We start from the raw sequence: 57,671 nt of genomic DNA, 5'->3' as shown, positions 1-57,671 counted from the left end.
AAAGCAGACTGGGTGCTAGTTGAGGGAGCCGGAGGCTGGTATACGCCGTTATCTGAGAATGACACTTTTGCTGATTGGGTCATACAGGAGAAACTGCCCGTAATATTGACGGTAGGCGTGAAATTAGGCTGTATTAACCATGCGGTGTTAACAGCAAAAGCGATTCAGGATTCAGGGCTGAAATTAGCAGGCTGGATTGCGAATGAAATTGAGCCACCCGGTAGGCGTCAGGCTGAGTATCTGATGACATTGAAGAACATGATCCCGGCTAACTTACTTGGGGTCATTCCCCACATGAACGGGCTGGAAATAGAGCGTCATGAAACAGGTAATAATATAGGGAAATATATAAACATTGATTTATTGGTTAATTAGTTGTTTAAATAATGTTGGTTAAAATCCCAGTAAGGGGTAGTGGGACAGCCGAAATATTAGTATAGAATCCACTCCGTTTCGACAACTTTTGTACTGTTTTTGAACAAAAAATAACGTAAATCAACTCTGAAATAGCATGAAAACACTCTATTATTGAGAAAATACATAATGGGGGATAACTCCGCAACTTCCCATAGTTAATAGGATTTGTTGAGTTATCCACTGTTCCTGTGGATAACCTTGTGTATTAGGTTTAGACAAGTGGTCTGACACAAGATAATACGCGGCTTGCGCAAGATTTGCTGTTATTCTCTCCTTTGATTTTTTTTCATTAAAAATTAAATGCTTATATAAAATCAATTCCTTTTGCTATCTCTTTGTCATTCCCTGCTTTATCATTTCAATAACTAATACGAAAATAAAAAAGACAAAAAGACTGTCTGGGGATAAAAATAGGCTTATATAATGTTAACTAAAGGTTAATATCACATTGAGTTATATGTCAGATTGGTTACTTCCTTTCAGATGCGGCTTTTGAGTAGGGCGGTAATATTATTTTGTTAACCCACTTGAAGCTGTTTTTTTATCCAGTATTATAAGGGCGTTTTGGTTAGCGTATATATCTTGTGTATTTTCGGGTTATGGCTTGGAAATAAATAAGAATAGAGTTGTGCAATGTTATCGGGTGGAAGATGAGTAAAGAAACGAACAAAGTATTCAGGCTGCATTCTGATTTCGAACCTGGCGGTGATCAGCCAGAAGCCATCCGCAAACTACAGGATGGGCTGGAAGATGGCCTTGCCCATCAGACATTATTGGGTGTTACGGGTTCAGGTAAAACGTTTACGATTGCCAATGTCATCGCCAACATGAACCGGCCAACAATGATTCTGGCACCCAATAAAACATTGGCAGCGCAGCTCTATAGTGAAATGAAGGAGTTTTTTCCGGAAAATGCCGTAGAGTACTTCGTTTCTTATTATGATTATTATCAACCCGAAGCCTATGTACCCAGCTCTGATACTTTTATCGAAAAAGATGCCTCTGTAAACGAACACATTGAACAGATGCGCCTCTCTGCAACCAAAGCTCTGCTGGAGCGAAGAGATGTGGTTGTTGTGGCTTCTGTTTCCGCTATTTATGGGTTGGGTGACCCTGATAGCTATCTGAAAATGATGCTTCATCTGACAAATGGTATGTTGATCGATCAGCGTTCTATTCTGCGGCGTTTGGCTGAACTGCAATATACGCGCAATGATCAGGCATTCCAGCGGGGAACATTCCGTGTGCGGGGCGAAGTGATCGATATTTTTCCGGCTGAATCGGATGAACACGCGTTACGTGTTGAACTGTTTGACGATGAAGTTGAACGGCTTTCCCTGTTTGATCCACTGACGGGGCAGGTTGAATATAACGTCCCCCGTTATACGGTTTATCCAAAAACGCACTATGTAACACCTCGTGAGCGTATTCTTCAGGCGATAGAAGAGATTAAAGTTGAGTTAGCTGACAGGCGAAAAGTCCTACTAGCTTCAGATAAGTTACTGGAGGAGCAGCGTGTCACTCAGAGAACACAATTTGATCTCGAAATGATGAATGAGCTGGGATATTGCTCCGGGATTGAAAACTATTCCCGCTATCTGTCTGGTCGTGCACCGGGTGAACCCCCTCCGACTTTATTTGACTATCTGCCTGCGGATGGTTTGCTGGTGGTGGATGAATCCCATGTCACCGTTCCACAGCTTGGTGCGATGTATCGGGGAGACCGTTCCCGCAAAGAGACACTGGTGGAATACGGCTTCCGGCTGCCATCAGCACTGGATAACCGTCCGATGCGTTTTGAAGAATTTGAGGCACTGGCTCCACAAACCATCTATATATCAGCAACACCCGGTAATTATGAACTGGAAAAATCCGGTAATGAAGTGATCGAACAGGTGGTGCGCCCAACGGGCCTGATTGATCCTGAAGTTGAAGTTCGCCCGGTAGCAACTCAGGTGGATGATCTGCTGTCTGAAATCCGTATCCGGGCGGTTAAAAATGAACGTGTATTAGTCACCACTCTGACTAAGCGTATGGCTGAGGATTTAACTGAATATCTGGAAGAACACGGGGAGCGGGTGCGCTACCTTCATTCTGATATTGATACCGTTGAGCGGGTCGAAATTATTCGTGATTTGCGTTTGGGTGAATTTGATGTGCTGGTGGGGATCAACTTGTTGCGTGAAGGCCTCGATATGCCGGAAGTCTCTTTGGTAGCCATTTTGGATGCAGATAAAGAAGGCTTCCTGCGTTCAGAGCGCTCTCTAATTCAGACGATTGGTCGTGCGGCGCGTAATTTGCATGGTAAAGCGATTCTGTATGGTGACAAAATTACCGCTTCTATGGCAAAAGCTATTAATGAAACAGAACGGCGCCGAGAGAAGCAACAGGCATTTAACGAAGAAAACGGTATTGTACCAAAAGGGCTGAATAAAAAAATCGGCGATATTCTGCAACTGGGTCAGCCTACTCATGGCAAAGGAAAAAGCAGAACCAAAAATAGAAGCAAATCTGATTTGGGGATTGATGATTTCCATAAATTATCTGCGAAAGAGTTGGAAAACAAAATCCGTGAATTGGAAGAAAAAATGTATCAATATGCGCGGGATCTTGAATTTGAGCAGGCAGCTAACATACGCGATCAGGTTCAGGCATTGAGAGCACAATTTATCGCTAATTCCTGAGATTATTGCCAGCCGTTAATGAGTGGCTAAACAGAATAGAGACACAATGGATTTCAGGATGTACCGCGGCGGCAAGGGGGAGGCAAATTCGTCGGGAACGAATTTGCCCAGCCAGAGGCTGGCCTCCGGTGATGCATGAAAAGCAGGAGCCTTTCATGCATCAGGAGCAGAGATAACCGTATGCCCTGTATTATTAGCCCAGTTTTTGCAGCGTATCTTCTATTGCTTGCCGTAATAACTCACGATCATGGCGATAAGGAACATCCTGTGCTTCTAAGACTTGTTGTGTAACAATCCGGTTACCTAATTGGCTGATATCAGTACGTGGGCCAACAATAATTGCGTTGACCATTTTGCGTCCGATTGTATTCTCTATCATCTCAAGTTTTTCTTTCAATGAAAGGTCGGCTGCCGCATGGCTGAGTTCTTTCCCTAAATTACCGATATAAATCATATTGGCATTGCTGCGTCGCAGGGACTGGGTCAAATCTTCCAGCAACAATAATGGCATTAAGCTGGTAAAGAAACTGCCCGGGCCTATTAAGATCAAATCAGCCTGTTCAACCGCTTCCAGCGCCTCTTTGGTGGCGCTAACATGGGGATAAAGCATTAACTTTTTTGGAACACAATCCAGTTGATCGATATTCACTTCTCCATGCACTTCATGGCCCTGAGCATCCACCGCCATTAAGTCGACAGCTTGTTCGGACATTGGGATCAAATGCGCATTTACTTTCAGCAGATTTCTGAGCAGATTAATTGCTTCAAGAGGGCGGACACTTAAATGATCTAAAGCTTTTAACATTAAGTTGCCCAGATTATGTCCGGCTAATTCGCCACTACCGCCAAACCGATATTCGAACATAGCTGAAGCAACCGTCGGCTCTGTGATCAATTGATTAAGGCAATTTCGGGTATCACCCCAGGCGATACCGCCTTCTGAACGCCTTATTCTTCCGGTTGAGCCTCCATTATCTGTTGTTGTGACAATACCAGTCAGGCGGGCACCAAGGGAAGAGAGAGATGACATAACGCGCCCAAGTCCGTGACCACCGCCAAGGGCAACCACACGATCCAAATCGGCTAATGTTCGGTTTCGCATAGGATTCCTGCTACTGAATTAAGTGTGCTTGAATAAATTTTATGTAATCTATCATAAAGTATGATGTTTTTAGCAATCGTTATGATTTTATGCGATTTTATCAAGTATTTCAGGATGTAAACAAAATGAATCAGTAACAATAGCCTGATGTTGATGGTTTTTTGTAACCCTTTGTATAATAAAATATATATCGATATTGTCATTAGCTTTTTTCTGATTTAAGGGGTAGAATCCCACAACAAGGTTTAGTCACGTATGTCACGATTCATATGATGATTAAATTTGGAATTAACCCCTAGCCTCTGCATCTAAGTCTTTGTTGTATAATTTTTTTATTAATTGATTCTACCGTAAATTGTTCTATCAAATTAATACCACATCGATATGATGCTTTGGCCGTGACCCCGCGTCACCAGGGTGCAAGGCAGAAATGCGTGCATCCCCCATGATTGGAAGGTGTTATAGTGGAACAACTTATCGATACATTTTCCCGCAAGTTTTATTACTTGAGGTTATCGGTTACTGATGTATGCAACTTTCGTTGCACATACTGCCTGCCTAACGGCTACCAGCCAGGCAGCAATCAACTCAACAAATCATTTCTCACTTTGCCGGAAATCCACCGTGTTAGCCGCGCTTTTGCAGAATTAGGCACAGAAAAAATTCGTCTGACTGGTGGCGAACCCACTATGCGCCGTGATTTTTGCGACATAATAGCCGCAGTGCATGAAAACCCGCAGATTAAAAAAATTGCGGTGACGACGAATGGTTACCGCATGGAGCGCGATGTGACCCGCTGGAAGGAAGCAGGGCTCACAGCGATTAATGTGAGTGTGGATAGTCTTGATCCTCGCCAGTTTCACGCTATTACCGGGCAGGATAAATTCTTTCAGATTATGCGTGGGATTGATGCAGCCTTTGAAACAGGTTTTAGCACAGTCAAAGTGAATGCGGTATTAATGAAAAATGTCAATGATACCTGCCTGCCAGCGTTCCTTGACTGGATAAAACACCGCCCGATCCAATTGCGTTTTATCGAGCTGATGGAAACGGGAGAAGGGAGTGAACACTTCCGGCACCATCATCTTTCCGGTGATGTCATACGCAGTCGTTTACTCCAGCAAGGCTGGCAATTGCAAAAACGGGAACGTAGTGACGGCCCGGCTCAGGTATTCAGGCATGCGGATTATCAGGGCGAAATTGGCCTTATCATGCCGTATGAAAAGGATTTTTGCCAAAGTTGCAATCGCCTGCGCGTTTCTGCCATTGGTAATCTTCATTTATGCTTGTTTGGTGAACAGGGAATTCCATTACGTGATTTGCTGTCTGATGACGGATCTCTCGACGATTTGAAATTACGTATACAGGGTGGGTTGAGGCATAAACGTGAAACTCACTTTTTGCATCAGGGAGATAGTGGTATTACCCCTAATCTTTCTTTCATTGGTGGTTAATTTAACGGCTCAATTTATTTTTCAGGAGCGAGAATGTCCCAACTGACTCATATCAATACATCCGGCGAAGCCCATATGGTAGATATTTCTGCCAAAGCAGAAACAGTACGCGAGGCCAGAGCAGAAGCCTTTGTCGAAATGCAAGCTGAAACACTGGCTATGATAGTTTCCGGTGACCATCACAAAGGGGATGTTTTTGCAACCGCACGTATTGCCGGAATTCAGGCAGCAAAACGGACATGGGAATTAATTCCATTGTGTCACCCGTTGTTACTGAGCAAAGTCGAAGTTCAGTTAGAAGCACAAACAGAACATAGCAGGGTCAGAATTGAATCCTGTTGCCGCCTGACAGGGAAGACAGGGGTAGAAATGGAAGCGCTGACAGCGGCATCCGTGGCAGCTTTGACCATTTATGATATGTGTAAGGCAGTACAAAAAGATATGGTAATCGGGCCGGTACGTTTGCTGGAGAAAAGCGGTGGAAAATCGGGAAATTTTAAGGTGAAAAAATGATAAAAGTTCTGTTTTTCGCTCAGGTACGGGAGTTGGTAGGCACTGATTCTCTTGAATTACCAAATGATTATCCAACGGTGGAGCACCTTCGCCGGTCGCTACTTGAAAAAGGTGAACGCTGGGCGCTGGCACTGGAGGATGGGAAATTGCTGGCAGCCGTGAACCAATCGTTTGTTCACGCTGAACACCCACTGAGTGACGGTGATGAAGTGGCCTTTTTCCCGCCGGTCACCGGAGGTTAACGATGGAAAAGACACGAATCAGTATCCAGCAAGCAGTGTTTAATGTCGGTGAGGAGTACCAATGGCTGGCTCAATCTGATGAAGATGGTGCGATTGTGACGTTCACGGGTAAAGTTCGTAATCACAATTTGGGTGATAACGTTCAGGCACTGACTCTGGAACATTACCCGGGTATGACAGAAAACATGCTGCATAAAATCATTGATGAAGCCCGACAGCGTTGGCCCTTACAGCGGATCAATGTTATTCATCGTATTGGGAAACTATATCCGGGGGATGAAATTGTATTTGTTGGTGTAACGGGGGCTCATCGCAGTACAGCTTTTGCCGCTGCTGAATTTCTGATGGATTATTTAAAGACTCAGGCTCCTTTCTGGAAAAAAGAATCTCTTAACGCTGGGGAACGCTGGGTAGAAGCAAGAAAAAGTGATCAGGAAGCGGCAGAACGCTGGTTTACATAATGAGATAAGATGATAAAAAACATATTGATGAGGCCTTTTGCGGGTTATCTCTAAAAGCAGGTAGATAAATCATATATCACTAAAATTGTGATTAATTGGCAGATGGTTTTGTTCATGTTCTATGCTAATGTATAGCATTTGAAACAGATTGTTTATTGTTAAACAGTCTTAACCCTTCAACATTGTCATAAAAGGTACTCGTCATGGACCGATATCAACGTTCCAACGGTTCGATTGTCCAGCAAGCTGGCTCAGGTATACAAACTTATATGGCACAGGTCTATGGCTGGATGACCTGTGGTCTGTTACTCACTGCATTTGTTGCATGGTATGTAGCAAATACCCCTGAAATTTTATATGCCATCTTCAGTAACTCCATCGTATTTTACGGCTTGATCATTGCACAACTGGCATTGGTGTTTGTGCTGTCTGGCATGGTGCATAAAATGAGTGGTGCCGTAGCTACCGGGCTGTTTATGCTTTATTCCATGCTGACCGGGCTGACGATATCCAGCATTTTTGTGGTTTATACCAGTGGCTCTATTGCCAGCACCTTTGTCATCTCGGCTGCGATGTTTGGTGCGTTGAGCGTTTATGGCTACACCACCAAGCGTAGTCTGAGTGGTATGGGCAGCTTCCTGTTTATGGGGTTGATTGGTATCGTTCTGGCTTCTTTGGTCAATATCTGGCTGAAAAGTCCGGCTCTGATGTGGGCAATCACCTATATTGGTGTGCTGGTTTTTGCCGGCCTGACAGCTTATGACACTCAGAAGCTGAAAGAAATGGGTGCTGAGCTGGATGTCAACGATAAAGAGAACATGCGTAGATACTCTATCACTGGCGCATTAACCCTGTATCTTGACTTCATTAACCTGTTCCTGATGCTGCTGCGCATTCTGGGTGATCGTCGCTAATTGCTGGCATTCCCCTCGTTATTTTTATATATGAAAGGCCCTGTTTAGCAGGGCCTTTTTTGCTAAAATGGCCCTTTTATCGGAGTATTATTTGTGAATCAAAGTAGTACTAGCACTATCCGTATTTCAGCAAAAGCCATCATTATTCATAAAGATCAGATTCTACTCGTCAGATATAAATCGGATTCAGATGAATGGTATACCTTGCCAGGTGGAGGGCAACTGTTTGGAGAAACATTGACTCAAACCTTAATGAGAGAATGTCTTGAAGAGACAGCATATAAAATTGAACCGTCACGGCTGGTATTTGTTAGAGAATATATAGGCAGTAATCATGAATTTGCTGAATTTGATAAAGAAGTCCATCAAACTGAATTGATTTTTCTTGCCTCGCTTGCCGATGAGAATCCCGATATTCATAACCGAGATATCAATGCAGATAGGGATCAAATAGGTGCTCAATGGGTCAATTTGAAGGATGTTATAAACCTGCCATTATTTCCTGTAACTCTACGCTCCTTGATTGTAGAAAAGCGTTTTTCTGCTGATTTTCCTATCTATTTAGGGGATGTGAATTAGGAGTAAGTGATGAAGATTTTTATCATCACATCTATATGGAGCAGGTAAGTTACTGATTTTAAAAATCAGAAAGTATGCTGTATAAGATTTTTTTGGATACTAAAGATTTCACTGCCTGTGGCCTGTATGACTTTGTTCAGCAGCCAAATTAACTATTTCTCTTTTAAAATTATCGGTAAATTTTTGGAAGTGATTTTCGTTTCATAAAGATACCTTAATTAAGATCACTTTATACTTTTACCGATCACCCAAATTTATCAAAGTACGATACTTTTTTTATACTCCGCAGGCGTTGCCGCGACCAATTTTTTGAAGTTCCTATGAAAGTGGCTTTGGTCATAAAAACCTAACTCAGTTGCAACAGAGGCTATACTCATTCCCCGCCTCAAAAGTACTTTTGCTTCATTAATGCGCATTACAATTTGCATAGCGTGTGGAGTAATACCATATGCTTTTCGAAATGCGTGGATAATATGATATTCACTCAATTGAGAATGAACAGCAACATCCTTTATCGATATATTGTTTCGAAAATTTTCAAAAATATATTCATACGCCTTAGATACATTGTTCTTTGATACAACCTTTTCTAAAGGTATGGCATTGGACTGTGAAAACAGATTTGAAAAAAAAGAGATGCTATCTTCTTCTATTTTCATTTTGTCATTATCAAGAATGATTGTGTCAGCTAATTTTTGAAACTGTACATAAAGTTCTGGAGAATCGGTATGACTCATTGAGAATGGGATAAAACTCGTTACTCTTTCACCTATAACCATCGATTGTACATAGCCTAACCATTTAGGACATACATACATCATTTTGTAGCTCCAATTTGTATTGGGAGCTGGATTACATGAATGTACCTCTAGAGGGTTAATTATAACCAGAGAACCCTCTTGTATTCTATGCTCAATATGACTATTGAAATAATCACTATGACCGCAGTCTACAGCTCCAACGGAAAACTCCTCATGAGTGTGTTTCCCGTAACAGGCTTTCGAATTTTCAGAAGAGCGTAACTCAATTGGTACTGTATCTGAATGATAGAATTTTTGTTTGGTCATCTATGTTCATATCCTCTCAGGAATTATTGATGTTTTATGGGGGAATTATCAGATAGTGATATTATTTGGTATATTATTTTCGTCAAAAAATAGCTAAATATTACAGTCATACGTAAACTATGTTAGCAGATCTATGTTGAAATAAGCTATCTGGGTTAATGTAAATACACTAGTAGGATCTATCTCATATTTGAATATTGCTTAGGTTTTCAATATATTCATTAGTGAATGAGAGAGAGAATTTTAAGACGTGATTTAATACCACCTAAAAAAATTAGTTATTTAAATTTTTTCATCATTATTGGGTGAGGTTTTTTAGATAAGATTAAGTATTTTCATTTGATATCAACGTAATGAAAAATATAACAAAATTATGCCAGTATGTTGTTACTGGCATTTGTCATGATCCGGTTATCGAGATGTATTGAATAAATTATGGGGTTATAATATCCAACGGCTCCTAGCCTGACATAAAAGAAGTATATATGACCGTAATTGCTAACAATAGACCCATAGTGAAGTTAAAAATCTTATAATGTTTAGGTATATTCAAAATTGTTCTAATAGTTATCCCCAAGATAGCCCATGCTGAAATTGATGCATAACAAACAATGAAAAAAATCGCACAGAAAAGTAGTAGTATATTAATTCCGGCATCATGACTACTGAAAACGGATATACCTGCTAAAGATACAATCCATGCTTTAGGATTGAGCCATTGGCACATTATTCCTTGTATAAGGGATGGAGCACTATTATTTGGCTCACTATTATCATTAATCCTTGTATTTTGCATAGCAACTTTATATGCCAAGTATAATAGGAAGCAACCTCCTATATAGGTAATAATTTCGGTTAGGTATGGCACTTCATTTATAACTTGAGCTAATCCAAAGCCGAGTAAAAATAAAATTGATACAAAACCAATTGTAGCGCCAATTATATGTGGAATAGTCCTAACATATCCACAATTAGCTCCAGTAACTGTTGCTATTATATTTACAGGCCCTGGCGAGATAGAAGTGATAAAAGCAAAAACTGCCATGGCAATTAATTGAGTCATAAGCGTATGTCCCCTAAAAATCAGTTACCTCTCCAGAGCCATTAATAAAGAGATGCTCTTGTAAATCAACAATACGATACGGTTTTGCTTTTATTTTTCCCTCTTTGCAATAACCCGCTTTGCTTTCCCAGAATCCTTGTTCGAACTTATCAGTAAAGTACAATTCAGACAAACATTTAACGTCTTTATACCAATGTAGGGAAAAATCGATTAGACGGATAGGGTAACCTTCTTCTAAGGATAGGGGGAAACCGTCTACAGCCCAAATAATCATAGCTCTGTTTTTTAATGCCTTATTAAGGGATATTGTCGAGTCATATTCTCCCTTACTTGTACCAAAACTTATTTGCTTTAGATTGTATGAAAGATATTTTTCGTGGTTTATTCCTAAAAAGTTAAATAAATATTCGAGTAAAACCCCTGTCCAGTTTATTCTGATACTCCAATTGCAAACGCATACAACTCGGCGACTTTCTGTTATTGGAGAAATGTTCTTAAGGTCTTTGAATGTGACAAGAATTAGCATTGACTCATGCGGTGAAAATATCTTGATCGCCCATTTTTCCATATCAATAGAATCATCTAAACCAGATGGCCCTTCTTGGTTTACATACTCAAAGGTATCAAAAAGAAGTGTATCTAAGGGTTTTCCTATTAAGCTAGTCAGGTATTTCGCTGCTGATTGGCTACTTGTTCCTTCGGGGCCAAGAGTAAGAGTCGCAATTGAAGAGATTTTTAGCAGGCTCTTAATCCAAAAATTATCAGTGTTCAATATCATATCATAATTCATATAAGTCAGTTTTACATGAATGATATACCTAAAAATACATTAAATATTGTATAAAATTGTTATTTGGTAAATTAAGAAGTTAGAGTGAAAAATCTATTTAGATATATCCATAATAATTAATGGGTGTATATTAAACCTGTTGAACTATCTTGAGTGTGGTGCTCTCTTTCGATAATAAATATGGTAAATTTTTCATGTATTTTAAGTGATTTTGCGGTCATGCTGCCAATGAGTCCGCTGGTTAATGAGTTAAAATAATCTAATTTAGCTAAGCTTATATATGTTTATATGTTTAAAGTGAATGTTTCTATAGTTAGCTATCGTGAAGGGAAATATGAGATCTTTTACTATTCAGTCTAGACGAAATATCACATGTATCAACTAATAGAATGAATAATGACATCAAGTAATCTTGGGGCATGACTTCCCCTGTTATCGGTCGTCATAAAAAGAATATTGAAATGTGTTGGTAAATAAATTATCTTACAGAAGATTTTATCGTTTTGGGGCTAACTACATGGGTGATGGCCTATTTTTCTTCTTGTTTAAAAATTATCTCAAAATTAATGGCACTGTTTTTTGTTACCCACAAAAGATGGTAATTCACCCTAAATGCCAGAGTCTTCATAAGTAGAATTCTATCATAAAATTAAAGTATCAGAGAAGGTCGAAACCTGATGAAAAAATCACGTTTTATTGACTGTCAATTTTTAGATTTTAAAATCTGTATTTTTAAGTTAAGTTGACATTTGGTTTTAGAGGAATTGGGAGGTAAGTATGCCATTTCATCCACCATTTAAAACAAATTTTGAGAAAGGTGATTTTATATTTGGGCTTAATAAAGAAAGATCTAATTACGCTAAAAAATACTCAGAATTTTCACTTGTTTGTGATCCTGATAACATATCAACAATTGATCAATATTCAATAAACGAGAAAGAATGCGAATTACGCAAAGAAACGGGGCGTAAAATTCCGGAGAATCAAGAGTCTTTTTATAAAGCAATAGATAATCATTGTAAATATAAATCAATACGCTTTCGTGATAAATTTAAATATAGCTGTAATAAAAATATTTTTTATTATACAAAACAAGTAACTAGCCGAAAATGCAAAGCAGGATTATCTTGGGTTTCTGGGTCTTTGACAGGCTCATGTATTCATTTTGTTTTAGATGAAATTAATATGGAAGAGGTCGTTTACAAACATTATGAAAATAATATAAAGAGAGGGAGCTCATATACAGGGAAAGAACTAAGGTGGATTTACCGAAATAGGCGGGATCCGAAGGTTATATCTTGCATTCAGTTTTGGAGAAAAGGTAAACCTGTAAAACCTCCATGGGAAGAAGGTGAAGATGCATTTTTATGGCAAAATTATCATCCGAAATTTGAGAATTCTGGAATAGAAATCGGGGAGTTTGCCGAAATTTTGGACATGTTGGAAAGGTAATATGCATCGACTAATAGTCTGGCAATGGCATCACGCAATCTTACTTCGAAATAACCGATAAGCAGTTCCACTTGTTGTCACAATAATCACCAGTAAAGGCCATAGACTGTGCCAGACTACCGAAAAATCAGCGCCTTTCAAATAAATTTGTTTAGTGATGTCAGTAAAGTGCCGGATTGGGTTGATCCATGTTATATCCTGTAACCAGATGGGCATGTTTTCGACGGGAGAGATGTATCCAGAAAGAAGGATGGCAGGCATCATAAATACAAACACGCCGATAAAAGCCTGTTGTTGTGTTGAACAAATGGCGGAGATGAGCAAGCCAAATCCAACTAATGACAGCCCATAAATCAGGATACAGCCGTAAAACAGCAGTAGTGAGCCTGAAAATGGAATTTGATAACACAATGTTCCAATCAGCAAAACGATACTTGCCTGCACTGTTGCTACCACTAACGCCGGAATAGCTTTACCAATGAAAATTTGCCATGTGGTAAGCGGGGAAACGAGCAGTTGATCCAATGTTCCCTGTTCTCGCTCACGGGCAACGGAAAGAGCGGTAACGATCAGGACGCCAATGGTTGTTATCATGGCAACCAGAGATGGAACCACGAACCATTTATAATCCAGATTGGCGTTATACCAGTTGCGGATAATCAGCTCGCTGTTATTGATCCCCAGCATATTGCCATGTAACTCTTTCTGATAGTTCATCACAATCTGTTGAAGATAGTTGGCAGCAATTTGCGCGCTGTTTGAATTGCGTCCATCCAGCAGAACCTGAATGGAAGTCGGGGAGTGGCTGGCAATATGAGCACTGAAATTTTGTGGAAAACGAACTAATAGCAAGGCATCACGGTTATCCAGTGTCGGTTGAATCTCCTGAGAGCTGTTCAGCATAATCAGATTAGGAAAGGCTTTAGAGTTAGCTAGCCGTTGGGTCAGTTCGATGGATGCCTGTCCTTTATCTTCATCATAAATTGCGATAGTGGCATTTTTAACTTCCAGTGTTGCAGCCCACGGAAACAGTATCATCTGAAAAATAACGGGCAGGATCAGAGTCGCCCGAGTCTGAGGATCTCGTAGGAGAGACTGTAATTCTTTCATGACGAGTGTATAGAGGCGATGAAACATGTGCTTTCCTTTTTAATCCAGATGTCGGCGGGTTTTCCATGCAGTCAGGCCAATAAACACGATGGCACTGGCAATTAAAAACAGCAAATTTGTGATTAAAACGGTGCCGATATTACCTGCCAAAAAGAGAGTCTGTAAGCTACTGACAAAATAACGGGCAGGAACAATATACGTAGAAAGCTGAATTAACGCCGGCATACTATTTATTTCAAATACAAAGCCGGATAGCATAATGGCGGGTAAAAAAGCCGCATTAAGGGAAATCATTGCCGCATTAAATTGGTTACGGGTCACTGTCGAGATTAATAACCCCATCCCTAAAGCAGTAGCGAGATACAGGCTGGAAATCAAAGCCAGTATCCAGAGCGAACCATGATAAGGAATACCCATAATAAAGACGGCAAAAACCATGCAAAGTACCATGACGAAAGAGCCGAGAACCTGATAGGGCAGTAATTTGGAAAGCAATAACTCAGTTCGGGTAACCTGAGTGGATAAAAGAGCTTCCATTGTACCCCGTTCCCATTCGCGAGCGACAACCAGAGAAGTCAGGATTGCACCAACGACTGTCATGATAATTGAAATGGCACCGGGAATAAGAAAATGCTGGCTGATTGCAGCCGGATTAAACCAATAACGGATCTGCATATCAATGGGTGGAATTGTGGAAACGCCCTGATTTTGCCCTCGTTGCTGTAACCAGACTTGCCAAATCCCTTTAGCGTAACCCTGTACAAAATTGGCTGTATTCGGTTCACTGCCATCTGTGATCACCTGAATTGGCGCATAATCACCCATTCGGGCAAGTTGTACATCAAAATTGACTGGAATAACAATAATGCCACGAATTTCACCGGCCTGTATTTTATTGATCAAAAGCTGGCGGTTATTGCTGATTGTGGCATCAATATAAGGTGAACCGGTGAATGCATGAACCAGTTCCTGTGCATCTTTGCTTTGTTGCTCCATCAAGATACCGAGGCGAAGTTTACTGGAATCAAGATTGATCCCGTAACCGAAAATAAACAGCAACATAAGTGGAATTACGACAGCAATTAAGGTACTGCTGGGATCACGTATAATCTGTTTACTCTCTTTAATACAAAGTGCTTTTAGTCGCCGCCATGAAAAACTGACTGCTTTTGGGGTTTTGGGAGCGTGTTCAGCATGATTTTCTTCATTACGACTCATTGCGGCTCCTTATCGTAATTCACCACGAGGTCGATAAAAACATCTTCCATTGAAGGATTAGGGCGCTCTGTCGTTGATACCTGTCGCTTCAATTCGTCAGGTGTGCCTGCTGCAATTAATTTTCCGCGAAAAACCAAACCGATACGGTCACAATACTCTGCTTCATCCATGAAATGTGTCGTGACCATCACGGTAACGCCTTTATCCACCATTCCATTGATATGTAACCAGAACTCACGGCGTGTCAGTGGATCAACACCTGATGTCGGTTCATCCAGAAACAGAATATCGGGTTCATGCATCAGAGCGCAGGCAAGGGCCAGACGCTGTTTAAAACCGAGTGGCAAACTGTCGGTCGTTTGCTGCAAAATGGGTTTCAGGCTAAAAGCACTGATCATTTCTGCCATTTTTTTCTGTTGATGGCGACCACTCAGACCATAAACGCCGGAAAAGAATTTCAGATTTTGCTCTACAGTTAAATCACCATAGAGTGAAAATTTTTGTGCCATATAGCCGAGGTGCTGGCGAGCCTGACCTGAATCGGTTTTTAAATCCATATTCAATACCAGTGCATTGCCATGTGTCGGAAGCATCAATCCACACATCATTTTGAATGTCGTCGATTTTCCGGCACCATTGGGCCCCAGTAAGCCGAAAATTTCCCCACGTTTTACCTGAAAGTTCACATGATCTGTAGCAGTAAAATCCCCGAATTTTTTTGTCAGATCGCGCGCTTCTATTACGGTTTCTGTCGGATTTGTCTGGATCTGCGGCATGATTTCTGCCAGCTCAGAACGGCGGGAAGGGATACCGCCCAGTAAATCGATAAAAGCATCTTCAAAACGTGGTTCCGCATCTAAGAGCCGGATATCAGGCAATCCTATGTGTTGGCCGAGTTCAGCACTGTCAGCTCCGGCGCTTAAAATCAGACGAAGATATCTGCCCTGAATCACGCCATCGGTGACTTGTGGCAACGTGAGGGCTTGTTGCAGAATTTTCCGGCGGGAGTCTGGTTTGATATCAAGCAGAAAAGAGCGCCCGGCGATACCCTGAGTCAGTTTTTGCGGCTGACCGCGATAAAGCAATTCACCCTGATTCAGTAATAAAACATCAGGGCAAAGTTCGGCTTCATCTAAATAAGAGGTGCTCCATAAAATCAGCATGCCATCAGAAGCAAGCTCATGCACCATTTGCCATAATTCCCGTCGAGCAATGGGATCTACACCCACACCGGGTTCATCAAGCAAGAGCACTTTGGGGCTGCCGACCAATGTACAGGCCAAACCTAGCTTTTGTTTCATCCCGCCGGAGAGCTTACCTGCCAGTCGGCCAGTAAAGCGGGTTAAATCAGTAAAAGTCAGTAGCTTCTGGAAAGTAGATTGTCGCTCTTCTCCAGTTACACTACGCAGATCTGCATATAAATTGAGGTTTTCCTGTACGGTTAAGTCTTCATACAGGCCAAATTTTTGGGGCATATAACCCAGTTTAGAACGAACTTCGACACTGTCTTTAATGGGATCAAGCCCCATGATTTCAATCGTGCCGTGATTTGGTTTCAGTAACCCGGCCAACATTCGTATCAGTGTGGTTTTTCCCGCGCCATCAGGGCCGACAAGCCCAGTCACAGACCCTCCGAACAGCTCTGCATTTAACTGCGATACCGCCGGAATGTCTAACCCCGGAAAAGTTTTCTCCACACCGTTCAGTTTTATTGTATAGGCTGAACTGGTCATATTGTTGCCTTACTTGTCTGAGTCAGTAAAACGCAACGTAACGGGCATTCCTTGCTTTAGTCCTTCATCCGGATCACTGACAATAATACGCAGGCGATAAACTAAATCTGTCCTCAAATCGGGAGTTTCAACATTTTTCGGGGTAAATTCTGCGGTCGGGGAAACAAAACCAATTTTGCCGTGATAAGGCTGATTTTTTCGTCCATCGGTATAAATCAGAATTTCCCGCCCTGCTGTTGCCTGACTGAGATTCGGTTCATCAATATAGGCTCTTATCCAGACCGGATGAGTCAGTGATACAGTAAAAACGGTATTGCCAGCGGCCAGAATAGTACCCGGTTCAATGGCTCTGGTCAGGATAATTCCGGCTGAGGGGGAAAGAAGGCGGGTATCCTGTAAATTGAGTTCAGCCTGAGAGACAGCCGCTTCAGCCTGAGCAAACTGGGCTTTGGCTGAAGCAATATCCTCTTTACGATTCCCGGCTTCAAACTGACGTAATTTATCTTTGGCTGCCTGATAAGCGGCTAACGCCTGACGTTGCCCTGTTCTTGCATTTTCCAGATCGTTGGCTGAAATCATTTTGCGTTGCCATAATTCCTGTTGACGTTTAAGAAAGCTGTCCGCGAAGCGGAATGCAGATTCTTTTTGGGCAACTTCAGCACGTACTTGTGCAATTTCTTCGGAACGATAACCGGCTTCTGCTTTTATAAGATTTGCCTTAGCAACATCGCGGTTGGCTTTGGCTTGATTGAGACTGTTAATAAAGGGAGAATTATCGAGCTGGCCCAAAAGCTGGCCTGCGGTGATGGTGTCTCCTTCATCCACTTGCAGAGTTTCCAGCTTGCCATTGACCCGGAACCCAAGGTTGACTGTTCTGATATCAACATTGCCATACAGGGTTAACTCTTTGTCATTTCGTTCCTGATAATAGTAAATGCCAATGACAGCAGTAATAATGATGATCGTTAATAGGACAAGAGCAAACTTTTTAGTGTTCATACTACTATCCCTTATACGTTATTAAATTTTCGGATCGTCCTGCGGGCGGTTATTTTTTCCTCAGTCCATTAAGTAATATATTAATATGCTCAGTTAAGACCTGATTAATTAAATCATATTCTCGGGTACCAATATTATCCCAGCCGGTCTGACGTAATAGAGCTTCCCGTGCCAACCGGAAGGAGAGGATTTCCCCTAATAAGGCATGAGTGTGGATTTGAGTTGAAACATGACCTTCATCAGCGCCGATATAATGGGCGATGAGTTTATTCAGGCGGGAATAAATCGGAGCAAGCCCCTGTTCATGAATAACGCTATAAGCTTCTGTCGGTGTCAATTGTTCATGCGACATAATGCGGCTGAGATTAAGGCTGCTTTTATCGAAAATGAGATGGTTATAGCTAATCAGCCCCTGATGAATAAAGGCCAGTATCCGTTCTTGCGGATAAGGTTGAGGCGTTGTGATAAAAAATTGGTCAATAGACGCAATCAGCAGGGAAAATTCTGCTTTTAGTCTGTCGGCAATATGTTGTGCGACAGCAAGGTATAGCCCTTCTTTAGAGCCAAAATAATAAGCAATGGCGGCGATATTTTGTTTTGCGTGTTGGGCTATATTACGGGTAGTTGCGCCTTCCAGACCTGATTTGCCAAAAATCTCTAATGCAGATTCAAGAAGTTGTTGCTTAGCTTGTTCGCCTCGTGACGTCTGAGCCGTTTTCGCTGCCATGTTGGAAAATATCCTGTGATAAGAACCATGAAAATGGTCATAAATATATCAATCGTATGATTAACTTTAAAACTAAAGCATCCTGATGTAAAGATGACATAAATTTACCTATGCTTCATGCTGTTTGAAAAAACATATCTGTTATAATGCTGCAACTATGGTGCATTGCAGTTTATGTAATTTCTAAGCGTTTTATCGCGTCTTTTCTCTTCCCATAAAACTGCCCCTGAATTTTGATATCAGGAATGGTGAAGTCTGGAGTATTTCTTATTTATGAATTTTGAGTCACTCGGCTTGAAGGCTGATATTTTGCGTGCCATTGAAGAACAGGGCTACGCAGAGCCTACCCCTATTCAGCAACAGGCAATTCCTGTTGTGTTATCCGGTAAAGATCTGCTGGCGAGTGCCCAGACCGGAACGGGGAAAACGGCAGGTTTTACTTTGCCTATCTTACAGTTATTGAGTGAATCTCCCATTCAATCTAAAGGGCGTCGTCCGGTCAGGGCTTTGATCCTGACGCCAACCCGTGAACTTGCGGCACAAGTGGGAGAAAACGTCCGCAATTACAGCAAATATCTCCGGTTACGTTCCTTTGTGGTATTCGGAGGGGTAAGTATCAACCCGCAAATGATGAAATTGCGTGGCGGAGTCGATATTTTAGTCGCAACACCGGGGCGTTTGTTGGATTTAGAACATCAAAATGCCGTAGACCTGTCCCACGTTGAAATGCTGATCCTGGATGAAGCAGATCGCATGTTGGATATGGGTTTTATTCATGACATTCGTCGGGTACTGAATAAACTGCCAGCCAAACGCCAGAATCTGCTGTTTTCAGCAACATTCTCGGATGAGATTAAAAATCTGGCTAACAAATTGCTGCGTGATCCGGTCAGTGTCGAAGTTGCCCGTCGTAATTCAGCTTCTGAACAAATTGAGCAGGCTGTTCATTTTGTAGATAAGAAACGCAAAGGAGAATTGCTTTCTTATATGATTGGCAGCCAGAACTGGCAGCAGGTACTGGTATTTACCCGTACGAAACATGGCGCAAATCGTCTGGCAGAACAGCTTAATAAAGATGGTGTTACTGCGGCAGCGATTCATGGTAATAAGAGCCAAGGTGCCAGAACCCGTGCATTAGCTGATTTTAAAAGCGGTCAGATACGGGCATTAGTTGCAACGGATATCGCGGCTCGTGGGTTGGATATCGACCAGCTACCTCATGTTGTTAACTATGAGTTGCCGAATGTTGCCGAAGATTATGTACATCGTATCGGTCGTACCGGTCGTGCTGAAGCAACAGGGCAGGCAGTATCTTTGGTTTGTGTTGATGAACATAAGCTATTGAAAGATATTGAGCGCTTGCTCAAGCGGGAAATTCCGCGTATCACCACCCCCGGCTATGAACCCGATCCTTCGATTAAAGCAGAGCCTATTCAAAATGGTCGTAACGGGCGCAACAATCAGCCCCGAGCTCAGCGTACCAATGATAGACAGGGCGCTAACAGGCAAAACCAAGGTCATCCACGCAGTAAGAATGTATGGCCAAAAAATGCACCATCACAAAAACCTCGCCATCGCAGACCAGCTAAAGCGGTAGCAGGAGAGTAATCAATGCGCGTTTTGCTGGCTCCGATGGAAGGCGTTCTGGATTCACTGGTCAGGGAATTGCTTAGTGAGGTCAATGATTATGACCTCTGCATTACGGAATTCCTGCGGATCGTGGATAGCTTACTGCCGGTAAGGTCTTTTTACCGTTTGTGTCCTGAGTTGCATCGCCAGAGCAGAACACCATCGGGAACACCGGTCAGGATACAGCTTTTAGGGCAAGATCCGTCATGGCTGGCTGAAAATGCAGTCAGAGCGGTAGAGTTGGGTTCGTGGGGAATTGATTTAAATTGTGGCTGTCCTTCCAAAACCGTCAATGGAAATGGCGGCGGGGCCACATTACTGAAAGATCCCGAGCTTATCTACCGTGGAGCCAAAGCCATGCGGCAAGCTGTACCGGCAGAATTGCCGGTTACCGTCAAAGTGCGTCTGGGATGGGATTCCGATGCCCGGCAGTTTGAAATTGCAGATGCTGTTCAGCAGGCAGGTGCAACGGAACTGGTCGTGCATGGGCGTACGAAGGAAGATGGCTACAAAGCAGAACGCATAAACTGGCAGGCGATTGGCGAAATCCGCCGTCGCCTTGCCATACCGGTCATTGCAAATGGTGAAATATGGGACTGGCAAAGTGCACAGGAATGCCTCAGCGTCACCGGATGTGATTCAGTGATGATTGGTCGTGGTGCGCTGCATGTACCGAATTTAAGCCGGGTGATTAAATTTAATGAGCCGAAAATGCCGTGGCATGGCGTGCTCCGGCTATTGCAGAAATACACACTCTTGGAAAAACAAGGTGATACCGGTTTATATCACGTTGCCCGTATTAAGCAATGGCTTGGTTATCTACGCAGAGAATACACTGAAGCTGATGAGTTATTTATGCAAGTCAGGGCATTAAAAACATCATCGGCTATAGCTGAAGTGATTTATCGAGTTGTAGAGAACGGCATGTATGTAAGTGATAAGGAAGCTGTGTAGTTAACGTATTCTCAGGTTTCTATCAGTTTCTACAATGATAATACAGTTATTTTTATCGTTGTTGTTCTCTATTCTGAAAGATGCTATACACTTCGTTTTTCAAGTTGCCTCTTTGGCAAATTGTCTGAATTGACCACTTCAGTCAGTTGGGCTGTCACAAATTTGATCATTTGTTCCATGAGACACTTCTTCATGTTTTGCTGATGTTATTCATCATCGGATGCTGAAGCTGGCCTAAGAGGTGTCCATTTCATTATGACCTTACTTGTAATTCAACGAAGGAAATGCAAATGAAATTAGAAACACTGTCCATTCATGCCGGTTATTCTCCTGATCCTACCACTAAAGCGGTTGCAGTCCCAATTTATCAAACAACCTCCTATGCCTTTGATGATTCACAACATGGCGCTGATTTATTTGATTTAAAAGTTGAAGGCAACATTTACACCCGCATTATGAACCCGACCAATGATGTGCTGGAAAAACGTGTTGCTGCTTTAGAAGGGGGAGTGGGTGCACTTGCTGTTGCTTCTGGCATGGCAGCAATCACCTATGCTATTCAGACAATTACTGGCTTGGGAGATAACATTGTTTCTGTAGCGAAATTGTATGGCGGAACTTATAACTTAATGGCACATAATTTCCCAAATATTGGGATTGAAGTCCGTTTTGTTGATCATGACGATCTTGCTGCCCTTGAATCGATGATTGATGAAAGAACCAAAGCCATTTTTTGTGAAACCATCTGTAATCCAAGCGGAAATATTGTCGATATCCGTGCATTCGCTGATATTGCTCACCGGCACGGTATTCCACTTATTGTCGATAATACGGTTGCAACACCTTATTTGTGTCGCCCGTTTGAACATGGTGCCGATATTATCGTACATTCCCTGACCAAGTATATTGGTGGTCATGGAAATTCCATTGGCGGAATGGTGATTGATTCAGGCAGTTTTCCTTGGGCAGATCATAAGGAGCGTTTTGCGGTTTTAAATACGCCAGATCCTTCCTATCATGGTATAAATTATCTCGAACATTTTGGTGTAGCCGCGTTTATTGCCCGCTGTCGCGTTGGGCAGCTACGTAGTACTGGTGCGTCTCTTTCTCCTTTTAATACCTTTTTGATTCTACAGGGCCTTGAAACACTTGCCCTTCGTATGGAACGTCATACTGAAAATGCGTTGAAAGTTGCTCAGTATCTGGAACAACACCCTCTGGTATCCTGGGTTAAATACGCCGGATTACCGACACACCCTGAATATGATTTGGCAGTACGTTATATGGGGGGTAAACCTTCTGCTATCCTATCTTTCGGTATTAAGGGAGAAGAAAAAGCAGCGATACGTTTTATTGATGCTCTGCAACTGATTACACGTTTGGTCAATATTGGTGATGCTAAATCATTGGCTTGTCATCCGGCTTCAACAACTCATCGTCAATTAAATGAAGAAGAATTGATAAAAGCAGGTGCATCACGAGATTTGATCCGTTTATCCATCGGCATTGAACACAGTGATGACATTATTGCAGATCTTGCACAGGCATTGGATATGGCAAAATAATTGAAATATACCAATGAATTTAAAGTTATGTTGTAGTGGCAAAGGAATGACAAATTCGTCGGGAGATCGAATTTGTCCAGCTAAAAGCTGGCCTCTGGTGAGAGGTAGGAGCCTCTCAATAATTCTGTAATCCGGTGGTATATGCATGTTTTTTTATCGGGTATATAATTCATATAAATATAATGCTTGGACTGTTTTGTTTGCTTTTTATTTAATTTTTAAATATCTGTAGAAATGTTTAATTAATCAAAAATGACAATGATATTAAATTAAATCATGATATATTTTGGTTTAACTATTCCCCATACTTCTTTATTATTTATAAACTGCATGCTTTCTACTATTTGCAATTTTTTTAGTTAGTGTCTTAAATTAGGACATGTGGTTAAGACATTCTCAGTAAAATCTCATCAGAGCGGATTTTAGCTCTTATTGATACCCAATATACCCATGGTTTCGAGCTGCATCGCGGCGTCAAGGGAGTGTATTCCCGAGAACAGAGATAATGATGTCATCAGGAAAAGTGAACTCAGCTAAAAAGAGGCAGTTTGAGGTAAGGTGGGTATATCTAATTGAATCAGGGGGTTGAGTATGGGTATTCTGTCATGGATTATCTTCGGTTTAATTGCCGGGATCATAGCGAAGTGGATTATGCCGGGTGATAATAGCACCGGTATCATTATGACGGTAATTTTAGGGATTATTGGTGCAGTTGTGGGCGGCTATATAAGTACATTTTTTGGCATGGGAAAAGTAGATGGGTTTAATTTGGGGAGTTTTGCCATTGCTGTTATTGGTGCGCTGGTTGTCCTGTTTATATATCACAAAGTTTCTCATTAATCGTAATAATAGATTTATACACTTCGTCTTTCAAGTTGCCTCTTTGTTGGCTGCGCTCGTTCACCCCGGTCGCATAGTTAGCTATGCTCTCGGGGATGAACTCCCTTGCTACCGTGACGCACCTTGAAACCCATTGTGTATAAGATGAAAGCTACAAAGAACATGATAGCTTGATGCCCTTTGTAGCTCTCATCTTTTAAATTTTTCTGCCAGTGTGAAATAACCTAACCACTTAAGTGTATTATTATTTATTTCTCTAATGGGAGATTATCATCAGCTCCCCATTCGGCCCAGGAGCCATCGTATAATGCTGCTTTTTTATGGCCAATGATATCAAGCCCTAATACTAAAACGGCCGCTGTCATCCCGGAGCCACAACTAGTGATAATGGGTTGATCCAAATCGACACCTTGTTGTTTAAAGATAAGTTTGATTTCATCTGGCGATTTGTAATGCCCATTTTCAAGTAATGCTGTCCACGGGACATTTTTTGAACCGGGCACATGGCCCATTCTTAAACCCGGGCGCGGTTCAGGCGCTTTGGCCTGAAAACGATCTACAGATCTGGCATCGACAACTTGTGTTTTCTCCTCCTCATTATGGAGAATATCAAGGATCTGTTGCCGGGAAATGGCATGTTCGGGAGAAAAATGGATATTGAATACTTGTGTATGGCGGCTGACTTTTCCCGATTCAGTTGGGTAACCAGCCAGTTGCCAGCCTTGTAACCCACCTTCAAGAATACGGATGTTTTTCGCGCCAAAAGTCTTAAATGTCCACCACGCCCGTGGAGCAGAAAACATATTTCCCTGATCATAAATGATGATCAAATGATTTTCACTGATGCCCATTTCGCTAACGGCTTTTTGGAAAGTTTCCGGAGCAGGGAGCATATGTGGCAATGGACTCTGGAGGTCAGCGATTTTATCAAGATCAAAAAAGCTGGAACCCGGTATATGTTTCTCCAGCCATTTTTGCTGATAATCAATGGATTCAGTTGGCATGGGAGCGCTGGCATCGATGACAACAACATTGTCATCATTGAGATGTTCGCTTAGCCATTGTGGAGTAACAAAATATTGATTGTTCATAAGCTTCCCCGTCATTGGATATTCCGTGCGTTATACTGCTAAATTGGGTGCTGTAATTAATCTGAGGATATATCGGTTACTACTGCTGCCCGGATTGTCTGTCTTCCTGATGTACCGTTTCTTGCTGTGCTTGGTGTGTCTCTTCTGCTGAAGCGGTTGAACGGTTATACATGTTCATTCCTGCTAAAATAATGCCTCCGATAGAGCCGAGGGTGAATAGTACGATAATAACAAGCAGGATCTTTTTCATCTTTGTTCCCGATAAAATTCTTAGTCATGTAGAAGGCCAAAAGTATATCGGCTTCTGCATTCCAGACAAGCAATAAGCGACTTTCTGGCTTTTTCTGTAAAAAAGCTGGAAAGCTGTTCCCAATAATCGTGATATCAGGCTGATCTGAGGGTAACTCTGTGGGAGAATGGAGTGACAATTCTCATGCAATAAAACTTATGGCACTTTCCAGTTCAATAAAAAATCAAATCAGTCAATGGTATAAAGCGTTATCCACCCATATTGATGGCTTCATTCCAAGAGCTCCCCAACGCCAGATGATTGCAGAAGTGGCGAAAACACTGGCAGATGATGAAGGGCGGCATTTGGTTATAGAAGCGCCCACCGGAGTAGGAAAAACATTATCCTATCTTATTCCCGGTATTGCCGTCAGTCGGGCTGAGCAGAAACCATTAGTCGTGAGTACTGCTAATGTGGCTTTGCAGGATCAGATTTACAGTAAAGATCTACCGTTATTACGAAAAATCATCCCAGATTTGAAATTTACTGGGGCTTTTGGTCGTGCGCGTTATGTTTGTCCGCGCAATCTGGAAGCTATTTGCGCCGCAGAAGGAGAGCAAATTGATTTAATGCTGCTGGTGGAAGATCAGACGGCTGTTGCCAGCAGTGAAGAACGAGAACTGTGTCGCAGGTTACGCAATGATTACTCTACTTTTGTCTGGGATGGTTTGCGGGATCATCATCAGTTGGCCTTGTCGGATTCGCTATGGTCAAAGGTCAGTACTGATAAGATGAACTGTCTGGCCCGTAACTGCCAGTTTTATCACCGTTGTCCATTCTTTCTGGCCCGGAGGGAGATTGAAGATGCTGATGTTATTGTTGCTAACCATTCTTTGGTGATGGCGGCATTGGAAAGCGAATCCGTCCTGCCGGAAGCAAAAAATATGTTACTGGTTCTGGATGAAGGCCACCACATCCCGGATGTTGCAAGGGATTCACTGGAGGTGGAAGGAGAGATTACGCTATTTCAGCTGAATGGGCAGCTGGATTCCTTTGTCCGCCATGTCGAGCAATATTTGCTTCAGTTCCGTCCGGTAAAACCGCCTGCTTTGGCTGATATAACCCGTTTGCAGGCACATTGTGAAAAAATCCGTGAGTGTTTCAGGGAACTGGCTGATATTACACAGGCATTACTACCCGAACGTGGAAATGCGGAAGAATACCTGTTTGAACTGGGAAAATTACCGGATAATTTACTGCTGTGCTGCCAGACACTATCCAAGCTGACAGATGGGCTACGTAGCTTATCTGAAGCGATTCTAAATGATCTTACCGATCAAACTGCGAAACAGGATATCGTCAGATTGCATCGGGCTATCTTGCTGACTAGCAGGACACTGGGTTATTTCGAAAATATGGTAAAGTTGTGGCGGCTGGCTTCACAGGAAGAATCTTCCCACGCGCCTATCTCAAAGTGGCTGACACGCCGTTATGAGAAAAATCAGTCACATCTTTACTTTCACTGTGCGGGTATTCGGGTCAGTGAACAATTAACTCAGTTATTGTGGCGAAATATTCCTCATATTGTCGTAACATCCGCGACATTGCGCTCTCTTAACAGTTTTTCCCGTATTCAGGAGCTGACAGGATTGCATGAAAATTACGATGATCGCTTTGTGACTTTGTCATCCCCTTTTGAACATATTCGGCAAGGGCGTCTGATTATTCCGCGAATGGCGCTGGAGCCGACAATTCATAATGAAATGCAACACCTTGAGGAAATGGCGCGCTATTTCCGTTCACAAATATTGTTGGGTTCTCATCAAGGAATGTTAGTGCTGTTTAGCAGCCAACGTGCAATGGAGGGTTTTCTCCAATTTGTAAAAGATTTACGGCTGATGTTACTGGTGCAGGGGGATCAGCCACGATATCGGCTGGTGGAAACCCATTGCAAACGTATTGACGAAGGGCAATCCAGTGTTCTGGTTGGATTACAGTCTTTTGCTGAAGGGCTGGATTTGAAAGGCAATTACCTTTCGCAGGTACATATCCATAAAATTGCTTTTCCACCCGTCACAAACCCCGTCATTATCACTGAAAGTGAGTGGCTTAAGTCACTGAAACGCTACCCTTTTGAAGTGCAGAGTTTGCCGAGTGCTTCTTTCAGTCTTATCCAACAAGTAGGAAGACTGATACGCAGTCATGAGTGCCATGGCGATGTTGTAATTTATGACAAAAGGCTGTTGACCAAGCGTTATGGTTCCCGTTTGCTGGGGGCATTGCCTGTTTTTCCGATTGAACAACCGGATATACCTTCGGAAGAAATATTACTGAAAATGAAAAAGGATAAATAATATAAAAGTTAATATTATTTATCCTTAAAGCAAAGTTAGGCTGATAACTGCTATTTATCCGATTTTTTTCAGGAAACAGGTTTTCAGCACTAATCCTTTAATTTTGTCAGCATTACATTCGATTTCATCTTCACGATGAGTAAGGCGAATATTTTTAATTAATGTGCCGCGTTTCAGTGTCTTAGAGGTACCTTTGACTTTCAGGTCTTTGATAACTTGTACTGAATCACCATCATTCAGCAGGGCACCGTTGGAATCTTTAACTTCGATATCCATTGTATATTGTCCTCATGTTTATTTTTAAAGCAGACGGGATTATAGAGAGAAAAATGAATTTTTTAAAGGTTAGTCTTATTTTTTAAGTTATAACTTCTATTTTAGGTATTTTTTATAATAAAAAAGGCCGTAATAACGGCCTATGCACTTTGTCTTTCAAATTATCTCTTTGTTGGCTGCGCTCGTTCACCCCAGTGACATAGCTGTCTATGCTCCCGGGGATGAACTTCCTTGCCGCAGCGATGTATTTTGAAATCCAGTGCGTATGATGATGGTGTTTTTATCTTAGTGCTCGATATTGGCTTCAAGAAACCATAAAAACTTATCGAGGTCACGGGAAGCCGCTGTGAACATATCTGCTGTATCTTCATCTTCCGCATCACCAATAGCCTGACGGATATCATTAGCAACAATCGCATAACGATCAGCCAGTGCTTTTAAGTGATCTTGTACATCGTGAATACCAGTAGGATAACTTTCCAACTGAGTTCCTTTGTGAACTTCCTGAAGTGTACCTAATGCTACTCCGCCTAGTTGCACGACACGCTCGGCAAAGGTATCGAGATGATCAACGAGCGTAGTACGGAAGTCATCCAGCATTTTATGAACGGCAATAAAGTTTCTGCCGCGGATATTCCAGTGTGCCTGCTTGGTCATCAGAGACAGGTCAGTAAACTGGATGACCATATGATTCAGGGCATAAATTGAACTTTGTTTGACACTATCACTGATATTATTACGGGTATAAATCAGTTTGGAGGAACTTTTTCTGACAAATTTTGCAGTACTCATTTTTAATGCTCCCTTAATTTAAACTAATGACATGGGATACATTAAAAGTAGCTGAACATTGAGCAGACGTCATATCGTTTTATGCTATCGAATTGATAGCTAATAAAAAATATCTGTAATTAATATCGGTAATAGTAAAAACCGAAAGGCATTCATACCTTTCGGTTTTCATGGGGAAAGTCAAATAACTTACCGTTTTTACTCAATTTTTTCTATTTTTGTTTTCTGTTTTATGGTTGTAGTAGAGCCAATTGAAGCACAAATGATGCACAAAAGGGCGAGCCATTGTGTCATGGTTAAATGCTCATTCAGGAAAATAATACCGGATAAGGCACCCAATGCCGGCTCCAGACTCATTAAAGTACCGAATGTTTTGGCTGGCAAACGTGTAAGGGCGATCATTTCCAATGTATAGGGAAGAGCAGTTGATAAGATGGCGATGCCCAGAGCAATAGGCAGTAATGAGGCGTCAAACAGAAGCTCCGGGCCGGTTTGAATTAATCCCACCGGAAAGAAAATAACAGCAGCAATTAATGAGCCGATAGAAACTGTAGCCGCACCATAACCTGCCCCAGCGCGCTGACCAAAGATAATATAAAGTGCCCAGAAAACGCCTGCTCCCAGTGCATATAAAATGCCGACAGGATCAAGAGTACTGACGTCATCACCGATAGGTAACAGAAAACCCAAACCGGCAATAACTAATAATATCCAGAGAAAATCCACAGGTCGGCGTGAGGAAAACATCGCGACAGCCAGTGGGCCGGTAAATTCAAGTGCAACGGCAATACCAAGGGGAATTTTGGATAATGCCATGTAAAACAGATAATTCATTCCACCAAGTGAAATGCCGTAAGCGAAGAGAGGAACGAGAGATGCCCGCGTCAATTTCAGGCGCCAGGGTTTAAAAATCAGGAATAAAATAAGGGTTCCCAATGCAAGTCTCAGCGCAGTCACACCAGGCGCACCAATGACATGGAATACTGTTTTGGCTAATGATGCACCAGCCTGAATTGATGTCATTGAAATTAATAACAAAAATATCGGAAGCAGAGAAAAAGATGCAGCCCGATGTTTAGAAAAGGACATTTACAGAAAACCTCAATTACAACATGTTATTTTAGAAGTGCCATCTTCGCAGTGAAATAGGCAGAATACAACAGTATTATTATGTCTTATGAGAGCTGGGCTAACCTATAAAAGAATAAGTATGAAGTATAGTCTTTAACTCCTCTTAGTCCACATATTATGAAAGCGATATACCTGCATAAAAGCAGGGTGTTAGAATTCTTTGATGGTTTTATCAGCTTTGATTATTATGCTATTTCTTAAATATAAATAGGCCATGAGTTTCAGGAGAAATGATATGTTAATAAGGGCGGCTTCAGTGGAGGATCTTGATGCTATTTTATTACTTTATACAACATTATTCAGAGAAATGGCTGAATTGCAGCCTGAAAGATTGAAAGAGGTGGAACAGGACAGCGCATTTATTACTTCTACTCTTAGTGATGATAACTTTAATTTATTAGTAGCAGACGATAATAATGGCAATATAAAAGGTTTTTGCATCGCACAAAAAAAGCAGACACCACCATTTAATTGTCTTGTTCAAAGAGAATATGGTTATGTTATTGATTTGTTTGTCAGTCCAGATGTAAGAAATCAGGGTGTTGGTCAGGAATTATTAGCAGAAATGAAAAAATGGGCGAAGGAAAATAATTTTACTCATCTGGAGCTGACTGTTTTATCTGAAAATATTTCGGCAACAAAATTTTATGAAAGGGAAGGTTATAAAGAAGTCAATAAATTAATGGCGATTACATTGTGATGATGGAGTTAAATATGAAGGTTTCCTTAATAGATATAGATAAAAATAACTATCGCGAAGTGATGTCTCTCGAAATTGAATCCGGGCAGGAACAGTTTGTTGCACCCAATTCAGAGTCAATCGCAGAATCAAAATTTAATCAATATTGTAGGCCAAGAGCAATTTGTTTTGGCGAGGAAATTGTCGGTTTCGCTATGTATGAACGCTGTGTTAATGAAGGAAAGCCAAATGAATATAATCTTTATCGGATGATGATTGACAAATCTTATCAGAATAAAGGAATTGGCAGTATTGCGATGAAATTATTGTTGGATGAAATGAAGAAATATGCTGATTGCTACAAAATATCTGTCTGTTATGATGAAACAAGTCAACGTCATAGCCAGTTTTATCAGCGTCTTGGTTTTACTGAAGTCGGTTATTGTGACGAGTATGAGGAAATGCTGGCGGAAATCATTATAGAAAATAAAATTCGTTAATTGTGAGCTTCTCTTTAAAAATGAACGGAGAGTTATCGTATGGTAAGCATTTGTAGTGGGAGTTATATACTCTTCGTCTTTCAAGTTGCCTCTTTGTTGGCTACACTCACACATCCCGGTCACATCGTTGTCTAAGCGCCCGGGAATGAGTTCCTTTGCCGCTACAATGTATCTTGAAATCCATTGAGTATAGATAAGTTAATTCTCTGGAAGCTTGCTAAATGAAAGTTTGTCTGCCAAAATTTAGACGAACTATGCAGTAAGTTTATTTGGTATATCCTCAAACTTTTTAAGTGAAAATACGATAAGCCTTCAAACTTCTGTGGTGAAATAATGAAAATAGGGAAACACTTTAATAATAGCTTTATCTTCAAATTATTACTCTTTATCATGATTGCGGGGTTGGGATTGAGGATACCGATATCTTATATCCCACCAATGTCTCAGGAAATTATTGACGATTTAAACATAAACTATTCTACCTTTGGTTTAATCACATCCCTGTCACCGCTGTGTTTTTTCTTTTTTTCTCCTTTAACACCTTATTTTGAAAGAAGAATAGGGCTATATAAAACCTTATTAATGACATTTGTTGTTGCTATTGTTGCTTACATTTTAAGGTTAAATAGTTCTCTGACATTGCTGTTGGCTTCTACAGTTATGTTTGGGTTCGCTATTGCATTGGGAAATATTGCGTTACCTTCATTCTTTAAAAGTCTCGGGAATAACAGAGTTGCTCTTCTCTCATCATCCTATACCGCATCTTTGTATCTGGGGCCTGCAATGGCCACTGGCCTGACGTTACCGATTAAGCATATGCTGGGTTTTTCTTGGAATGAAGTTTCTTGGGTTTGGGTGTTAATTCCTCTATTTTCAGTGTTCCTTATCCTGTTCTTTTCCGGTAAAAAACAAAAAAGTTCCGTTAGTAATCCAAATGCCAGTAATGATTATGATGATAAACCCGTGAAGGTGATTAACCCGTGGTCAAATATTTCATGCTGGATGATGGCTGTCTATTTCTCTGTTTTATCGTTTAACTTTTATATCATTACTGCCTGGTTCCCTGAAATTATCAGTTCTTATGGTATGGGGCTGACTGAAGCGGCATCTTATGCGGCACTATTCTCATTAGTCGCAATACCTTTTGCGACATTGACTGCTTTTTATATCTATAAAATAAAAAGACAAGAATTTATGTTTGTGATTAACCCTATTATTGGCATGTTGGGGATTATTTTATTTATTTATGGTCAAAAACATTTAATTCCTGTTGCTGTCATGATCATGGGGGTTGGCGCTGGTATTTGTACCGGAGTGGCATTCTTGCTACCACTGTTGCGTTTTAATCATACTACTAATATTACGAAAGCAAATTCAATGATGCAGTCAATCGGTTATTTGATTGCATTTTGCGGGCCACTTGTTTCTGGTTATATTCATGATTTTACCTCTTCTTGGACTCTTGTTCTGTGGTTGCTTTTCCTCGTTCTGGCAATCCAAGGGGTCTTGGGGATCATAATTGGTAAAAATGAAAAACTTGATGCAGCTTAATACTGAAAAGTGTTTAAAATAAAGGTGATTAGCGGTTATCAAAACCGCTAATCATCCGGCATGAATGTTTCACACCTATATTTCAATTACCCTGCCTGTTTCTTTACCATAAATACTGCGTATATAGCCTTTCGCTATCTGCTCACCTGTACAGGTTTCCTGCCCGGGGAAAAATTTGGCATAACTGCTAAATGATTCATCCAATAATTTCGGACTGACTACGTTAATTCGGGCATTTGTGATTTCAGTTGCTGCTGAACGGACAAAAGCTTCAATAGCTCCATTGGTTACAGCAGTTTGAGAGCCATTAGGTGACATTATTTTGCCGACAATACCTGATGTTAAAGTAACCGAACCACCGGGTTTAATGTATTTTAAGGCTTGGAGTGCAACATTGATCTGACCGAAAGCTTTATTCCTGATGCTTTCTTCATAATCATGCAGATTTTCTGGCTTCGTCCAGTTGGTTTTACCAAATGCACAGATGATAGCTTCAAACATTTTATTTTTAGATAAAAAATTATCTAATTGTTGATGATCAAAAACATCAAGCGAGTATTCAGGTGAGTGACGGCTGGCTTGAACAATTTCAAGCTCTGTAGAGTTATCAGCCAACAAAGGATGGTATTTTTTAATGTTACTGATAATGTGTTTTCCTATGTTTCCTGTTGCTCCTATCACTAATATTTTCATATTTATAACTCCGTAATTGAATGACAATACGCCAGATAAATAATATTTATTTAAATTTTGAGTGTAGCTCAGCTCTATATTCTTTCAGCACTTCATCAATAACCCAACTGGTACGTGAGGCAGATATGCCAGTAGAAGGGCTAATATCATTGCCTTGTAATTGATGAATAATTGTCTGTATAAATGGCATTTGAATATGTTTTGGGTTTTCAAAATTAAACTGATGTAATGTATTTTTGTCATCGTAATATGAAATTGGTGAATCCCCGAAGGTGGCAAAAACTATTTTGCCTTTTGTTCCCATTATTTCCACTTTATCTTCACGAGAACTGGCAACAAAATTCCAGATGCCGACTCCCTGTACCTGATTTTCAAACACGAATGACATTGAAACACAATCTTCTGCCGGATACGCTTTTGCCTGAGAATTTGCATGCCCTTTGACGGAAATAATTTTGCCCAGCAGAAAGTCCAGTATATCCAGTGTATGACAGGCTAAATCAACAAATAACCCACCACCAGATATTTCTGGTTGCACAAACCAGGGAAGGTTTTCGGGATCAAGATAGCGAGATTCCAGTTCCCGGGATAATTGGCAGCTGACAATAAGTGGAGTTCCAATTGCACCTGAATCAATGAGTTCTTTTATTTTTATAAATCTTGGCAATGCTCTACGGTAATAAGCTACAAATAATGGCACATTATGGCGTTGGCAGGCAGTAATCATTTCATGACATTCTGAAAATGTCAGCGCCATCGGTTTTTCTACATAAACAGCTTTACCGGCTGCGGCAGCTAATAACGTATATTTCTTATGATTAGAGGGAGGCGTTGCAATATAAACGGCATCAATTTCCGGGTCATTAATCAGAGATTCAGCGTCAGAATACCATTTGGGGACATTGTGCCTATGAGCAAAATCTTTTGCTAATTCTGCATTCCGGCGCATGACAGCAATTAATTCTGAATTTTCCAGTTTATAAAAAGCGGGGCCACTTTTTACTTCTGTTACATTACCACAACCAATAATACCCCATCTGATTTTCTGCATTTTATTTTTCCGGTATATTTATCTGTGAATCGCAAATATCCGTTCGATTTTATAATAGCTTTTTTGCTTATTCTACGTCTTTATGAACGACAATTTATATTGTTACATTAGGAAAATTTATTGCCTGATATCCTATCACGGATATAGAAATGCTCAGATTATGGGGTTGGTGCTCCGCTATGAAAGCATTCTGGCGATACTTTTTTCTTATTGTGGCATAATAGGCAACTATCGATTTTTTCCAAATTCCCTTTTATCCACTTTAAGAGCAAAAGTTGTGTTAAGTACAAACAACATCACTATGCAGTTTGGCAGTAAGCCTCTGTTTGAAAACATTTCTGTTAAATTCGGTAACGGCAACCGCTATGGCCTGATTGGTGCCAATGGTGCGGGTAAGTCAACCTTTATGAAAATTTTGGGGGGAGATTTAACACCGACCTCCGGTAATGTCAGTCTCGATCCGAATGAGCGTTTGGGTAAATTACGTCAGGATCAATTTGCCTTTGAAGAATACACTGTACTGGATACGGTTATCATGGGTCACACAGAGTTGTGGGAAGTGAAACAGGAACGTGACCGTATTTATGCCATGGCAGAAATGAGCGAAGAAGACGGCTATCGTGTTGCTGATCTGGAAGTTGCTTATGGTGAAATGGATGGCTACAGCGCAGAAGCCCGTGCCGGAGAATTATTACTTGGTGTAGGTATTCCGGTTGAGCAGCACTACGGTTTGATGAGTTCAGTTGCTCCGGGCTGGAAACTGCGTGTCCTGCTGGCTCAGGCGCTGTTTGCTGATCCTGATGTTCTGTTACTTGATGAGCCAACCAACAACCTGGATATTGATACTATCCGTTGGCTGGAGCAAGTATTGAGTGAACGCAACAGCACCATGATTATTATTTCCCATGACCGCCATTTTCTGAACACCGTATGTACGCATATGGCTGATTTGGATTACGGTGAACTGCGCCAGTTCCCGGGTAATTATGATGAGTATATGGTGGCCGCAACTCAGGCCCGCGAACGTCTGTTGGCAGATAATGCTAAGAAGAAAGCGCAGATTGTAGAATTGCAGTCGTTTGTCAGCCGCTTCAGCGCGAATGCGTCTAAATCTAAACAGGCAACTTCACGAGCCCGTCAGATTGACAAAATTCAGTTAGAAGAAGTGAAGGCTTCCAGCCGTCAGAACCCCTATATTCGTTTTGATCAAGAGAAAAAACTGTTCCGTAATGCACTGGAGCTAGAAGGTCTGACGAAAGGCTATGACAATGGCCCGCTGTTTAAAAACCTGAACCTGCTGATGGAAGTTGGCGAAAAAATGGCGGTGATTGGTGAAAATGGTATCGGTAAAACGACACTACTGAAAACACTGATCGGTGAAACTGAACCAACCAGCGGTACGGTTAAATGGTCTGAAAACAGTACTATTGGCTATTATGCACAGGATCATGCCGGTGATTTTGATGGTAATCTGACTGTGTTCGAATGGATGAGCCAGTGGAGACGCGAAGGTGATGATGAACAGGCAGTACGCAGTGTACTGGGGCGTTTACTGTTCAATCAGGATGATATCAGGAAAAAAGTCGGTGTATTGTCCGGTGGTGAAAAAGGCCGGATGTTGTTTGGCAAGCTGATGATGCAAAAGCCAAATATTCTGGTTATGGATGAACCAACCAACCATTTGGATATGGAATCTATCGAATCACTGAACCTGTCACTGGAGCTTTATGAAGGTACGCTGATTTTTGTTTCTCATGACCGTGCTTTTGTTAGTTCATTAGCCAGCCGTATTCTGGAAATAAAATCCGATAAGGTTATTGATTTTAAAGGTACTTATGATGAGTATCTGAGAAGTCAGGGAATTGCGCAATAATCCTGCTTATTAGATGACCCCGTTTAACGGGGTCAGTCATTATTTACTGCTGCACACTTCACATTGCGCATCTTTAGGTAGTTTTATTTCACGAAACTGCATTGTCATTGCGTCGAACAGCAATATTTTACCTCTGATAACCTCTCCGTATTGAGTCAGCAGTTTAATTGTCTCCATAGCCTGTAACGAGCCGACTGTACCCACAAGTGGTGCCATGACACCGGCTTCAACACAGGTCAGGCTATTTTCCCCGAATAACCGGCTCAGGCAACGGTAACAGGGTTCTTCCTCATGATAGGTAAAGACTGACAGTTGTCCTTCCATTCGTATGGCAGCCCCGGAAACTAAGGCAGTTTTATGCTGGTAGCACAGACGGTTAAGTTGTTCGCGGATAGCGACATTATCAGTACAATCCAGCACAACATCATGCTGGATAATCAGCTGGCTTAGCGCTGGATCATCTAATAATCCGTCAATGGGACGGACAGTCAGATGAGGATTTATTTCCAGTAGCGTCAGCTCAGCCGAATGCACTTTCGCCATACCAATACGCTCATCACGATGCAGGATCTGGCGCTGTAAATTAGACAGGGAAACAGTATCAAAATCCAATAATGTGATTGTTCCAACCCCCGCTGCGGCCAGATACTGAGAGGCTGCACAGCCGAGCCCCCCCAGACCGACTATCAGCACGTTGGATGATTTTAACTTTTCCTGCCCATCAAAATCGAAACCCCGCAGGACAATTTGCCGATTATAGCGAAGGGTCTCTTTATCTGTGAGTTCGCTGGTCATTTCTTTAATCATTTATTGATTTTTCAGCAGTTGGTTGAAAAATTCTATCTGTACTGTTTCTCCCGCTGCAACCGAGCCGCGCTCCCGTTCAAGTACAATAAAACAATTGCCGAGACTATATGAGCTGAAGATATGGGAACCCTGATGGCCGGTTGTTTTGACTTCTAATTCACCCTGTTCATTTACTACCGCGATCCCGCGTTGGAAATCCAGCCTGCCGGGCGATTTTTTCAACGGTGTAACTGCTTTGGCATTAAGCCGAATAGGGGGCTGCCATGAACTGAAGCCGGACAGGTGTGCAATCAGAGGTTGCACTAACTGATAGAAGGTCAGAACCGCAGATACCGGGTTGCCCGGCAAGCCACAAAACCACGCCTTTTCCAGTTTACCGAAAGCAAAAGGTTTACCGGGTTTAATGGCTAATTTCCAGAAGCTAATCTGGCCCATCTCATCCAGAATTTGTTTAGTGTAATCGGCTTCACCTACGGAAACCCCACCACTACTGATAACCAGATCGGCAAGATCGTTAGCCTGAACAAAAGCATGGCGCAGAGCATCAGGATCATCCCGAATAACACCGAGGTCGATAACGTCACAATCCAGTTTTTCCAGCATCAGGCGAACGGCAAAACGGTTAGTGTCATAAATTTGTCCGGCTTGTAATGGCTCACCAATGGCTTGTAACTCATCACCGGTAGAAAAAACAGCAACTTTTAATTTGCGGAACACTTCAACCTTTGCAATCCCCAGCGAGGCAAGCAGAGGCAATTGTGCGGTAGACAGCTTGATGCCTTGTGGCAGAACCGCTGTATTCTGAGCAATATCTTCGCCAATAGTGCGGATGTTCTGCCCCTGACGAACCGGATGCGTAAACCGGATGCCTGTTTCTGTTGTTTCTGTGTGCTCTTGCATAACAACGGCATCAGTACCCGCGGGGATGGGGGCGCCAGTCATAATTCGGATGCAGGTACCGGCGGGCCATTCCCCCTGAAATGGGACACCAGCCAGCGCTTTTCCGGCCTGCGGTAAAGTCTGTGTTTCGTTCAAATCGGTAAGGCGAATGGCATAACCATCCATCGCTGAGTTATCAAAAGGGGGAACATTAATGGGGGAAATAATATCTGTGGCAGTAATGCGGCCTGCTGAGTGCATCAGGCTGATTGTTTCTGTTTCAGTGAGAGAAGCTGTTTGGGCCAGTAGTTTTTCTAACGCTTGTTCGAGTGAAATTAAGCCCGAGGTATAACAATGATCCATGAAAACTCCCAATGTGCGGCAAATAGCATGATGGCATTATGGCAAAGATCCTTTTAATGGGAAATTGTTATACCGAATAGATTACGGCTTGAAAGATAAAAGAAAGCGGTGCGGTGTGATTAATAAAAGATGTATATCATATTCATGATTTGCTATAACTAAATTACGACAATTAAAACAAACAATTACATGAAAGTTTAATCACTATGAGTAACCAAATAACAACCGCTGATAATAGTCACTATCTGGCTATTCAAATTGCATTGAGCGGCTTTCTTGCTCTAGTTGTTGCGATGGGAATAGGGCGCTTTACCTTCACGCCACAAGTTCCACTGATGATTGCTGAATCACAATTCACGCTGACGGAAGCCGGGATTGTGGCTGCATTTAATTACCTTGGCTACTTTGCGGGTTCTTACGATGCGATGCGGGCAAAACGGTTGGTGGAATATCGTTTATGGGGAGGCTTATGGGGTGCAGTCATTATTACACTTCTGTCAGCCCTGCTTGACGGCCCGGTATTACACAGTATTGCCCGCTTTTTTATTGGCTGGGCGAGTGGCTGGACATTGGTATTGGTAGCTGCATGGTCAAACGATGAACTGGCAAAACTGAATCGTCCGGGGTTAAGTGCCGCGGTTTTTGCCGGAACAGGGATTGGTATTCTGGTCAGTGGAGTGCTGGCGGTAGGGATTCAATCGTGGGGTATGGATGCGGCTCAGGCATGGGTTATTTATGGCATTCTGGCGTTATTGTGCAGTGTTTATGCCAGTCGTTATTTACCACGCCGGGGAGAATTGCATCGTCCACAAACGGCAATGAAAAAACTGGCTTTAACGCCTGAAATTAAGCGGCTGGTATGGAGTTACACACTAGCCGGATTTGGCTATATTCTACCCGCCACATTTCTTTCTCAAATGGCTTCAGAACGTTTTCCCGGTAGTTTGTTTGCACAGTTTGTCTGGCCGATATTCGGAGGTGCATCCGTTATCGGTATTGCGTTGGGGATTCTGTTGCGCCATGTCTCAACCGCTCAAATTCGTCTGGCTATCACACTCTGGCTTCAGGCGCTGGGTATATTGGTGGCAGAAGTTGTTCCCGGGATCAGTGGCCTTGTCATCGGTGCATTTCTGGTGGGAGGCGGGTTTATGTGTGTGGTGCAACTGGCATTGCTGTATGGGCGCGAACTGGCTCCCAGCCATACTCATTATATGGCCGGGCTATTAACAACCGGCTATGCGCTGGGGCAATTGGTCGGGCCGATGCTATCAGCTATTTCGACATGGCTGACTGGTAAGTTGGAACCGGCGCTCTATGTTGCATTTATTGGCTTGGTTATTGCGGGATTGCTGGTATTTAATCGCAATAAGAGCCCTCATGAACAATCCTGAGTTTGCGCATTGGTGCTGTGCAGGTATAGTTATGCGCCTGCCTGACAGGGTTCAGGATGCAGCCTGTCAGGCGACAATTTGAATGTTGGCAGGTATAGCTATTCGATATTCAATGTTGATATAGTTGTTCGTGGTAACAATGTGAGCAAATGTCCCATCAATGGATATCATGTAATGGAAGTATTATCTTTGGAGAATTCGATGTCATCCTTAAGTACAGAAGCCGCGCTGGTGCATTCGGCACTAGTTGAGCGTGGTCTTGAAACCCCACTGCGTGAACAGACTTTAGAGCCTGAAGTGCGAAAAGTCCGCATTGAGGAACACATGACAGAAATTATGAAGCTGTTAAACCTCGATTTGAGTGATGACAGCTTGGCAGATACGCCGGGTCGTATTGCAAAGATGTACGTGGATGAAATATTTTCAGGTTTGGATTACAGAAATTTTCCGAAAATCACGTTGATAGAAAATAAAATGAAAGTTGATGAGATGGTGACAGTGCGGGATATCACACTGACCAGTACTTGCGAACACCATTTTGTGACTATCGATGGGAAAGCCACTGTAGCTTATATTCCTAAGGATAAAGTGATTGGGTTATCGAAAATTAACCGCATCGTCCAGTTTTTTGCGCAACGCCCACAGGTACAAGAACGATTGACTCAGCAAATTTTGATTGCACTTCAGGCTCTGCTTGGCACAAATAATGTTGCTGTTTCCATTGATGCTGTGCACTACTGTGTAAAGGCACGTGGTATCCGTGATGCTACCAGTACCACAACGACCACATCTCTTGGCGGTTTGTTTAAGTCCAGTCAAAATACACGACAGGAATTTTTGCGTGCCGTGCGTCATCTGCACTTATCGTGATGAACCTGTATTACTATGACAAGTAGTAAATTAAATAATGGGGCAGCGAGCCATAGGATTACAGTGCTTGATAGCGTACGTGGTTTCGCTGTTCTGGGTATATTGTTACTGAATATCTCAGGCTTTGCGTTGCCCTATGCCGCTTATACTAATCCCTTTTATAAAGATAACGTCGATGTTCTATTTTCTGATTTATTAACATGGTCTGCCCTGAACACGTTTGCTCAGGGAAAATTTTTATTTATTTTAACGTTGTTATTTGGCGCATCACTTGAATTATTGAGGCAGCGGGATCGCGACTGGAATCGTTGCAGATTAATGATTCTGGCTGTTATTGGTTTATTACACGGAATTTTGCTATGGGATGGCGATATCCTGCTGTCATATGGTCTGGTTGGCCTTCTGGCATTGCATTGGATCAATAAGCGTCCCAATTTATTCAAACAGGGCATTGTTTTATATTTATTCGGATTGATGATGTTCTATCTATTGGGGTTATTTCCGGTAGAGGAAAACAGTACTTTCTGGCATCCGTTAGAGCAGGATATTTTGCATGAAAGTTACTGGAAAACCCACGGCGGGTTAGTAGCGATAGAACACCGTATAAATCAGATCAGTGGCATGATGATAGTGACTATTGTGCAGTATAGCTGGCAGATAATAGGAACTATGCTTTGTGGCGCAATGTTATTACGTAATGGTTGGCTGAAGGGCATGTACAGCCTTCATCACTATCGTCGTGCGGCTTTGTCGCTGTTTATCATTGGTTTGCTGATTCAGTCTCTCGCTCTGTCAGTATTGTATTTATATCCTTACAGTTATTTCATTGCATGGACTGTTCGCCAGACCATCACTGAATTAGCGACACCATTTATAGCATTATCGTATGTGGCGCTGATATATGGGTTCTGGCCGATGATATCCCGTTGTCGAGTCGTTTTCTGGCTACAGCAGGTTGGCAGAATGGCACTGAGCTGCTATTTGATGCAGACTCTAATCTGCACCACAATTTTTTATCATTTAGGGCTGTTTAATCAATTTGCCCGCTGGGAACTGTTAATATTCGTTCCTTTTATCTGGGGATGTAATATCGGGTTTGCCTGCTGGTGGTTAAAACGTTATCAGCAAGGGCCTGTTGAAAAACTCTGGCGGGTACTGACCAGAAAACTGCAAGAGAGATTTTAAACGATTAAGAGCCTATCTTTCGATAATAGGCTCTTATTTGCTGCGATTCTTGGTTCCCATCTCCTTTAACTCTTCTGGCGATACCGCAGGATAGCCTTCAATGCCTGTAGGGGCGATCTGCTGGCTGGGAATGGGGGTTAAAGGCCCCAGAAAACGAGGTTCACGTTTTAAGATATACAGGTCAGCCCAAGCACCAAGGCGGGCAAATACTTCACGAAAACGTATCGTCATCATATTCTTAGGGGAAGAGACGGCATAACATTGCGCTTCTATGCCCATATGCATCGCAATAAAGAGGGCTCGTTCACAATGGAAACGTTGGGTGATAATGGTGAAGTCATTGGTATCAAATACCTTGCGAGTTCTGACAACCGAATCTAATGTCCGGAAACCCGCAAAATCCATCACGATTTTAGAGGCCGGAATACCCGCTTTAATGAGATCCCTTCGCATCGTATTGGGTTCATTATAGCTGTGTTGAGCATTATCTCCGCTTAATAGCAGGTATTTAACTTTTTCACTGTTATAAGCGTTAACCGCTCCCTGAATGCGATAGAAATAATATTGATTATAGGTACCGGCTTTATAATATTTGGACGTGCCCAAAACCATGCCGACTTCTCGTTCCGGAAGTTGTCTGAGGTCATCAAAAATGTAGGGAGCCGTTTTCCAGCTGATCCAGCGATCAAGCATAATGGCTGATAGTATAAAAACAGCTATTATGAGGATTAGGCTGGTAATTAGATGCTTCCACATTATTTTTGCCTTTTATATAACGATGAACAAGTCATTAAAGGCTACTTTACTTGGAATATTGAAGCAAGTGTTGGATTAATCACATTAATATAAAGATGTTTTGTAGGATAAAAATGCCTGCCAGTATTTTCGGCAGGCATTAAGATGATCAGAATGATGTGCGTTTATAGATGCGATATTCTGGTTTCCAGAAATTACGCTCAATCGCTTCTTCCAGAGCGTCTTCTGAAGTGACTGTTGCGACACCCTGAATCTGGGCTTTTTTCGCCACTTCTTTGGCTATTTTGCGGGAAACATCCTGAATGTCATCAATCAATGGCAGTAATGGGCCAGAGCCGGTTTGTGCCAGAGGAGAACAGTCTGCCAATGCGCGGCTTGCTGCCATTAACATGTCATCTGTTACACGTTTGGCTCCTGAAGCAATAACACCTAACCCGATACCCGGGAAGATATAAGAGTTATTACACTGGGCAATCGGGAATTCCTGACCTTCATACTGTACTGGTGAGAATGGGCTACCTGTTGCAACCAACGCTTTGCCTTCCGTCCAGTTAATAATGTCTTCCGGACGGGCTTCTACGCGGGATGTCGGGTTAGACAACGGCATGACAATCGGGCGCTCACAGTGCTTATGCATTTCACGGATAATTTCTTCAGTGAACAGACCAGACTGACCAGAAACACCAATCAGAACAGTTGGTTTGGCGTTACGGACAACATCCATTAATGACAGAATGTCTTTGTCGACATCCCAAGATTGCAGGGCGCTGCTTTTCTGAACCAGTACGCTTTGGAAATCCAACAGATTTGGTTGCTTATCAGTGAGTAACCCAAAGCGGTCGACCATGAATACACGGGCACGGGCCTGCTCATCACTCAGACCTTCTGATTTCATCTGTGCGATGATCTGCTCCGCAATACCGCAACCCGCAGAACCTGCACCGAGGAAGGTGACCGTCTGGTCTTTCAATTGACGGCCAGCGGCACGGCTGGCAGCAATCAGGCTGCCAAGAGCGACAGCAGCAGTACCCTGAATATCATCATTGAAGCAGCAAAGGTCATTACGGTAGCGGGTCAGCAGCGGCATGGCATTGTTCTGAGCAAAGTCTTCGAATTGCAACAAAACATTTGGCCAGCGGCGTTTTACTGCCTGAATGAATTCATCTACGAAGTCATCATATTCTTTGCCGGTAATACGCGGATGGCGCCAGCCCATATAGAGCGGGTCGTTCAGACGCTGCGGATTGTTTGTCCCTACATCCAGTACGACAGGCAGGGTATAAGCAGGACTGATCCCGCCACAGGAGGTATATAACGATAATTTACCGATAGGGATCCCCATACCACCAATTCCCTGATCACCAAGCCCCAGAATACGCTCACCGTCGGTCACAACGATAACTTTAACATTCTGTTTGGTGGCATTTTGCAGCATGTCATCAATATAAGCCCGGTTCGGATAGGAAATGAACAAACCACGGGCACGGCGATAAATATCAGAAAAATGTTCACACGCTTCACCGACGGTTGGCGTGTAAATGATAGGCATCATTTCGCTGAGATGTGCGTCAAGGAGCCGGTAGAAAAGAGTTTCGTTGGTATCCTGAATATTCCTCAAATAAATATGTTTATCCGCATCATTTTTAAAATCGCGGTATTGGCGATAGGCGCGTTCTGCCTGCTCTTCTATTGTTTCAACCGCTTGAGGCAATAAGCCATGCAGATTGAAATTGCTGCGTTCTTCTTCCGTAAAGGCGCTGCCTTTGTTTAGCAGGGGAAACTCCAACAGGATGGGGCCAGCGTAGGGAATATAAAGAGGACGTTTACTTTCGTGTTCCAGTTCCATGATGCTTACTCTTTGGACTAATCAATAACAAAATCGGCTACATATACTTCGTCTTTCAAGTTGCCTCTTTGTTGGCTGTGATGCATCTTGAAATCCATTGTGTATAGATCCTAAGAAGATAAAAAAATAAGTACAGTAAATGTTACTTAAATATGTTTATCATGAGCAAAAATGAGAGATAACATACAGAATTGGCTAATTAAATGTTATTTAATTTCTCACTTTTGCCCGAAAATCTTGCAGGATGGTCAGAATGTGTGGCGTTCCGTGTGTTTGCAGCCGAGGAAATTTAAAGTCGCTTCGGTTGCGTTCCACTGGGACAGGTGACCATTTTGCCCCTCAACAAGTATTGCCCGTTTGATCGAATGGCAATCACTTCCTGACATATTCATCAATATCAGCGCTGCTTGTAAAGGTGGCAAGCTTGGATTAAATGCCGCATTTTCTGCATAGCGGCCAGTATAAACGCGATCTTGTTCATCTATCAGGGCAACGCCGGAGTGGGATTGACTATAGGGTGCATGGCTCTGATTTGCAGCATTTAATGCGGCCAGCACGAATTCATCTTCGGTATCGAGCTGATAGCCGTGGTGGGTGTTATCCAGCAGAAAATGAGTGACAGATAAGTCACGTGGGCCAAATGCTTCTGGCAGATAATCGGCCAGTGTCAGGCGTGGACGATCAGGTAAACAGATTTCCAACTGTGTTCCGCTGTTTAACTCATTCATAAACTGACGACAGTGACCACAGGGAGAGTAATTAATGGTGATGGATGCCAATTTTTTCTCGCCACGTAACCAGGCATGCGTAATGGCTGATTGTTCGGCATGAACCGTTTGCTGTAATGGAACACCTGTAAACTCCATATTCGCACCAAAATAGAGGTTGCCGCTCTCTCCCCGTGCGATAGCACCAACATGAAAATTTGAGATGGGGGAAATGGCACAGGCCGCAGCGAGTGGTAGCAGGGCAAGTGCCAGTGCATGATCATCAAGGCCACAGGTCTGCTTAATTAACTCCACCTGCTCTGCTGTCAGCATAGCTGGAAAATCGTCATTACCGATATAGGGCAATAACGCCTTTTGCAATTCAGGCGTGATTTCTGACCAGATAGCATGAAAACGAGCTTGCATAAAATAATCTCCAAATTAATTAAAGGTTATTCTAGGATGAGTGCTCAGGTTTGTAATGTGATGTATGCCATATAATTCATGAAATATTTGTAACAAAAATATTATTTTAGTTACTTATGTCAAATTTTTACTATCAGAATGAGTTTTCGGGTGATTATACCCAATGGATTTCGAGTTGCTTCGCGGCGGCAAGGGAGTTCATCCCCGGGAACATAGATAACCGTATGTTTATAAAAACGGTGACTGGGGTGAATGAGGGCAGCCAACAAAGAAACAGCTTGAAAGACGAAGGGTATATCACTAACCGAACAGGTGTAGTAGCACAGGAAACAAAAACGGCGCCACCAGCGAAGTGATAACTCCACAAGTCATCAGTGCCAGTGAACTATATGCCCCTTCCACATGATCTATCTCTGCACATCGTGCTGTCCCGACGGCATGGGAAGCTGTTCCCATCGCCAGACCTCTGGAGGCTTTAGTTTTAATCTTTAATACATTAAACAGATTGTGACCAAAAATGGCACCCAGAATACCGACAGCAATTACACAGGCAGCACTGATTGCCGGAATACCACCAATAGAATGAGCTACAGCCATAGCGATAGGGGTTGTGACTGATTTCGGCAATATTGAAGCCGCGATTTCAGGTGTGGCTCCTGCCCATAAAGCGATAGCAGTACCTGTTATCATTGCAGTAATGCTGCCGATGAAACAAATACTGATGAGGGATTTCCACTGAGCCCGGATTTGGTGGAGTTGTTCGTACAGCGGAAAGGCCAGTGCAACAACGGCAGGTTGTAATAAATCATTCAATATTCCACTACCGGCAAAATAGTGCTTATAAGGTGTGTGAGTTAACAGCAGCAGAGGAATAATCACGGCCATTGATATCAATAATGGATTGAACACAGGCAATTTAAGCCGAACGGCTAACTTTTTGGCAACATAAAAAACAGACAGAGTTAATGGGAGTGACCACCAGATATGGTTTAGCATTTTTTGTTTCCTTCCTGTTGTGAGCTCTCTGTTTGTGATTGATGACTTTCTAGTGGCTCCTCTTGTAATAGTTGATCTGTCTGGCGGGTACCAATAATAGTCCGTTCACGATGGATATAGTGAGAACTGTAAGCGACGGTAATCATGACAATAACGGTACTGATGATACAGGAAAGCGCGATCGGGACTATCTGTTGGCTGAGTTGTGGATAATACTGCATGACACCAACCCCGATAGGTAAAAAGAGCAGCGTCATATTTTTTATCAATAAATTACAGCCCGGTTTTACCCAATGAGCGGGGATAATCTGGAGCGCCAGTAAACAGAACAGAAGAAGTAAGCCAATAATGCTGCCGGGAAGAGAGAAGGGGAGATGTGCTGAGGTGAAGTTTCCGACAATGAGGCATAAATAGAGCAAGGCAAATGCCCGTAAATATTGCCAGCCGATCAGCAACACGTTCAGGAAAGACATAACATATAATTCCTCAGTATAAAGAGGGTCATCATACGACTAATCTTATAAATGTGCTACACGTCACATTAAAAAGCGGGCTTTAAAAAACCCGCATTTTTATTTTTAGTGTGAATTTTCAACCAGATTGTGCTGATAATTATTTAACCTGCATACCCGGCTGGGCACCGCTATCCGGGCTTAACAGGAAAATGTCTTTTCCGCCGGGGCCTGCTGCCATCACCATGCCTTCCGAAATACCAAAACGCATTTTACGTGGAGCAAGGTTAGCAACCATAACCGTCAGGTGGTTTTCCAGTACTTTCGGATCTGGATAAGCAGAGCGAATACCAGAGAAGACCTGACGAGTTTCACCGCCAAGGTCGAGAGTTAATTTCAGCAGCTTATCGGAACCATCAACAAAATCAGCCTGTTTAATTAATGCGATACGCATATCAACTTTGGCGAAATCATCAAATGTGATGGTATCTTGAATAGGATCATCAGCCAGAGGGCCTGTCACGGTTTTTTGTGGCTGAATGCTCTCTTTGGAATCCACCACCATAGCTTCAACTTTAGCCATTTCGATACGGTTAAACAGTGCCTTAAATGGTGAAACAGGATGACTCAACAGTGGCTGTGAAATTCCATCCCAAGTCAGTTCAGTATTCAGGAATGCTTCTGCACGTTCAGCCAGACCCGGCAGAATGGGTTTCAGGTAAGTCATCAGGACGCGGAACAGGTTAATGCCCATTGAGCAGACAGCCTGAAGATCGGCGTCGCGGCCTTCTTGTTTTGCGATAACCCATGGTGCTTGTTCATCAACATAACGGTTGGCGAGATCTGCCAGCGCCATGATTTCACGTACCGCTTTACCAAATTCGCGATTAGTGAAATCTTCTTCGATGCCCTGTGCTGCATCAACAAACTTTTGGTACAAAGCAGGATCAGCAAGTTTATCTGCTAGTTTGCCGCCAAAACGTTTATTGATGAAACCTGCATTACGCGAAGCTAAGTTAACAACTTTATTGACGATGTCACTGTTGACGCGCTGAACAAAATCTTCCAGATTCAGATCGATATCATCGATACGGGAAGAGAGTTTTGCCGCGTAGTAATAACGCAGGCAATCTGCATCCAGATGTTTTAGATAAGTTTCCGCCTTGATGAAAGTACCACGGGACTTGGACATCTTAGTGCCGTTGACAGTAATGTAACCGTGAACAAACACGTTAGTTGGTTTACGGTAATTGCTGCCTTCCAGCATGGCAGGCCAGAACAGGCTATGGAAATAGACGATATCTTTACCGATAAAGTGGTAGAGATCAGTTTTAGAATCTTTTTCCCAGAATTCGTCAAAACTCAGGTCATCACGCTTGTTACACAGATTCTGGAATGAACCCATATAACCGATAGGCGCATCCAGCCAGACATAAAAATATTTACCCGGCTCATCAGGGATCTCAAAACCGAAATAAGGCGCATCGCGGGTGATATCCCATTGTTGCAGACCGGATTCAAACCACTCCTGCATTTTATTTGCGACCTGCTCTTGCAGAGTGCCGGAACGCGTCCACTGTTGCAGCATATCGCTGAATGCCGGTAGGTCGAAGAAGAAATGCTCAGTTTCACGCATTTCTGGTGTTGCACCGGATACCACTGAACGCGGGTTGATCAACTCTGTCGGAGCATAAGTCGTTCCGCACACTTCGCAGTTATCGCCATACTGATCTTCCGACTTACATTTCGGACAGGTTCCTTTAACGAAACGATCCGGTAGAAACAGGCTTTTTTCCGGATCGAACAGCTGAGAAATCGTTCTGTTCTTGATGTAACCGTTTTTCTTCAGTTTCAGATAAATTTCGGATGCAAGCGCTCTGTTTTCTTCGCTGTGTGTAGAGTGATAGTTATCATAACTGATCGCAAAACCAGCAAAATCCTGTTGATGCTCCAGATGCACTTTGTCGATCATTTCTTCTGGCGTGATCCCGGCTTGCTGAGCTTTCAGCATGATTGGTGTGCCGTGGGCATCGTCAGCACAGACAAAGTGAACCTCTTTGCCGCGCATTCGATGATAACGAACCCAAATATCAGCCTGAATGTGTTCTAAAATGTGACCGAGATGAATTGGACCGTTAGCATAGGGTAACGCACAGGTCACCAATAATTTTTTCGCGACTTGAGACATAGTTAGGATCTGACTTCCATAAATTAAAAAGGGTTTTTGATGTTACCTGATAAGGAGCATTGCCGCTAGGGGAGGTTGACATTTCAGGAAGGATTTTAAGTAGCATGATGTCCGGTATTACTGTCTTTGCCAAAAATCGTCTTTGCCAAAAAACGATGATACCGAGTCATCATGCCAGTATGTTTAACTCACTTATCCTGAAATTGAACGCTGACTGATTTAAATGTGCCGCGCTTAATTACACTGAGTAACCATCTTAGAAATCCCGGGATCTGTAGTAGGATCATAAATCCGAATGCTGCTTGATATGCGATATGAGGATAGTGTCCGGCTGCATCGACAGGCCAAAAACCGATGATCACACCGAACACAGTTTGTATGAGAAAAGTGCCAAAGAGAATAAGCAGATTAAGGCAGGTAGAAGCCCGCCCGGTCATAGCAGGTGATACACTCTGTGCCACGATAGAGTATTCCAGGCCAGCAATGGCGCTTATCAAAGTAAAACCGACAGAGAGTAGCGGTAATAACGGGAGAATGTTGAAAAGACATAAAACTTGTATCATCAGAAACAACGAAATACCTATTCCGCCAACTTCCATAGGTTTAATATTGAATTTATCAGCCCATTCAGTGATAGCACCGACAGAAAGTGAGCCGATAATGCCTGCTCCCATTCCTATAAACAGGTAGACCGAAGTAAGCTTATTGCTGTAATGCCCTACATCCTGTAACCATTTTCCCATCCACAATCCTTGTAGCCCGAAAGCAACCGTATGGGGAAGTAATAACAAGCTGATGACTTTGCGAAAGGTGTGATCTTTGTAAACTTCAATTATCGAGGTAATCCTTGGCCACTTCACCATTTTATGTTCAGTTGGGTCTTTGGGAACCCATATTGCGGTAGCTACCATAACAATCAGTGTTACACCAGCCATCGCAAAAAATAGCGTTCGCCAGGAAACAAAACCTAACAGCCAGGCAACCGGCAATGTCGACAGCATAGCGCCTAATCCCCCGGCAGCCAGTAGGTACCCATAAATAGAGGGGAGTTTATTGTCAGGGACCCAAAAAGAAAGCACTTTGACCGAACCCATAAAGCAGGCGGCTAATCCCAATCCAATAAGGATCCTGGCGAGTAATAATGTCGTGAAGTCTTGCCCAATGCCAAATAGTAACGCTCCCACCACGGCAATACCTAAAAGAAACAGTTGCACTCGTTTTGGGCCATAGCGATCAAGGGCCAGTCCGACGGGTAGTTGCGCTAGGGAAAATGAAAAAAAGTAAGCACTTGATAGGATTCCGAGTTGTCCTGCGGACAATGTCATTGCTGAAATCAAAAAAGGTGTTAAGACCGCATTTATATTTCGGAACAGGAATGATATGCCGTGCCCGAATGCAAAAGGCAAAAATACATGAGTCATTACTTTAGACGTGTTTACTTGTCGAGCCGATGATATTTCAGCCATGATAATACCTTAATTTTAAGCAATATTATTCGGAATGAATTGAGTTAGTTTTGTCTCCACCTTTTCGTTTCTCACCGTGCTTTGGGGTAAACTTACAGCCAGAGCTAAGGATGTAACGGGATTTACGTTTATCGCAGGTCATTTGTGTGTTTGGTTCTCCGCTCAAGGGGACACCAACATCAACAAATGCAAGAAACGCCTGACGTCTTCGCAGGAATAAGGCGAAAGAGATTCGGGTGATTATTAAGTCGAACTCTTCAATGAAGTAACAATGATGAACATAAAACGTTAACAGACTTCAGAACAATGCGAGAACTTCATCACTTTTGTTTGTGCCCTTATCGCAAGCTGTTTGCTTCTGTTATGATGACCAGACAGTTTGAGGTTGAAAAAGAAAATGAAAAGGAGCCGGGATGAACTCACAATCCCCCGAGCAGACCAATCCTGACCTGCTGAAAGAAAGCGTTGCGAAAATATTGGCAGCATTTAAGCATCCTACATTAGAACAAGATTTAATGACTCTGAAAGCACTGCATCATTGCACTGTGCTTGATGGAGTTCTGCATATTGAACTTATGATGCCGTTCGTATGGAAACGGGCCTTTGGAGCACTGAAAGAAGAAACTACTCAACTCTTGCAGGATGCGACTGGCGCAAAAGGCGTTGAATGGCGGCTTTCCCATGATATTTGCACATTACGTCGGGCCAATAATTTGCCGGGAATTAATGGCGTCCGTAATATTCTGGCGGTCAGTTCAGGAAAAGGTGGTGTGGGGAAATCCAGCACGGCGGTAAATCTGGCGCTGGCTTTAGCACAGGAAGGGGCAAAAGTAGGTATTTTGGATGCAGATATTTACGGCCCATCCGTTCCCAGTATGCTTGGAACAGCCAAAGAACGTCCTACTTCACCGGATGGTCAGCATATGGCACCTATTATGGTGCATGGTATGGCGACCAATTCTATTGGTTACCTTGTCACCGATGATAACGCGATGGTTTGGCGTGGCCCGATGGCAAGTAAGGCGCTTATGCAGATGTTACAGGATACCTTGTGGCCGGATCTGGACTATCTGGTCATTGATATGCCGCCGGGAACGGGGGATATTCAGTTAACACTCTCGCAGAATATTCCGGTAACTGGCGCGTTAGTGGTTACCACTCCACAGGATATCGCCCTGATTGATGCCATGAAAGGTATTGTGATGTTCCAGAAAGTCAGTGTGCCGGTATTGGGTATTATTGAAAATATGAGCACACATATCTGTAATAACTGTGGGCATCATGAAGCGATTTTTGGCACAGGGGGGGCTGAAAAGCTGGCGGAAAAATATGAGTGCCAGTTACTAGGTAAGATCCCACTGCATATTTCTCTGCGTGAAGACCTTGATCGTGGAGAGCCTACAGTTATCAGCCAGCCTGATAGCCAGTTTGCCGATATTTACCGGGAAATTGCCGCTAATATTGCTGCTCAAATGTACTGGCAGGGAGAAAAAATCCCGACGGAAATTTCTTTCCGGGCAGTTTGATGTCAGGCGTTGGCGTGAGACTCATTCCATTAAACGCGGCTTTAATCAATTTGTTCTCGTCTTACCGTCGCATTAGACAGACTTTTGTAAGGGAGTCTGTCTAAACCCCCTTAATTTTCAGCAAACAGGGCACAGCTTAACGCTGGCCTTTTCTTCAATCATCTTCACTGATTGATTTAGAATTAACTTCTTTTTTCATTGGTGATTTAGTCAGTTCCATATCCCTGATATTTTTTTGTACAGCAATAGAGCCGAATAAACACAGGAAAAAAGCAATCCCATAGAACCCTTTTTCACTTGGCAGTAAGTCAGCATTAAACAAACCAATAGCGATTAATGCTATAGAGGAAAAGAAAGCGATAATACAAGCAATATAATAGGCTCGTGTTGTTGGTATATTATCAGCTTTATCTCTGACTGTTTTTTGTATTGAAATTGAAGAAAATAATCCTAAAATGAGTATTGCAAAATAATACCCTTTTTCATTTAACATCATCTCTGAACGCCAAAGCCCTGAGAGATAAACAACTATTCCACCAATAACTGCAATCCAAGAAATTACGTTAAAGGCATTAAATTCTGTAAATTTATTATCTGACGAGGTGCTATCCTTCACAAGAATAATCTCCATAAATTAAAGTTAAACTATCCTATACCAAAGTGATTAAACTTAGGAACTACTTAATGAGATTTTTTATTTATTATGAAAAAGTGTAATGTTAAAAATTCTGTTAATATTAGGTTTCTTCTGTCAGTTTACTGATTGTTTTTCTCTTGGGCTTTTAAATATGATACCCGATTTGTTGCTCTGCTGATGTAATCGTTGATAGTCGGGCTTATGCTGATACCACCGAATTTAGCCCAAAGAAGCGTATGCGACATAAAAATATCCGCTAAGGTAAAGCTATTACCTGCAATCCACTCAAGACCTTCATCAAATTTCAGCTGGTTGATGACTTTCTCGGATTCTTTTTTAAAATAATTAACTAATTCTAAAGAGCGTTTTTCTTCGGGGATAAACATTAGTTGTTTTAGTAAATTCCAGATTGGCGACTCTAAATCTGTAAGCGCAAAACTAAGCCAGGAATTGATAATTGCTCTTTCTTTTAAATCAGTCGAATAAAAGCTTTTTTGGGGGTATTTTTCGCATAAATAAAGACATATCGCTAATGTTTCTTCTATTGATATATCGCCATCAATCATAAAAGGGACTTTTCCTCGAGAGTGAGGAGATGTAATGCTGGGGTTGTTATTAAGTAAATCAACTTTGATCGTATCGTAGGACGATACACCAAGTTCTTCTAATACCCATAAAACTCTTAATGAACGGCTTTTAGGAAAGGTATATATTTGCATGTGAGTTCCTTAATCGGATAGGTAAAATAACATACATATTCTGAAGTTTAGATGCAAATAAGGCTAGTGGTAATAGGTTTACGGGATATATTTATACACAATGGATTTCAAGATGCATCGCGGCGGCAAGAGAGAGAATCCCCAGGAGCATAGATAACCGTATGTTTATAAAAACGGTGACCGAGGTGAGCGAGCGCAGCCAACAAAGAGGCAACTTGAAAGACGAAGTGTATAGGTTAGGACGAATATAATGAAAAGAATAGGTGCTTTATTTTTTGTGGTTGTCTCTTTCCCTTTGATGGCGAGCGAAACCTTAAACGTAATCAAACCAACCGTATTAGTTGCGTTGAAAGAAGAGAGTGAGCAATATCTGGGTGTATGTAACGCGCTAAAAAATAAGTGTGAACGTGAGGCTAAAATCTGGAAAGCGAGAGGGGTAGAGGATGTATTTTATTTCACAAACCCATCACTTGAACTTATCAAGATTCGAAAGGTAAACGGCGCTTACATTCAAGATGGATTATGGGAGTTTGGTGGTTATAAACATAGTAGTGAGGGGTTTGATCCTGATGAATTGAATGATAACGGTGTTTATATATATCCGGCATTATACCCATTGAGTAAGACTAAGCAGGCTGTCGCCTTGGTTTCGAATTGGGGAGTAGGATATTCTGGTGGTGGTCTTGAATACGAATCTGCTGATTTCGTGATGCTTAATAACGATGGTTCATATGAAACGGCATTTAAAGATATCCCTTTTTCATCAATGCAAATGATAAGGGCATGTTTTTATGAAGAGGATTATGCAAAAAATTTGCATTGCCATGATGGATGGTGGAACATTTTGAATCTGAAATTTATCGATGATGGTAAAGAGTATTATTCCTATAAATTTATCCAAAAGTCATATGATTGGCCCTCATTTACAGATAAATCATCAATCAAGGTTGAGATAAGTGAAAGTATAGAATATCCATTTCAGCAATAAGTTATTTTACAGCCTGTAAAACAACCATCCTATTGCTTAGGAGCTTGATTTTTTGGTTAGCTATCGAATACGTACCTTCTTTCGGGACATATCAATACCCCTTTCTACGAAAGGGGATTTTTACTATTACTATTGTTCATTTTTTAATTTTGCATCTAATACAAACGTACCAAATGGGATAACCGATGCAACAAGTGCACCAAATGACCATAAAGTTGATTTACGGTGAACGATGGCTACTTGAATTACGGCAAAGATGAACAGAATAAATAAAATACCGTGGGCCATTCCTGTCACTTTAACTGCTATTGGAAATCCCGCGAAATATTTTAACGGCATTGCTACAAATAATAGTAATAGGAAAGAAATCCCTTCTATGAATCCAGTTACTCTTAATCGTCCTATTGGTGTAGATAACATAAAATCGCCTCTTTTAATGTGTATTGAGTTTTTTTCTTAAATGGCTTGTTATTGCGGTTGCCAGCAACCCTCCGATCACCGTGGTATGCTCAAACGCAAAATAGAGTGAGATCTTGGCATGTTCGCCAGAAAAATTCCAAAAAGTATGGACAATAAAAATAGTTAACAAAAGAAAGAGAGCCAATGTAGCTGCACCAAGCCAGACAAAGCGATCTAATAAGATCAATATTGAGCCGAAAAGTAAGACGATTGCGGAAGCAATATTAAAAAACCAGTCAGGATGTAAACCCGCAGCCCGCATTTCTGCCAGACTGCCTTCGAAATCGAAAATCTTGGCAAGTCCCGATGGAACAAAAATAAACAAAATAAGTAATCGAGTGATAATCCATAGCCAAGAGCTTTCCAGAATGTTTTCAACAAACCGTTGCATAATTTCACCTTACAATTTTCAGGTAGAAGACACTGTTTTTCTCAACTTATAGAGAGTTTGACTTAATATTCTGTCAATGAGTGGAAACATCCAATAGACACCATAAAACCTCAAGTTAACTGGAGGTCAATATATACAATGGATTTCAAGGTGCGTTGAGCGGTAAGGGAGAGACAAATTCGTCGGGAACGAATTTGCCCAGCTAAAGGCTGGCCTCCGGTGAGAGGCAGGAGCCTCTCAGTCATCCCCCGGAACATAGATAACCGTATGTTGATAAAAACGGTGACTGGGGGAATTAGCGCAGCCGATAAAGAGGTAACCTGAAAGATGAAGTGTATATTATTCTAAAAAATGACATTATTTAAGCAGAGTCTGTGCCTTCAAGACCGTACATTTGTTGTTCCAGCCCGCTTGCAATGAGTTTGAGATCATTGCCGACAGCAATAAAACGAAACCCCTGACTGGCATAACGGTGAGCTAACTCGACACTGTTTGCGAATATACCCGGTGTTTTGCCGTGTTTATGACAGGCTTCAAGTACACACTCGAATGCTCGTTCCATCTCAGGGCTTTCTACCTGTCCGGCCTGCCCCAGATCACAGGCTAAATCGCCACTCCCGATGAATAGCACATCGATGCCATCAACGGCTGCGATTTCATCTGCGGCCGCCACCGCTCTGGCTGATTCGATTTGAACGATAGTAAGTAGTGAATCATTGGCTTCCGCAAAGTAGTCTGGCAGGCGTGAAAAATAACCGGAGCAGCGTATGGGATTGACCCCCCGTTTTCCTTTAGGCGGATAATAAACGCTGTCGGCGACCATTTTAGCCTCAGCGGCGGATTCCACCTTAGGCACCATCAACCCCATAGCTCCCGAGTCCAGCGCTGCCTCTATCTGCTGGCGGTCATTGCGTGCCACCCGAGCCATACCTGTGGAGCGAGATCCGTTCATCGCTTGTAACATTTGGATCAGATCGTGTCTGTCAGCCGGTGATGCTTCCATATCGACTAATAACCAGTCGGGGCCACGTACCGCACAACATTCTGCGATTAAAGAACTCGCTGAAACTAAAAACAGACCGAAACAGGTGAGGTTTTTTTCCAGCCGGTTCTTGCAGCGATTGTGTGCAGACAGCAGGGGATGGACTTCACTATTAAATTGCATATTAAAGCTCCTTTTGAATAACACCGGCAAGACGACGGATTTCGGCTAACACAGACGTTGGCAGTGATAACGTTAATGTATTTTTTGCCTCGTTATAGCGGGTAGCATAGCCTTCACCGGGCATCCGAGCCGGAGCCTCCGGGCGGCCTGAGTCACGGCAATAGTTCATGATAGCTTCCGCCTCGCTTCGGATCGTATCAACACCTCCCGGCATTCTGGATGGATCGATAACCAAAAACAGCCCACCGTTGCCGGGTGCATGCGGTCTGGCTACATGTCCGGCACCCGCAAGTGCGCCGCAGAATAATTCCATTGCTACGGCTAGCCCGTATCCTTTGTGTCCGGCAAGATTGCCTCCCAATGGCTGTATAGTTGCCCGGGGAGGGATGTCGTAGAGACAGGCAGGATCGAGTATGTCATTCTTTTCCGCATCGACCAGACAGCCGGGAGGCACTTGTTTTTCCTCTTGGTTGTGACGCCGGATAAAGCCTTCCGAGACAGTTGAAGTGCTCATATCTAATACAAAAGGATCAGCTGTGTTGGTTGGGAAGGCGAGCAACAGCGGGTTAGTACATAATCTCGCCAGATGACCGCCAATCGGAGCAACCCGTGCTCCATTTCCCTGATAGTTACTGAATCCTATAACAGCAAGGGGATGATCATTAAGGCCCGCCAGAGAACGGCCGATAGCCGCCAGTCTGCCGAGGTGGTGGGCGTCACGCAGGCAGGCGATAGCGATCCCATGCTCCAGAGCCAGTTTTTGCAATACGAGTATTAACTCTTGCCGCACCAAGACACCAAAGGTTCGACAGCCATCTACAATGGCGATGTTAGGCATAGTCAGCGATACAGCCGGAATAGTGGCAGGCTTAAGTACACCAGATTGAATATCGCCAATATAGTCTGCTAGCCTTAATACACCGTGGGAGGGGTAGCCTGTTAATTCATTTTCTAGCAGGTCATCCATCACCAGAGCTGCAACTTCCGGCGGTGTATTGGCCCGGATCAATGCAATCTGACCAAGCTCGCGCAATTCCTGAACGGCGATTTTAGTCTTCATGAGTTGACCGTCGTTTGGTTACTGGTGCCGATATCGCTGAGAGCCGAAACACATAGCCGGAACTTGCCGGTGGGGGAATCGGGCATTCTGTCCAGTTGTTCAAATTCTATGTGAAACGGGTAGCCAGCGTGATGATGGATGCGTTCTACAATTTCATCACAACGCTGTCGGGAAATACCTGTCGGTACCATTAGCCGGATGCGCAAGCTATCCAGACTATCCTGCACCACCTGAAACCACTCAATTTCCTCAAACCGCATGATCAAGAAAGAGAACAGATAAGCATCGATATAAGCGCCGTCCGGAGTCAGGATCAAATCCTGCTGTCGTCCCGCCACGTGACTCATGCGCGGAAGCCCAATCCCGGAGGTACAGTTGCCTGCCATCGGTGAGGCAAGATCACTGGTTTCGTAGCGAATCAGCGGCATGGCAAAGTTATTCAGCGTTGTCAGTACGACCCGACCAGTCTCACCCGGTTGGCAGGCACTACCATCATCGCGCAGGAATTCTTCCGCCACATTTTCCACTTGTATCAGCATACCATCGTGACGAGGGCTTTCGTGGGAGACAATATTTGTCTCGCGTGAGCCGTACTTGTCATAAACTTCGCAGCGGAATACCCGTTGCAGGCGTTCACGAATGATTGGAGGAAGTGGTTCTG

General features: G+C 42.6%; 55 protein-coding genes and 1 riboswitch (2 of these 56 cut by a window edge). Of the genes, 23 read left to right on the top strand and 32 right to left on the bottom strand.

All coding sequences use genetic code 11. The features are described 5' to 3' along the window. Nucleotides 1-375, top strand: partial view of a dethiobiotin synthase gene (gene bioD, locus AAC855_RS14985; protein WP_340610638.1) — the 3' portion only. Its footprint begins 324 nt before the window's first position; only the last 375 of its 699 coding nucleotides appear in the window; its start codon lies beyond the left edge, outside the window; it ends in the stop codon at nucleotides 373-375. A 692-nt stretch (nucleotides 376-1,067) separates the two neighbouring features. After that, nucleotides 1,068-3,101, top strand: coding sequence for an excinuclease ABC subunit UvrB (gene uvrB / locus AAC855_RS14980; RefSeq protein WP_340610637.1), 2,034 nt, complete (start codon nucleotides 1,068-1,070; stop codon nucleotides 3,099-3,101). A 193-nt stretch (nucleotides 3,102-3,294) separates the two neighbouring features. On the opposite strand, the gene yvcK is transcribed toward uvrB, so the two are convergent. Continuing rightward, nucleotides 3,295-4,203: a uridine diphosphate-N-acetylglucosamine-binding protein YvcK gene (gene yvcK / locus AAC855_RS14975; protein ID WP_340610636.1), complete on the bottom strand. Its 909-nt coding sequence runs from the start codon at nucleotides 4,201-4,203 to the stop codon at nucleotides 3,295-3,297. Between the two features lie 280 nt (nucleotides 4,204-4,483). Then, nucleotides 4,484-4,678: riboswitch (molybdenum cofactor riboswitch) on the top strand. Here yvcK and moaA point away from each other — a divergent pair. The 6 genes from moaA (at nucleotide 4,665) to AAC855_RS14945 (ending at nucleotide 8,366) form a co-directional block, all read left to right on the top strand. Beyond that, a complete protein-coding gene (gene moaA / locus AAC855_RS14970; protein ID WP_340610673.1) occupies nucleotides 4,665-5,657 on the top strand; it encodes a GTP 3',8-cyclase MoaA in 993 nt (330 codons plus the stop codon). (Overlaps the previous riboswitch by 14 nt.) A gap of 33 nt (nucleotides 5,658-5,690) precedes the next feature. Then, entirely contained in the window at nucleotides 5,691-6,170 is a 480-nt protein-coding gene (moaC, locus tag AAC855_RS14965) for a cyclic pyranopterin monophosphate synthase MoaC (protein WP_340610634.1), read from the top strand. Further along, entirely contained in the window at nucleotides 6,167-6,412 is a 246-nt protein-coding gene (gene moaD, locus AAC855_RS14960; RefSeq protein WP_340610633.1) for a molybdopterin synthase sulfur carrier subunit, read from the top strand. Before moaC ends, moaD begins: the two co-directional genes overlap by 4 nt. Nucleotides 6,413-6,414: 2 nt before the next feature. Beyond that, nucleotides 6,415-6,873 (top strand): molybdopterin synthase catalytic subunit MoaE, encoded by a 459-nt coding sequence (gene moaE / locus AAC855_RS14955; protein ID WP_340610632.1) that lies wholly within the window; start codon nucleotides 6,415-6,417, stop codon nucleotides 6,871-6,873. A gap of 203 nt (nucleotides 6,874-7,076) precedes the next feature. Further along, a complete protein-coding gene (locus tag AAC855_RS14950; RefSeq protein WP_340610630.1) occupies nucleotides 7,077-7,787 on the top strand; it encodes a Bax inhibitor-1/YccA family protein in 711 nt (236 codons plus the stop codon). Nucleotides 7,788-7,880: 93 nt separating this feature from the next. Then, a complete protein-coding gene (locus AAC855_RS14945; RefSeq protein WP_340610628.1) occupies nucleotides 7,881-8,366 on the top strand; it encodes an NUDIX domain-containing protein in 486 nt (161 codons plus the stop codon). 257 nt (nucleotides 8,367-8,623) lie between these two features. Here AAC855_RS14945 and AAC855_RS14940 read toward each other — a convergent pair whose 3' ends face one another. The 3 genes from AAC855_RS14940 to AAC855_RS14930 form a co-directional block, all read right to left on the bottom strand. Further along, nucleotides 8,624-9,433, bottom strand: a complete 810-nt coding sequence (locus tag AAC855_RS14940) for an AraC family transcriptional regulator (RefSeq protein WP_340610626.1) — start codon at nucleotides 9,431-9,433, stop codon at nucleotides 8,624-8,626. A 460-nt stretch (nucleotides 9,434-9,893) separates the two neighbouring features. Beyond that, complete coding sequence (locus AAC855_RS14935; RefSeq protein ID WP_340610624.1) at nucleotides 9,894-10,496, bottom strand: LysE family translocator; 603 nt, start codon at nucleotides 10,494-10,496, stop codon at nucleotides 9,894-9,896. Between the two features lie 13 nt (nucleotides 10,497-10,509). Continuing rightward, a complete protein-coding gene (locus AAC855_RS14930) occupies nucleotides 10,510-11,274 on the bottom strand; it encodes a molybdopterin-dependent oxidoreductase (protein WP_340610622.1) in 765 nt (254 codons plus the stop codon). Nucleotides 11,275-12,063: 789 nt separating this feature from the next. On the opposite strand from AAC855_RS14930, the gene AAC855_RS14925 reads away from it, so the two are divergent. Further along, on the top strand, nucleotides 12,064-12,738 hold the full coding sequence (locus AAC855_RS14925; RefSeq protein ID WP_340610620.1) for a hypothetical protein: 675 nt from the start codon (nucleotides 12,064-12,066) through the stop codon (nucleotides 12,736-12,738). Between the two features lie 30 nt (nucleotides 12,739-12,768). Here AAC855_RS14925 and AAC855_RS14920 read toward each other — a convergent pair whose 3' ends face one another. The 5 genes from AAC855_RS14920 to AAC855_RS14900 are packed head-to-tail and all read right to left on the bottom strand — an operon-like array spanning nucleotide 12,769 to nucleotide 18,525. Further along, nucleotides 12,769-13,875 carry an ABC transporter permease gene (locus AAC855_RS14920; RefSeq protein WP_340610619.1) on the bottom strand — a complete coding sequence of 369 codons (1,107 nt, stop codon included), beginning with the start codon at nucleotides 13,873-13,875 and terminating at the stop codon, nucleotides 12,769-12,771. Nucleotides 13,876-13,887: 12 nt separating this feature from the next. Next, complete coding sequence (locus AAC855_RS14915) at nucleotides 13,888-15,066, bottom strand: ABC transporter permease (protein ID WP_340610617.1); 1,179 nt, start codon at nucleotides 15,064-15,066, stop codon at nucleotides 13,888-13,890. Next, nucleotides 15,063-16,799: an ATP-binding cassette domain-containing protein gene (locus AAC855_RS14910; protein ID WP_340610615.1), complete on the bottom strand. Its 1,737-nt coding sequence runs from the start codon at nucleotides 16,797-16,799 to the stop codon at nucleotides 15,063-15,065. The genes AAC855_RS14915 and AAC855_RS14910 overlap by 4 nt, the downstream gene beginning before the upstream one ends. 9 nt (nucleotides 16,800-16,808) lie before the next feature. Next, a complete protein-coding gene (hlyD, locus tag AAC855_RS14905; protein WP_340610614.1) occupies nucleotides 16,809-17,798 on the bottom strand; it encodes a secretion protein HlyD in 990 nt (329 codons plus the stop codon). A 49-nt stretch (nucleotides 17,799-17,847) separates the two neighbouring features. Then, nucleotides 17,848-18,525 carry a transcriptional regulator gene (locus AAC855_RS14900; RefSeq protein WP_340610613.1) on the bottom strand — a complete coding sequence of 226 codons (678 nt, stop codon included), beginning with the start codon at nucleotides 18,523-18,525 and terminating at the stop codon, nucleotides 17,848-17,850. A gap of 273 nt (nucleotides 18,526-18,798) precedes the next feature. Here AAC855_RS14900 and rhlE point away from each other — a divergent pair, with 273 nt between their 5' ends. The 4 genes from rhlE to AAC855_RS14880 all read left to right on the top strand — a co-directional run bounded on the left by rhlE (nucleotide 18,799) and on the right by AAC855_RS14880 (nucleotide 23,513). After that, nucleotides 18,799-20,133, top strand: coding sequence for an ATP-dependent RNA helicase RhlE (gene rhlE / locus AAC855_RS14895; RefSeq protein WP_340610612.1), 1,335 nt, complete (start codon nucleotides 18,799-18,801; stop codon nucleotides 20,131-20,133). A 3-nt stretch (nucleotides 20,134-20,136) separates the two neighbouring features. Continuing rightward, nucleotides 20,137-21,108: a tRNA dihydrouridine(16) synthase DusC gene (dusC, locus tag AAC855_RS14890; RefSeq protein WP_340610610.1), complete on the top strand. Its 972-nt coding sequence runs from the start codon at nucleotides 20,137-20,139 to the stop codon at nucleotides 21,106-21,108. Nucleotides 21,109-21,398: 290 nt separating this feature from the next. After that, nucleotides 21,399-22,673 carry a bifunctional O-acetylhomoserine aminocarboxypropyltransferase/cysteine synthase gene (locus tag AAC855_RS14885; RefSeq protein WP_340610608.1) on the top strand — a complete coding sequence of 425 codons (1,275 nt, stop codon included), beginning with the start codon at nucleotides 21,399-21,401 and terminating at the stop codon, nucleotides 22,671-22,673. Between the two features lie 591 nt (nucleotides 22,674-23,264). Continuing rightward, the gene (locus AAC855_RS14880; RefSeq protein ID WP_340610606.1) at nucleotides 23,265-23,513 is read left to right on the top strand and encodes a GlsB/YeaQ/YmgE family stress response membrane protein; all 249 of its coding nucleotides are present in this window, start codon (nucleotides 23,265-23,267) and stop codon (nucleotides 23,511-23,513) included. Between the two features lie 248 nt (nucleotides 23,514-23,761). On the opposite strand, the gene sseA is transcribed toward AAC855_RS14880, so the two are convergent. Together sseA and AAC855_RS14870 are read right to left on the bottom strand one after the other, a co-directional pair. Next, nucleotides 23,762-24,604, bottom strand: a complete 843-nt coding sequence (gene sseA / locus AAC855_RS14875; RefSeq protein WP_340610605.1) for a 3-mercaptopyruvate sulfurtransferase — start codon at nucleotides 24,602-24,604, stop codon at nucleotides 23,762-23,764. A 79-nt stretch (nucleotides 24,605-24,683) separates the two neighbouring features. Beyond that, on the bottom strand, nucleotides 24,684-24,854 hold the full coding sequence (locus tag AAC855_RS14870) for a hypothetical protein (RefSeq protein WP_340610603.1): 171 nt from the start codon (nucleotides 24,852-24,854) through the stop codon (nucleotides 24,684-24,686). 197 nt (nucleotides 24,855-25,051) lie between these two features. On the opposite strand from AAC855_RS14870, the gene dinG reads away from it, so the two are divergent. Beyond that, nucleotides 25,052-27,187: an ATP-dependent DNA helicase DinG gene (gene dinG, locus AAC855_RS14865; protein ID WP_340610672.1), complete on the top strand. Its 2,136-nt coding sequence runs from the start codon at nucleotides 25,052-25,054 to the stop codon at nucleotides 27,185-27,187. A gap of 54 nt (nucleotides 27,188-27,241) precedes the next feature. Here the strand turns inward: dinG and AAC855_RS14860 are convergent, their stop codons facing one another. The 3 genes from AAC855_RS14860 to rhtA all read right to left on the bottom strand — a co-directional run bounded on the left by AAC855_RS14860 (nucleotide 27,242) and on the right by rhtA (nucleotide 29,344). After that, nucleotides 27,242-27,463, bottom strand: coding sequence for an alkylphosphonate utilization protein (locus AAC855_RS14860; protein ID WP_045969765.1), 222 nt, complete (start codon nucleotides 27,461-27,463; stop codon nucleotides 27,242-27,244). A 285-nt stretch (nucleotides 27,464-27,748) separates the two neighbouring features. After that, entirely contained in the window at nucleotides 27,749-28,255 is a 507-nt protein-coding gene (gene dps, locus AAC855_RS14855; RefSeq protein WP_340610602.1) for a DNA starvation/stationary phase protection protein Dps, read from the bottom strand. Nucleotides 28,256-28,453: 198 nt separating this feature from the next. Next, complete coding sequence (gene rhtA, locus AAC855_RS14850) at nucleotides 28,454-29,344, bottom strand: threonine/homoserine exporter RhtA (RefSeq protein ID WP_340610600.1); 891 nt, start codon at nucleotides 29,342-29,344, stop codon at nucleotides 28,454-28,456. A gap of 277 nt (nucleotides 29,345-29,621) precedes the next feature. On the opposite strand from rhtA, the gene AAC855_RS14845 reads away from it, so the two are divergent. The 3 genes from AAC855_RS14845 (at nucleotide 29,622) to AAC855_RS14835 (ending at nucleotide 32,116) form a co-directional block, all read left to right on the top strand. Continuing rightward, on the top strand, nucleotides 29,622-30,086 hold the full coding sequence (locus tag AAC855_RS14845) for a GNAT family N-acetyltransferase (protein ID WP_340610598.1): 465 nt from the start codon (nucleotides 29,622-29,624) through the stop codon (nucleotides 30,084-30,086). A 14-nt stretch (nucleotides 30,087-30,100) separates the two neighbouring features. Beyond that, nucleotides 30,101-30,565, top strand: a complete 465-nt coding sequence (locus AAC855_RS14840; protein WP_340610596.1) for a GNAT family N-acetyltransferase — start codon at nucleotides 30,101-30,103, stop codon at nucleotides 30,563-30,565. A 333-nt stretch (nucleotides 30,566-30,898) separates the two neighbouring features. Beyond that, entirely contained in the window at nucleotides 30,899-32,116 is a 1,218-nt protein-coding gene (locus AAC855_RS14835) for an MFS transporter (RefSeq protein ID WP_340610595.1), read from the top strand. A 75-nt stretch (nucleotides 32,117-32,191) separates the two neighbouring features. Here the strand turns inward: AAC855_RS14835 and AAC855_RS14830 are convergent, their stop codons facing one another. Both AAC855_RS14830 and AAC855_RS14825 read right to left on the bottom strand, forming a co-directional pair. Continuing rightward, nucleotides 32,192-32,809 carry a short chain dehydrogenase gene (locus AAC855_RS14830; RefSeq protein ID WP_340610594.1) on the bottom strand — a complete coding sequence of 206 codons (618 nt, stop codon included), beginning with the start codon at nucleotides 32,807-32,809 and terminating at the stop codon, nucleotides 32,192-32,194. A 46-nt stretch (nucleotides 32,810-32,855) separates the two neighbouring features. Continuing rightward, the gene (locus AAC855_RS14825) at nucleotides 32,856-33,860 is read right to left on the bottom strand and encodes a Gfo/Idh/MocA family protein (RefSeq protein ID WP_340610593.1); all 1,005 of its coding nucleotides are present in this window, start codon (nucleotides 33,858-33,860) and stop codon (nucleotides 32,856-32,858) included. Between the two features lie 277 nt (nucleotides 33,861-34,137). Here AAC855_RS14825 and AAC855_RS14820 point away from each other — a divergent pair, with 277 nt between their 5' ends. Then, complete coding sequence (locus AAC855_RS14820) at nucleotides 34,138-35,733, top strand: ABC-F family ATPase (RefSeq protein ID WP_340610592.1); 1,596 nt, start codon at nucleotides 34,138-34,140, stop codon at nucleotides 35,731-35,733. A gap of 39 nt (nucleotides 35,734-35,772) precedes the next feature. Here AAC855_RS14820 and moeB read toward each other — a convergent pair whose 3' ends face one another. Together moeB and moeA are read right to left on the bottom strand one after the other, a co-directional pair. Then, nucleotides 35,773-36,528: a molybdopterin-synthase adenylyltransferase MoeB gene (moeB, locus tag AAC855_RS14815; RefSeq protein ID WP_340610671.1), complete on the bottom strand. Its 756-nt coding sequence runs from the start codon at nucleotides 36,526-36,528 to the stop codon at nucleotides 35,773-35,775. A gap of 12 nt (nucleotides 36,529-36,540) precedes the next feature. Continuing rightward, nucleotides 36,541-37,782: a molybdopterin molybdotransferase MoeA gene (gene moeA, locus AAC855_RS14810; RefSeq protein ID WP_340610591.1), complete on the bottom strand. Its 1,242-nt coding sequence runs from the start codon at nucleotides 37,780-37,782 to the stop codon at nucleotides 36,541-36,543. A gap of 206 nt (nucleotides 37,783-37,988) precedes the next feature. Between moeA and AAC855_RS14805 the strand changes: the two genes are divergently transcribed. The 3 genes from AAC855_RS14805 (at nucleotide 37,989) to yeiB (ending at nucleotide 41,228) form a co-directional block, all read left to right on the top strand. Then, the gene (locus tag AAC855_RS14805) at nucleotides 37,989-39,173 is read left to right on the top strand and encodes a YbfB/YjiJ family MFS transporter (RefSeq protein WP_422824393.1); all 1,185 of its coding nucleotides are present in this window, start codon (nucleotides 37,989-37,991) and stop codon (nucleotides 39,171-39,173) included. A gap of 201 nt (nucleotides 39,174-39,374) precedes the next feature. Continuing rightward, nucleotides 39,375-40,043: a GTP cyclohydrolase I FolE gene (folE, locus tag AAC855_RS14800; protein ID WP_340610589.1), complete on the top strand. Its 669-nt coding sequence runs from the start codon at nucleotides 39,375-39,377 to the stop codon at nucleotides 40,041-40,043. 15 nt (nucleotides 40,044-40,058) lie between these two features. Further along, nucleotides 40,059-41,228: a DUF418 domain-containing protein YeiB gene (gene yeiB / locus AAC855_RS14795; RefSeq protein ID WP_340610587.1), complete on the top strand. Its 1,170-nt coding sequence runs from the start codon at nucleotides 40,059-40,061 to the stop codon at nucleotides 41,226-41,228. Between the two features lie 33 nt (nucleotides 41,229-41,261). Here the strand turns inward: yeiB and sanA are convergent, their stop codons facing one another. From sanA to AAC855_RS14760, 7 genes are all read right to left on the bottom strand, one after another. Beyond that, nucleotides 41,262-41,984 carry an outer membrane permeability protein SanA gene (gene sanA / locus AAC855_RS14790; protein WP_340610585.1) on the bottom strand — a complete coding sequence of 241 codons (723 nt, stop codon included), beginning with the start codon at nucleotides 41,982-41,984 and terminating at the stop codon, nucleotides 41,262-41,264. Nucleotides 41,985-42,132: 148 nt separating this feature from the next. Next, on the bottom strand, nucleotides 42,133-43,830 hold the full coding sequence (locus tag AAC855_RS14785) for an NAD-dependent malic enzyme (protein ID WP_340610583.1): 1,698 nt from the start codon (nucleotides 43,828-43,830) through the stop codon (nucleotides 42,133-42,135). 248 nt (nucleotides 43,831-44,078) lie between these two features. Continuing rightward, entirely contained in the window at nucleotides 44,079-44,963 is an 885-nt protein-coding gene (gene cdd / locus AAC855_RS14780; protein ID WP_340610582.1) for a cytidine deaminase, read from the bottom strand. A 300-nt stretch (nucleotides 44,964-45,263) separates the two neighbouring features. Then, complete coding sequence (locus tag AAC855_RS14775) at nucleotides 45,264-45,959, bottom strand: CidB/LrgB family autolysis modulator (protein WP_340610581.1); 696 nt, start codon at nucleotides 45,957-45,959, stop codon at nucleotides 45,264-45,266. Continuing rightward, entirely contained in the window at nucleotides 45,953-46,432 is a 480-nt protein-coding gene (locus AAC855_RS14770) for a CidA/LrgA family protein (protein WP_340610580.1), read from the bottom strand. Before AAC855_RS14770 ends, AAC855_RS14775 begins: the two co-directional genes overlap by 7 nt. A gap of 139 nt (nucleotides 46,433-46,571) precedes the next feature. Further along, a complete protein-coding gene (gene metG / locus AAC855_RS14765; RefSeq protein WP_340610579.1) occupies nucleotides 46,572-48,599 on the bottom strand; it encodes a methionine--tRNA ligase in 2,028 nt (675 codons plus the stop codon). A gap of 188 nt (nucleotides 48,600-48,787) precedes the next feature. Further along, the gene (locus tag AAC855_RS14760; RefSeq protein WP_340610578.1) at nucleotides 48,788-50,065 is read right to left on the bottom strand and encodes an MFS transporter; all 1,278 of its coding nucleotides are present in this window, start codon (nucleotides 50,063-50,065) and stop codon (nucleotides 48,788-48,790) included. Between the two features lie 413 nt (nucleotides 50,066-50,478). On the opposite strand from AAC855_RS14760, the gene apbC reads away from it, so the two are divergent. Further along, nucleotides 50,479-51,591 (top strand): iron-sulfur cluster carrier protein ApbC, encoded by a 1,113-nt coding sequence (gene apbC / locus AAC855_RS14755; protein WP_340610577.1) that lies wholly within the window; start codon nucleotides 50,479-50,481, stop codon nucleotides 51,589-51,591. A gap of 154 nt (nucleotides 51,592-51,745) precedes the next feature. Here apbC and yiaA read toward each other — a convergent pair whose 3' ends face one another. Continuing rightward, complete coding sequence (yiaA, locus tag AAC855_RS14750) at nucleotides 51,746-52,207, bottom strand: inner membrane protein YiaA (protein ID WP_340610575.1); 462 nt, start codon at nucleotides 52,205-52,207, stop codon at nucleotides 51,746-51,748. Between the two features lie 140 nt (nucleotides 52,208-52,347). Next, nucleotides 52,348-52,947, bottom strand: a complete 600-nt coding sequence (locus tag AAC855_RS14745; RefSeq protein WP_340610574.1) for a glutathione S-transferase family protein — start codon at nucleotides 52,945-52,947, stop codon at nucleotides 52,348-52,350. A gap of 250 nt (nucleotides 52,948-53,197) precedes the next feature. On the opposite strand from AAC855_RS14745, the gene AAC855_RS14740 reads away from it, so the two are divergent. Next, nucleotides 53,198-53,935, top strand: coding sequence for a hypothetical protein (locus AAC855_RS14740; protein ID WP_340610573.1), 738 nt, complete (start codon nucleotides 53,198-53,200; stop codon nucleotides 53,933-53,935). 129 nt (nucleotides 53,936-54,064) lie between these two features. Here AAC855_RS14740 and AAC855_RS14735 read toward each other — a convergent pair whose 3' ends face one another. The 5 genes from AAC855_RS14735 to AAC855_RS14715 form a co-directional block, all read right to left on the bottom strand. Beyond that, on the bottom strand, nucleotides 54,065-54,355 hold the full coding sequence (locus tag AAC855_RS14735) for a DUF3817 domain-containing protein (RefSeq protein ID WP_340610572.1): 291 nt from the start codon (nucleotides 54,353-54,355) through the stop codon (nucleotides 54,065-54,067). 13 nt (nucleotides 54,356-54,368) lie between these two features. Beyond that, nucleotides 54,369-54,785, bottom strand: coding sequence for a DoxX family protein (locus tag AAC855_RS14730; RefSeq protein WP_340610571.1), 417 nt, complete (start codon nucleotides 54,783-54,785; stop codon nucleotides 54,369-54,371). 361 nt (nucleotides 54,786-55,146) lie between these two features. Further along, nucleotides 55,147-55,950 carry an HpcH/HpaI aldolase family protein gene (locus tag AAC855_RS14725; RefSeq protein ID WP_340610570.1) on the bottom strand — a complete coding sequence of 268 codons (804 nt, stop codon included), beginning with the start codon at nucleotides 55,948-55,950 and terminating at the stop codon, nucleotides 55,147-55,149. Between the two features lies 1 nt (nucleotide 55,951). Next, nucleotides 55,952-57,010 (bottom strand): Ldh family oxidoreductase, encoded by a 1,059-nt coding sequence (locus AAC855_RS14720; RefSeq protein ID WP_340610569.1) that lies wholly within the window; start codon nucleotides 57,008-57,010, stop codon nucleotides 55,952-55,954. Further along, nucleotides 57,007-57,671, bottom strand: partial view of a phenylacetate--CoA ligase family protein gene (locus AAC855_RS14715; protein WP_340610568.1) — the 3' end only. The gene runs 724 nt beyond the window's last position; the window shows 665 of its 1,389 coding nt (coding positions 725-1,389); the start codon falls outside the window, past its right edge; it ends in the stop codon at nucleotides 57,007-57,009. The genes AAC855_RS14720 and AAC855_RS14715 overlap by 4 nt, the downstream gene beginning before the upstream one ends.

The sequence above is a fragment of the Xenorhabdus bharatensis genome, assembly GCF_037996705.1.
GTDB classification, from domain to species: Bacteria; Pseudomonadota; Gammaproteobacteria; order Enterobacterales; family Enterobacteriaceae; genus Xenorhabdus; species Xenorhabdus bharatensis.
This window is presented reverse-complemented; position numbering and strand designations above follow the sequence as displayed.

Excerpts from the sequence above, each read along its gene's own strand:
- AAC855_RS14770 (WP_340610580.1), bottom strand. The coding sequence starts at position 46,432 with ATGTCTTTCCTGAACGTGTTGCTGATCGGCTGGCAATATTTACGGGCA.
- AAC855_RS14785 (WP_340610583.1), bottom strand. The coding sequence starts at position 43,830 with ATGGAACTGGAACACGAAAGTAAACGTCCTCTTTATATTCCCTACGCT.
- AAC855_RS14825 (WP_340610593.1), bottom strand. The coding sequence starts at position 33,860 with ATGCAGAAAATCAGATGGGGTATTATTGGTTGTGGTAATGTAACAGAA.
- moaD (WP_340610633.1), top strand. The coding sequence starts at position 6,167 with ATGATAAAAGTTCTGTTTTTCGCTCAGGTACGGGAGTTGGTAGGCACT.
- yeiB (WP_340610587.1), top strand. The coding sequence starts at position 40,059 with ATGACAAGTAGTAAATTAAATAATGGGGCAGCGAGCCATAGGATTACA.
- AAC855_RS14740 (WP_340610573.1), top strand. The coding sequence starts at position 53,198 with ATGAAAAGAATAGGTGCTTTATTTTTTGTGGTTGTCTCTTTCCCTTTG.
- AAC855_RS14720 (WP_340610569.1), bottom strand. The coding sequence starts at position 57,010 with ATGAAGACTAAAATCGCCGTTCAGGAATTGCGCGAGCTTGGTCAGATT.
- moeB (WP_340610671.1), bottom strand. The coding sequence starts at position 36,528 with ATGACCAGCGAACTCACAGATAAAGAGACCCTTCGCTATAATCGGCAA.
- AAC855_RS14950 (WP_340610630.1), top strand. The coding sequence starts at position 7,077 with ATGGACCGATATCAACGTTCCAACGGTTCGATTGTCCAGCAAGCTGGC.
- AAC855_RS14775 (WP_340610581.1), bottom strand. The coding sequence starts at position 45,959 with ATGCTAAACCATATCTGGTGGTCACTCCCATTAACTCTGTCTGTTTTT.
- AAC855_RS14930 (WP_340610622.1), bottom strand. The coding sequence starts at position 11,274 with ATGATATTGAACACTGATAATTTTTGGATTAAGAGCCTGCTAAAAATC.
- AAC855_RS14925 (WP_340610620.1), top strand. The coding sequence starts at position 12,064 with ATGCCATTTCATCCACCATTTAAAACAAATTTTGAGAAAGGTGATTTT.
- AAC855_RS14940 (WP_340610626.1), bottom strand. The coding sequence starts at position 9,433 with ATGACCAAACAAAAATTCTATCATTCAGATACAGTACCAATTGAGTTA.
- AAC855_RS14745 (WP_340610574.1), bottom strand. The coding sequence starts at position 52,947 with ATGCAAATATATACCTTTCCTAAAAGCCGTTCATTAAGAGTTTTATGG.
- AAC855_RS14760 (WP_340610578.1), bottom strand. The coding sequence starts at position 50,065 with ATGGCTGAAATATCATCGGCTCGACAAGTAAACACGTCTAAAGTAATG.
- AAC855_RS14735 (WP_340610572.1), bottom strand. The coding sequence starts at position 54,355 with ATGTTATCTACACCAATAGGACGATTAAGAGTAACTGGATTCATAGAA.
- AAC855_RS14935 (WP_340610624.1), bottom strand. The coding sequence starts at position 10,496 with ATGACTCAATTAATTGCCATGGCAGTTTTTGCTTTTATCACTTCTATC.
- dinG (WP_340610672.1), top strand. The coding sequence starts at position 25,052 with ATGGCACTTTCCAGTTCAATAAAAAATCAAATCAGTCAATGGTATAAA.
- AAC855_RS14910 (WP_340610615.1), bottom strand. The coding sequence starts at position 16,799 with ATGACCAGTTCAGCCTATACAATAAAACTGAACGGTGTGGAGAAAACT.
- AAC855_RS14915 (WP_340610617.1), bottom strand. The coding sequence starts at position 15,066 with ATGAGTCGTAATGAAGAAAATCATGCTGAACACGCTCCCAAAACCCCA.
- moeA (WP_340610591.1), bottom strand. The coding sequence starts at position 37,782 with ATGGATCATTGTTATACCTCGGGCTTAATTTCACTCGAACAAGCGTTA.
- hlyD (WP_340610614.1), bottom strand. The coding sequence starts at position 17,798 with ATGAACACTAAAAAGTTTGCTCTTGTCCTATTAACGATCATCATTATT.
- AAC855_RS14870 (WP_340610603.1), bottom strand. The coding sequence starts at position 24,854 with ATGAAAAAGATCCTGCTTGTTATTATCGTACTATTCACCCTCGGCTCT.
- rhtA (WP_340610600.1), bottom strand. The coding sequence starts at position 29,344 with ATGTCCTTTTCTAAACATCGGGCTGCATCTTTTTCTCTGCTTCCGATA.
- moaE (WP_340610632.1), top strand. The coding sequence starts at position 6,415 with ATGGAAAAGACACGAATCAGTATCCAGCAAGCAGTGTTTAATGTCGGT.
- metG (WP_340610579.1), bottom strand. The coding sequence starts at position 48,599 with ATGTCTCAAGTCGCGAAAAAATTATTGGTGACCTGTGCGTTACCCTAT.
- AAC855_RS14885 (WP_340610608.1), top strand. The coding sequence starts at position 21,399 with ATGAAATTAGAAACACTGTCCATTCATGCCGGTTATTCTCCTGATCCT.
- dusC (WP_340610610.1), top strand. The coding sequence starts at position 20,137 with ATGCGCGTTTTGCTGGCTCCGATGGAAGGCGTTCTGGATTCACTGGTC.
- AAC855_RS14880 (WP_340610606.1), top strand. The coding sequence starts at position 23,265 with ATGGGTATTCTGTCATGGATTATCTTCGGTTTAATTGCCGGGATCATA.
- sseA (WP_340610605.1), bottom strand. The coding sequence starts at position 24,604 with ATGAACAATCAATATTTTGTTACTCCACAATGGCTAAGCGAACATCTC.
- AAC855_RS14900 (WP_340610613.1), bottom strand. The coding sequence starts at position 18,525 with ATGGCAGCGAAAACGGCTCAGACGTCACGAGGCGAACAAGCTAAGCAA.
- AAC855_RS14845 (WP_340610598.1), top strand. The coding sequence starts at position 29,622 with ATGTTAATAAGGGCGGCTTCAGTGGAGGATCTTGATGCTATTTTATTA.
- cdd (WP_340610582.1), bottom strand. The coding sequence starts at position 44,963 with ATGCAAGCTCGTTTTCATGCTATCTGGTCAGAAATCACGCCTGAATTG.
- dps (WP_340610602.1), bottom strand. The coding sequence starts at position 28,255 with ATGAGTACTGCAAAATTTGTCAGAAAAAGTTCCTCCAAACTGATTTAT.
- uvrB (WP_340610637.1), top strand. The coding sequence starts at position 1,068 with ATGAGTAAAGAAACGAACAAAGTATTCAGGCTGCATTCTGATTTCGAA.
- apbC (WP_340610577.1), top strand. The coding sequence starts at position 50,479 with ATGAACTCACAATCCCCCGAGCAGACCAATCCTGACCTGCTGAAAGAA.
- folE (WP_340610589.1), top strand. The coding sequence starts at position 39,375 with ATGTCATCCTTAAGTACAGAAGCCGCGCTGGTGCATTCGGCACTAGTT.
- moaC (WP_340610634.1), top strand. The coding sequence starts at position 5,691 with ATGTCCCAACTGACTCATATCAATACATCCGGCGAAGCCCATATGGTA.
- AAC855_RS14805 (WP_422824393.1), top strand. The coding sequence starts at position 37,989 with ATGAGTAACCAAATAACAACCGCTGATAATAGTCACTATCTGGCTATT.
- sanA (WP_340610585.1), bottom strand. The coding sequence starts at position 41,984 with ATGTGGAAGCATCTAATTACCAGCCTAATCCTCATAATAGCTGTTTTT.
- AAC855_RS14730 (WP_340610571.1), bottom strand. The coding sequence starts at position 54,785 with ATGCAACGGTTTGTTGAAAACATTCTGGAAAGCTCTTGGCTATGGATT.
- AAC855_RS14725 (WP_340610570.1), bottom strand. The coding sequence starts at position 55,950 with ATGCAATTTAATAGTGAAGTCCATCCCCTGCTGTCTGCACACAATCGC.
- AAC855_RS14830 (WP_340610594.1), bottom strand. The coding sequence starts at position 32,809 with ATGAAAATATTAGTGATAGGAGCAACAGGAAACATAGGAAAACACATT.
- rhlE (WP_340610612.1), top strand. The coding sequence starts at position 18,799 with ATGAATTTTGAGTCACTCGGCTTGAAGGCTGATATTTTGCGTGCCATT.
- AAC855_RS14840 (WP_340610596.1), top strand. The coding sequence starts at position 30,101 with ATGAAGGTTTCCTTAATAGATATAGATAAAAATAACTATCGCGAAGTG.
- yvcK (WP_340610636.1), bottom strand. The coding sequence starts at position 4,203 with ATGCGAAACCGAACATTAGCCGATTTGGATCGTGTGGTTGCCCTTGGC.
- AAC855_RS14920 (WP_340610619.1), bottom strand. The coding sequence starts at position 13,875 with ATGTTTCATCGCCTCTATACACTCGTCATGAAAGAATTACAGTCTCTC.
- AAC855_RS14860 (WP_045969765.1), bottom strand. The coding sequence starts at position 27,463 with ATGGATATCGAAGTTAAAGATTCCAACGGTGCCCTGCTGAATGATGGT.
- AAC855_RS14835 (WP_340610595.1), top strand. The coding sequence starts at position 30,899 with ATGAAAATAGGGAAACACTTTAATAATAGCTTTATCTTCAAATTATTA.